General features: G+C 69.6%; 46 protein-coding genes, 1 tRNA gene, 1 pseudogene and 2 riboswitches. Of the genes and pseudogenes, 26 read left to right on the top strand and 22 right to left on the bottom strand.

The window, feature by feature from the left end:
• Nucleotides 1-395 precede the first annotated feature (395 nt).
• Nucleotides 396-890, top strand: coding sequence for a hemerythrin domain-containing protein (locus ABEA07_RS22275; RefSeq protein ID WP_345540605.1), 495 nt, complete (start codon nt 396-398; stop codon nt 888-890).
• A gap of 90 nt (nt 891-980) precedes the next feature.
• Here ABEA07_RS22275 and ABEA07_RS22270 read toward each other — a convergent pair whose 3' ends face one another.
• The 5 genes from ABEA07_RS22270 to ABEA07_RS22250 form a co-directional block, all read right to left on the bottom strand.
• Nucleotides 981-1,364 (bottom strand): hypothetical protein, encoded by a 384-nt coding sequence (locus ABEA07_RS22270; RefSeq protein ID WP_345540604.1) that lies wholly within the window; start codon nt 1,362-1,364, stop codon nt 981-983.
• 166 nt (nt 1,365-1,530) lie between these two features.
• The gene (locus tag ABEA07_RS22265; protein WP_345540603.1) at nt 1,531-1,944 is read right to left on the bottom strand and encodes a GreA/GreB family elongation factor; all 414 of its coding nucleotides are present in this window, start codon (nt 1,942-1,944) and stop codon (nt 1,531-1,533) included.
• Nucleotides 1,945-2,329: 385 nt separating this feature from the next.
• Nucleotides 2,330-2,965, bottom strand: coding sequence for a TetR/AcrR family transcriptional regulator (locus ABEA07_RS22260; RefSeq protein WP_345540601.1), 636 nt, complete (start codon nt 2,963-2,965; stop codon nt 2,330-2,332).
• Nucleotides 2,962-3,393, bottom strand: coding sequence for an ester cyclase (locus ABEA07_RS22255; protein WP_345540600.1), 432 nt, complete (start codon nt 3,391-3,393; stop codon nt 2,962-2,964). The genes ABEA07_RS22260 and ABEA07_RS22255 overlap by 4 nt, the downstream gene beginning before the upstream one ends.
• Before the next feature lie 89 nt (nt 3,394-3,482).
• Nucleotides 3,483-4,481, bottom strand: a complete 999-nt coding sequence (locus ABEA07_RS22250) for an AraC family transcriptional regulator (RefSeq protein WP_345540599.1) — start codon at nt 4,479-4,481, stop codon at nt 3,483-3,485.
• Between the two features lie 125 nt (nt 4,482-4,606).
• Between ABEA07_RS22250 and ABEA07_RS22245 the strand changes: the two genes are divergently transcribed.
• Nucleotides 4,607-6,028, top strand: a complete 1,422-nt coding sequence (locus ABEA07_RS22245) for an FAD-binding oxidoreductase (protein WP_345540598.1) — start codon at nt 4,607-4,609, stop codon at nt 6,026-6,028.
• A gap of 218 nt (nt 6,029-6,246) precedes the next feature.
• Here ABEA07_RS22245 and aliB read toward each other — a convergent pair whose 3' ends face one another.
• The 8 genes from aliB to ABEA07_RS22205 form a co-directional block, all read right to left on the bottom strand.
• The gene (aliB, locus tag ABEA07_RS22240) at nt 6,247-7,398 is read right to left on the bottom strand and encodes a cyclohexanecarboxyl-CoA dehydrogenase (RefSeq protein WP_345540597.1); all 1,152 of its coding nucleotides are present in this window, start codon (nt 7,396-7,398) and stop codon (nt 6,247-6,249) included.
• Between the two features lie 84 nt (nt 7,399-7,482).
• Nucleotides 7,483-8,265 carry a 2-ketocyclohexanecarboxyl-CoA hydrolase gene (gene badI, locus ABEA07_RS22235; RefSeq protein WP_345540596.1) on the bottom strand — a complete coding sequence of 261 codons (783 nt, stop codon included), beginning with the start codon at nt 8,263-8,265 and terminating at the stop codon, nt 7,483-7,485.
• Nucleotides 8,266-8,620: 355 nt separating this feature from the next.
• Nucleotides 8,621-8,833 (bottom strand): hypothetical protein, encoded by a 213-nt coding sequence (locus ABEA07_RS22230; RefSeq protein ID WP_345540594.1) that lies wholly within the window; start codon nt 8,831-8,833, stop codon nt 8,621-8,623.
• A 275-nt stretch (nt 8,834-9,108) separates the two neighbouring features.
• Nucleotides 9,109-9,184 (bottom strand) — tRNA-Asn (locus tag ABEA07_RS22225).
• Between the two features lie 78 nt (nt 9,185-9,262).
• Entirely contained in the window at nt 9,263-10,186 is a 924-nt protein-coding gene (locus tag ABEA07_RS22220; protein ID WP_345540592.1) for a thiamine phosphate synthase, read from the bottom strand.
• A gap of 36 nt (nt 10,187-10,222) precedes the next feature.
• Nucleotides 10,223-11,032, bottom strand: a complete 810-nt coding sequence (locus tag ABEA07_RS22215; protein WP_345540590.1) for a thiazole synthase — start codon at nt 11,030-11,032, stop codon at nt 10,223-10,225.
• 23 nt (nt 11,033-11,055) lie between these two features.
• Nucleotides 11,056-11,253 carry a sulfur carrier protein ThiS gene (thiS, locus tag ABEA07_RS22210; protein ID WP_345540589.1) on the bottom strand — a complete coding sequence of 66 codons (198 nt, stop codon included), beginning with the start codon at nt 11,251-11,253 and terminating at the stop codon, nt 11,056-11,058.
• On the bottom strand, nt 11,250-12,356 hold the full coding sequence (locus ABEA07_RS22205) for an FAD-dependent oxidoreductase (RefSeq protein WP_345540588.1): 1,107 nt from the start codon (nt 12,354-12,356) through the stop codon (nt 11,250-11,252). Before ABEA07_RS22205 ends, thiS begins: the two co-directional genes overlap by 4 nt.
• Before the next feature lie 50 nt (nt 12,357-12,406).
• On the opposite strand from ABEA07_RS22205, the gene thiD reads away from it, so the two are divergent.
• Nucleotides 12,407-13,252 carry a bifunctional hydroxymethylpyrimidine kinase/phosphomethylpyrimidine kinase gene (thiD, locus tag ABEA07_RS22200; RefSeq protein ID WP_345540587.1) on the top strand — a complete coding sequence of 282 codons (846 nt, stop codon included), beginning with the start codon at nt 12,407-12,409 and terminating at the stop codon, nt 13,250-13,252.
• Here thiD and ABEA07_RS22195 read toward each other — a convergent pair.
• Both ABEA07_RS22195 and ilvD read right to left on the bottom strand, forming a co-directional pair.
• The gene (locus ABEA07_RS22195) at nt 13,197-14,516 is read right to left on the bottom strand and encodes a purine-cytosine permease family protein (RefSeq protein ID WP_345540586.1); all 1,320 of its coding nucleotides are present in this window, start codon (nt 14,514-14,516) and stop codon (nt 13,197-13,199) included. The genes thiD and ABEA07_RS22195 overlap by 56 nt on opposite strands.
• An 83-nt stretch (nt 14,517-14,599) precedes the next feature.
• A riboswitch (TPP riboswitch) is annotated at nt 14,600-14,713 on the bottom strand.
• A 91-nt stretch (nt 14,714-14,804) separates the two neighbouring features.
• The gene (gene ilvD, locus ABEA07_RS22190; RefSeq protein ID WP_345540584.1) at nt 14,805-16,499 is read right to left on the bottom strand and encodes a dihydroxy-acid dehydratase; all 1,695 of its coding nucleotides are present in this window, start codon (nt 16,497-16,499) and stop codon (nt 14,805-14,807) included.
• A gap of 98 nt (nt 16,500-16,597) precedes the next feature.
• On the opposite strand from ilvD, the gene ABEA07_RS22185 reads away from it, so the two are divergent.
• Both ABEA07_RS22185 and lgt read left to right on the top strand, forming a co-directional pair.
• Nucleotides 16,598-17,560, top strand: a complete 963-nt coding sequence (locus ABEA07_RS22185) for a LysR family transcriptional regulator (RefSeq protein WP_345540582.1) — start codon at nt 16,598-16,600, stop codon at nt 17,558-17,560.
• Nucleotides 17,560-18,393, top strand: a complete 834-nt coding sequence (gene lgt, locus ABEA07_RS22180; RefSeq protein WP_345540581.1) for a prolipoprotein diacylglyceryl transferase — start codon at nt 17,560-17,562, stop codon at nt 18,391-18,393. Before ABEA07_RS22185 ends, lgt begins: the two co-directional genes overlap by 1 nt.
• Nucleotides 18,394-18,452: 59 nt before the next feature.
• Here lgt and ABEA07_RS22175 read toward each other — a convergent pair whose 3' ends face one another.
• The gene (locus ABEA07_RS22175; RefSeq protein WP_345540579.1) at nt 18,453-20,006 is read right to left on the bottom strand and encodes a leucine-rich repeat domain-containing protein; all 1,554 of its coding nucleotides are present in this window, start codon (nt 20,004-20,006) and stop codon (nt 18,453-18,455) included.
• A 273-nt stretch (nt 20,007-20,279) separates the two neighbouring features.
• On the opposite strand from ABEA07_RS22175, the gene ABEA07_RS22170 reads away from it, so the two are divergent.
• The 5 genes from ABEA07_RS22170 to ABEA07_RS22150 all read left to right on the top strand — a co-directional run bounded on the left by ABEA07_RS22170 (nt 20,280) and on the right by ABEA07_RS22150 (nt 25,818).
• Nucleotides 20,280-20,948, top strand: coding sequence for a GntR family transcriptional regulator (locus tag ABEA07_RS22170; protein WP_345540578.1), 669 nt, complete (start codon nt 20,280-20,282; stop codon nt 20,946-20,948).
• On the top strand, nt 20,948-22,420 hold the full coding sequence (locus tag ABEA07_RS22165; protein ID WP_345540607.1) for a malonyl-CoA decarboxylase: 1,473 nt from the start codon (nt 20,948-20,950) through the stop codon (nt 22,418-22,420). Before ABEA07_RS22170 ends, ABEA07_RS22165 begins: the two co-directional genes overlap by 1 nt.
• A gap of 81 nt (nt 22,421-22,501) precedes the next feature.
• A complete protein-coding gene (locus tag ABEA07_RS22160) occupies nt 22,502-23,494 on the top strand; it encodes a Bug family tripartite tricarboxylate transporter substrate binding protein (RefSeq protein ID WP_345540576.1) in 993 nt (330 codons plus the stop codon).
• 13 nt (nt 23,495-23,507) lie between these two features.
• Nucleotides 23,508-24,269 (top strand): enoyl-CoA hydratase/isomerase family protein, encoded by a 762-nt coding sequence (locus ABEA07_RS22155; RefSeq protein WP_345540575.1) that lies wholly within the window; start codon nt 23,508-23,510, stop codon nt 24,267-24,269.
• A gap of 10 nt (nt 24,270-24,279) precedes the next feature.
• On the top strand, nt 24,280-25,818 hold the full coding sequence (locus ABEA07_RS22150; RefSeq protein ID WP_345540573.1) for a malonate--CoA ligase: 1,539 nt from the start codon (nt 24,280-24,282) through the stop codon (nt 25,816-25,818).
• Nucleotides 25,819-25,960: 142 nt separating this feature from the next.
• Here ABEA07_RS22150 and ABEA07_RS22145 read toward each other — a convergent pair whose 3' ends face one another.
• Nucleotides 25,961-27,010, bottom strand: coding sequence for a carbon-nitrogen hydrolase family protein (locus ABEA07_RS22145; RefSeq protein WP_345540572.1), 1,050 nt, complete (start codon nt 27,008-27,010; stop codon nt 25,961-25,963).
• Between the two features lie 162 nt (nt 27,011-27,172).
• On the opposite strand from ABEA07_RS22145, the gene ABEA07_RS22140 reads away from it, so the two are divergent.
• Nucleotides 27,173-28,123 carry an AraC-like ligand-binding domain-containing protein gene (locus ABEA07_RS22140; RefSeq protein WP_345540571.1) on the top strand — a complete coding sequence of 317 codons (951 nt, stop codon included), beginning with the start codon at nt 27,173-27,175 and terminating at the stop codon, nt 28,121-28,123.
• Between the two features lie 36 nt (nt 28,124-28,159).
• Here ABEA07_RS22140 and ABEA07_RS22135 read toward each other — a convergent pair whose 3' ends face one another.
• The 4 genes from ABEA07_RS22135 to ABEA07_RS22120 form a co-directional block, all read right to left on the bottom strand.
• The gene (locus ABEA07_RS22135) at nt 28,160-28,585 is read right to left on the bottom strand and encodes a universal stress protein (protein WP_345540570.1); all 426 of its coding nucleotides are present in this window, start codon (nt 28,583-28,585) and stop codon (nt 28,160-28,162) included.
• Nucleotides 28,586-28,701: 116 nt separating this feature from the next.
• Nucleotides 28,702-29,517, bottom strand: a complete 816-nt coding sequence (locus ABEA07_RS22130) for a sulfite exporter TauE/SafE family protein (protein ID WP_345540568.1) — start codon at nt 29,515-29,517, stop codon at nt 28,702-28,704.
• Nucleotides 29,518-29,791: 274 nt separating this feature from the next.
• Nucleotides 29,792-30,142: a cell division protein ZapA gene (locus ABEA07_RS22125; protein WP_345540566.1), complete on the bottom strand. Its 351-nt coding sequence runs from the start codon at nt 30,140-30,142 to the stop codon at nt 29,792-29,794.
• Nucleotides 30,139-30,381, bottom strand: a complete 243-nt coding sequence (locus ABEA07_RS22120; protein WP_345540565.1) for a DUF904 domain-containing protein — start codon at nt 30,379-30,381, stop codon at nt 30,139-30,141. The genes ABEA07_RS22125 and ABEA07_RS22120 overlap by 4 nt, the downstream gene beginning before the upstream one ends.
• Nucleotides 30,382-30,413: 32 nt before the next feature.
• Nucleotides 30,414-30,651: riboswitch (cobalamin riboswitch) on the top strand.
• 79 nt (nt 30,652-30,730) lie between these two features.
• Here ABEA07_RS22120 and ABEA07_RS22115 point away from each other — a divergent pair.
• The 8 genes and pseudogenes from ABEA07_RS22115 (at nt 30,731) to ABEA07_RS22080 (ending at nt 38,356) form a co-directional block, all read left to right on the top strand.
• A complete protein-coding gene (locus ABEA07_RS22115; RefSeq protein WP_345540564.1) occupies nt 30,731-32,614 on the top strand; it encodes a TonB-dependent receptor domain-containing protein in 1,884 nt (627 codons plus the stop codon).
• Entirely contained in the window at nt 32,593-33,180 is a 588-nt protein-coding gene (locus ABEA07_RS22110; RefSeq protein WP_345540563.1) for a bifunctional adenosylcobinamide kinase/adenosylcobinamide-phosphate guanylyltransferase, read from the top strand. Before ABEA07_RS22115 ends, ABEA07_RS22110 begins: the two co-directional genes overlap by 22 nt.
• Entirely contained in the window at nt 33,177-34,052 is an 876-nt protein-coding gene (locus ABEA07_RS22105; protein WP_345540562.1) for an ABC transporter substrate-binding protein, read from the top strand. Before ABEA07_RS22110 ends, ABEA07_RS22105 begins: the two co-directional genes overlap by 4 nt.
• Nucleotides 34,049-35,056, top strand: coding sequence for a FecCD family ABC transporter permease (locus ABEA07_RS22100; RefSeq protein WP_345540560.1), 1,008 nt, complete (start codon nt 34,049-34,051; stop codon nt 35,054-35,056). Before ABEA07_RS22105 ends, ABEA07_RS22100 begins: the two co-directional genes overlap by 4 nt.
• On the top strand, nt 35,053-35,841 hold the full coding sequence (locus ABEA07_RS22095; RefSeq protein ID WP_345540557.1) for an ABC transporter ATP-binding protein: 789 nt from the start codon (nt 35,053-35,055) through the stop codon (nt 35,839-35,841). The genes ABEA07_RS22100 and ABEA07_RS22095 overlap by 4 nt, the downstream gene beginning before the upstream one ends.
• Before the next feature lie 25 nt (nt 35,842-35,866).
• Complete coding sequence (gene cobO / locus ABEA07_RS22090; RefSeq protein WP_345540555.1) at nt 35,867-36,436, top strand: cob(I)yrinic acid a,c-diamide adenosyltransferase; 570 nt, start codon at nt 35,867-35,869, stop codon at nt 36,434-36,436.
• Nucleotides 36,437-37,432, top strand: a complete 996-nt coding sequence (gene cbiB / locus ABEA07_RS22085; RefSeq protein ID WP_345540554.1) for an adenosylcobinamide-phosphate synthase CbiB — start codon at nt 36,437-36,439, stop codon at nt 37,430-37,432.
• A gap of 2 nt (nt 37,433-37,434) precedes the next feature.
• Nucleotides 37,435-38,356: pseudogene (locus tag ABEA07_RS22080) on the top strand (aminotransferase class I/II-fold pyridoxal phosphate-dependent enzyme).
• A gap of 10 nt (nt 38,357-38,366) precedes the next feature.
• On the opposite strand, the gene ABEA07_RS22075 reads toward ABEA07_RS22080, so the two are convergent.
• Nucleotides 38,367-39,281 (bottom strand): LysR family transcriptional regulator, encoded by a 915-nt coding sequence (locus ABEA07_RS22075; protein WP_345540553.1) that lies wholly within the window; start codon nt 39,279-39,281, stop codon nt 38,367-38,369.
• 169 nt (nt 39,282-39,450) lie between these two features.
• Between ABEA07_RS22075 and ABEA07_RS22070 the strand changes: the two genes are divergently transcribed.
• The 7 genes from ABEA07_RS22070 (at nt 39,451) to ABEA07_RS22040 (ending at nt 49,936) form a co-directional block, all read left to right on the top strand.
• Nucleotides 39,451-40,326 carry an alpha/beta hydrolase gene (locus tag ABEA07_RS22070; protein ID WP_345540551.1) on the top strand — a complete coding sequence of 292 codons (876 nt, stop codon included), beginning with the start codon at nt 39,451-39,453 and terminating at the stop codon, nt 40,324-40,326.
• Between the two features lie 143 nt (nt 40,327-40,469).
• Nucleotides 40,470-41,714 carry an efflux RND transporter periplasmic adaptor subunit gene (locus ABEA07_RS22065; protein ID WP_345540550.1) on the top strand — a complete coding sequence of 415 codons (1,245 nt, stop codon included), beginning with the start codon at nt 40,470-40,472 and terminating at the stop codon, nt 41,712-41,714.
• Between the two features lie 31 nt (nt 41,715-41,745).
• Entirely contained in the window at nt 41,746-45,033 is a 3,288-nt protein-coding gene (locus ABEA07_RS22060; protein ID WP_345540549.1) for an efflux RND transporter permease subunit, read from the top strand.
• A gap of 38 nt (nt 45,034-45,071) precedes the next feature.
• Entirely contained in the window at nt 45,072-46,553 is a 1,482-nt protein-coding gene (locus ABEA07_RS22055; RefSeq protein ID WP_345540548.1) for an efflux transporter outer membrane subunit, read from the top strand.
• An 82-nt stretch (nt 46,554-46,635) separates the two neighbouring features.
• On the top strand, nt 46,636-48,105 hold the full coding sequence (locus ABEA07_RS22050) for a cobyric acid synthase (RefSeq protein WP_345540547.1): 1,470 nt from the start codon (nt 46,636-46,638) through the stop codon (nt 48,103-48,105).
• The gene (cobT, locus tag ABEA07_RS22045) at nt 48,102-49,142 is read left to right on the top strand and encodes a nicotinate-nucleotide--dimethylbenzimidazole phosphoribosyltransferase (protein ID WP_345540546.1); all 1,041 of its coding nucleotides are present in this window, start codon (nt 48,102-48,104) and stop codon (nt 49,140-49,142) included. The genes ABEA07_RS22050 and cobT overlap by 4 nt, the downstream gene beginning before the upstream one ends.
• Nucleotides 49,142-49,936: an adenosylcobinamide-GDP ribazoletransferase gene (locus tag ABEA07_RS22040; RefSeq protein WP_345540606.1), complete on the top strand. Its 795-nt coding sequence runs from the start codon at nt 49,142-49,144 to the stop codon at nt 49,934-49,936. The genes cobT and ABEA07_RS22040 overlap by 1 nt, the downstream gene beginning before the upstream one ends.
• The last annotated feature ends 138 nt before the right edge of the window (nt 49,937-50,074 follow it).

The following is a 50,074-nucleotide window of genomic DNA, read 5'->3' as shown; positions in this document are numbered from 1 at the left end:
GAGGGACGCGCACAGCGGGGTCGCCTTTCTTTGGTTACTTTCTTTGGCGAGACAAAGAAAGTGACTCGCCCGCCGGGGCGAATTCCCGGCTCCTGCGCCACACAACCAGCAAGGCCAAAAACAAAGGCCCAAGAGGAAAATTCCCGGCTCCTGCGCCAAACAACCAGCAAGGCAAAAACAAGGGCACAAGAAGCGAACTCCCGGCTCCTTCGCCACCCAACCAACAAGGCAAAAACAAAGACCCGCGTGGGCTGTCCGTCCGCTGCCGTCACTCAGCCGGAGCTGTCCGTCGCCCATGGCTTCCCAGCCGAGACCAGGTGGCGGCGCGCTCCTACGCAAGAGATGCGGGCGCCGGCCATCCTCGGTGTTCATCAACCCCTCGATGGAGATTCACGATGCCCACCACAGCCAAACGCGCCGAGCCCGATGCCTGCAGCCTGCTCGATGCGGACCACCGCAAGGTCAAGAAAATGTTCAAGGAATACGACGAGCTCACCGGCTCCCGTGCCGCCAGCGCCGCCGAAAAGCGGCGTGAGCTGGCCCAGGAGATCTGTATGGAGCTGACGGTCCATGCGCAGATCGAGGAAGAGATCTTCTATCCCGCGCTGCGCGAGGCCATCAAGGAAACCGACCTGCTCGACGAGGCCGAGGTGGAGCATGCCAGTGCCAAGGACCTGATCGCGCAGATCCAGGAGGCAAAGGAAGTCGACGACATGTTCGACGCCAAGGTCAAGGTGCTCGGCGAGTACATCGACCACCATGTCAAGGAAGAGCGCAACGAGATCTTCGTGAAGGCCCGCGCGGCGCGCGGCCTCGACCTGGTCGCCATGCGCGACCAGCTCGAAGCGCGCAAGGAAGCGCTGATGGAAGAAATGACGGCGGCGGCCTGACCGTCGCCCACGCGGCAGGTTCTCGTCGAGGGACCTGTCGCGAGTACCCTTGCGTGCCCGAAGGCCCTGACGCCTTCCAATGCAGTGGCGTCAGGCCTCTTCGTCTTCGTCTCGAAGGCGGTCTTCGCTCTCGTCCGTGCCGGCGAGCGCGTCGGCCCCTCCCAGGTCCCGCACCGTGTCGTCGCCGCTGCCCGGCGGCAGGATGCCTACCCGATCGGGCAGGATGTCGCCGTCCTCTTGAGGCGGCGCTGGATCGGCAGAGGCGCGTTCGCCGGTGCCGGCGGCATCGGTGCTGCTGCGGTGCTCGACGGGCCACGCGCCCTCGGCGGCTTCGTCGGGAAGGACAGAGCGGTTGCGGTCGGTCTGCACGTCGCTGCCGCTGTCGCTGCTGTCGCTCGGGCCGAGGGCATCGATGTTGGCGCCGTCATGCTCCGCCGGTGCCTGTTCTCCGCCCAGGATGCTGCTGGTCGCCATGGGTGTACTCCTTGTGTCGAATGGCATGGCCCGACTCTGGACAGGGCCACGGCCGCGTCGTGTGAGAGGGCACTGACGCGTGGTGTCGGCCGGCCACAGCTTCTGGGCCTGACGCGCCCTGACGCGCGGCGAGTACCTCGCCACGCGCGATGGAAGCCCGGGCGCTTCAGGTGGTGTAGTCGCCGCTGGCTTCGGGCTGGAACAGGATTGCCTCCAGCCGCGCGCAGCCTTCTTCGCCGCCAGGCAACTGCCAGCGCGCGAGCGCGCCCACGCGCAGGCCGATCAGTGCCAGGCCGACCGGCGAAAGCACCGAGATGAAGCCCGCGGCCGGCTCGGCATCGGCGGGATAGCACAGCGTGAGGGTGTGTGCCTGGCCCGTGTGCGCATCGACGATCCGCACTTGCGAATACATGGTCACCACGTTGGGCGCGACCGCGCGTGCGGCCACGATGTCTGTCGCATCGAGAAGCGCCTCCAGCGCCGGCGGTGCGGCCCGGTCCTGAAGCCGGCTCAGGCGCTGATGGTCGAGTTCGGTGAGCGTCCGCTCGCCGAGGAGGATGTTGTTGGCTGCTGCTTGCATGACGCACTCCAGTCGAATGCGACCGGCGCGCTCTGTGCTGGCGGCGGTCGCGGATGCGCGGGCTGTGGGGGCCCGGCGATCGATGGTTTGCGCTTAAAGGGGGAGGGAGGGTGATCGCCGGGCGGGGGAATGTGCGGCCGGCTGGCGCAATTGACCCGGCATGGCCTTCGCGGTGCGAAGCACCGTCGCGCGCAGACCGGCCGCGAAGGCGGCAGGGACGGCGAGGCGGGGCAGGGTCAGGCAGGACATGAAGGAGGGATTGTAGGCCGCGATGCAGCCCTGCTCGGCATGTGCATCCATATCCCTACGCCACGGTGCGCGATCGGACGCGGGGAAAGCGACCCGATCGCCGGGTTCACTGGATGGACGGAAAGCGACACAGGGTTCACCGGCGCGACCGGGCCGGTGGAGCCGGCGATTGCGCTGCGCTGACCAGCGCCCGGATGGCCCAGCGCCGGACGCGGCGCGCCTCGGCGTCGTCGAGGCGCAGCACGTCCTTGAGGACGACCCTCGCCTCGGGGCCGAGCACCAGGGCGAGCGCATGCTTGAGCTTGCGCAGTGCGGCCGGCGCGAAGCGCTCCGAGGCGGGCTCCAGCGCGGCCTCGATCAGCGGGGTGCGGCGGTTCTGGCGTGCCGGCAGCGCCTCGTCGGCCTCGCCGCGCGCGCTGCGCTCCAGCGATCGGGCGAGCATCAGGCGCAGCGGCGCCTCGTGAGCCGCGATCATCGCGTGCAGCGCGTCGTCCACGTGTTCGAGCCGGGCTACCGCGTCCTGCGCAGGCGCACCGCGCAGGGCTTCGTGCGGCGCCGGCGTTTCGATGTCGATCGAGGCCTCCAGGTACAGCGCGTCCACGTTCGGGAAATAGCGGTAGGCGGTGGCGCGGGAGACCAGCGCGGCCTCGGCCACTTCTTCCAGCGCCGGCCGGCTGCCCTGCTGCATCAGCCGCGCCGCCGCATCCAGCAGGGCCTGGCGGGTGCGCTGCTTCTGCAGGGGGCGGCCCGACGGCGGCGGCTGCCCTGTCATGCAGGAGCGCCCTGGGGCAACTGCTGGAGGATCGCCGCCATGTCGACCCAGACGTTCTCGCGCCGGATGTCGCCGCCGTCGGTGAACTCGATCACGTGCAGCAGGCGGAAAGCCAGCGGCCGGCCGCCGCCCTCCAGGCCGAAGGGGCGGCCGGGCGCCCTGCCGCGCCACATCGCGTCGTCGACCATGAAGTTGTCGCCGTACAGGCGCCGAAGGGAGGTGACCTGGCCATCGGAGAGGTCGCCGAACAGGGCCTCGTAAAAGGGCCGGGCGCCTTCGCGGCCCCGGCTCGGGCCGGTGGGCCAGCCCACCACGTCGTGCTCGACCTCGGGGCTGAGCGTGGCCAGCACGCCGGCCACGTCGTCCCGGGCTTCGAAGCCGAAATGCTCGTCGAGCTTGCGGTCCATTTCGCGGGGGCTGAGTGCCATGGCGGTCTCCTGGAGGGTTGGGGGGTCTCATGATAATGAGACAAAAATCTCATGACAAGATTTTTGTCTCCGAAGAGCCGCTTGGCGCCTCAGGGCGTGGTGTCGCGTTCGCGCCGCCAGGTTGCCGGCGGTTTGCCGACCATCCGCTTGAAGGCCCGGGCGAAGGCGGCCTCGGATTCGTAGCCGACGTCGAGCGCGATCGCCGCGACCGTGGAGCGGGTTTCCAGCAGCATGCGTGCGGCGGCCTGCATGCGCCACTGCGCCAGGTACTGCATCGGCGGCACACCGATCATCTGCACGAAGCGCTCGTGCAGCGCCGAGCGCGAGAGGCCGATGCGGCGGCCGAGCTCGTCGAGGTTCCAGTCCTGCGCCGGCGCCTCGTGCATCAGGGCCAGCGCGCGGCCGACGAAGCGGTCGCGCAGCCCGGCCAGCCAGCCCGCGCTCTGGGCCGGCAGGCCATCTGCATAGCGGCGCACGGCGTCGACGAACATCATCTCGCTCATGCGCGCGAGCATGGCGTCCGCGCCCGGCCGCCGGGCGTGCGACTCGGCGGCGGCCTGCTCGGTGAAGCGTGCGATCCACGCGCCATGCTCGCCGGCGCGCAGATGCAGCATCCGGGGGAGGGCGGCGATCAGGGGGTTGAAGGGTTGGCGGTCGTAGCCGAGAAAGCCGCACACGATGGTCGCTTCGGACTCGGGCGCCGCATCTTCCACCAACTGCAGGCTGGCCCCGTCGTAAGCGATGTGCAGCGGGAGCGACTGGCTGCGCACGCTGTCGTACCAGCGCACGTCGACGCTGCCGCGCAGCCCGGGCGCGCTGGACACCACGTGCGGGTCGCCGTGCGGGAACATCACGACGTCGCCGGCGGCCATCTGCACGGGCGCGTGGCCCACGACGCCGGCCCAGCAGGTGCCCTGCACGACGGCGTGGTACTCCATCACGTGCTCGGTGCCCGGCATCAGCAGCGGTGCGATGTCCCGGGCGGCCGGCGCCTCGGCCGCCCAGTCGCTGCTTCCGCTGACGTAGAAGAACACGGCACCGCGCAGGCGCACGCTGCGCAGCACGTCGGACAAGGTGTCCAGGCTCATCGCAGCGGGCCGATGCGAATGGCGGACGCGCAGTCAAGTGCCGCGGACGCCGGGTCAGGCGCAGCCGCGGTCCGGCCGGAAGAATGGAGGCACTCTTTCCTCATCCCACACCCCTGGAGCATCAGATGCAATCTTTGACCTACCTTACGCTGGACAAAGATGTCCGGCAAGTCCGGCAGCCCGAGGTCGACGCCTTCGCGGCGCAGATCAGCGGCGGCGTGATCGGCATGGCCGATGCGGCCTACGAAGAGGCGCGCAAGGTCTGGAACGGCATGGTCGATCGCCGGCCTGCCCTGATCGCGCGCTGCCTGACCGAAGCCGACGTGCAGGCGTCGCTGCGCTTCGCCAAGGCGCATCGCATGCTGACCAGCGTGCGCGGCGGCGGCCACCACATCGCGGGCAACGCGGTGGCGGAGGGCGGGCTGATGATCGACATGTCGGGCATGCGCACGGTGCGCGTCGATCCGGACAAGCGCGTCGCCTACGTGGGCCCCGGGGCCCTGCTGAGCGACCTGGACCGCGAGACCCAGGCCCACGGCCTGGCCGTGCCGCTGGGCATCAATTCCACCACCGGCGTGGCCGGGCTCACGCTGGGCGGCGGCTTCGGCTGGCTGACGCGGCGGCATGGCATGTCCATCGACAACCTGCGCAGCGTCACCGTCGTCACGCCCGACGGGGAGGTGCGCATCGCCTCGGCCGACTCGGAACCGGAGCTCTTCTGGGCCCTGCGCGGGGGCGGCGGCAACTTCGGCGTCGTCACCTCCTTCGAGTTCCAGTTGCACCCGGTCGGGCCCGAGGTCTACGCGGGGCTGGTGGTCTATCCCTTCGCGCAGGCCCGCCAGGTGCTGCGTGCCTGGCGCGACTTCTGCGAGAGCGCGAGCGATGAACTCACCGTCTGGACCGTGATGCGCAAGGCGCCGCCGCTGCCCTTCCTGCCGGAGTCGGTGCATGGCAGAGAGGTCGTGATCCTGCCGATGGTCTGGTGCGGCGACCTGGCCGCCGGCGAGAAGGCGGTCGCGCCCGTGCTGAAGTTCGGCGATCCGATCGGCAGCCATCTGGGCCCGACGCCCTATGCCGGCTTCCAGACCGCCTTCGACCCGCTGTTGGCGCCCGGCGCCCGCAACTACTGGAAGACCAACAACTTCAGCGGCCTGAGCGACGCGGCCATCGACATGCTGATCGACAACGCAGGCCGCCTGCCGGGCCCGGAGTGCGAGATCTTCGTCGCGCAGATGGGCGGCGCGATGGGGCGGGTGAAGCCGGATGCCACTGCCTTCGTGGGCCGGGATGCGCGCTTCATCATGAACGTGCACGGCCGCTGGACCGACGCCGGCGAGGACGACAAGGTGCGCAACTGGGCGCGCGGGGTGTTCCAGCAGGCCGCGCCGCACGCCACCGCCAGCGGCTACGTCAACTTCCTCACCGAGGACGAGGCCGGGCGCGTGGCCGACAGCTATGGGCCCAACTATGCGCGGCTGCAGGCGACCAAGCGGCGCTACGACCCGGACAACATGCTGCGCATGAATCTCAACATCGCGCCGGCTTGAGCGAGAGGCTGAGCCGCCGGGCGGCGCCCGGCGGTCGTATTCATTGCTTGTGTAGGCGTCGCCTGTCGAACGGAGACGTCGGCGTCGTGACGATCCTGCACGAGCGGATGCATCAGATCGATCGTCTGCGAGACGATTTCGGACTTTGAGGGTGCACACGGTGGTGAAGTGGAGAGCGACGCAGCCGTGGCGCGGCGCTCTTGCCGGTCTGCCGGCCGTCAGGCAGGCACGGCGGCACGGCCGGCGCGCGTGCGCGCGATGATGGTCTTCATGATCTGCGCCGTGCCGTCGCCGATCTGGAAGCCGAGGACGTCGCGCAGCCGCTGCTCCATCGGTCCGCGGTCGTAGCCGCCGTGGCCGAACATGAGCAGGCACTGGTGCACCGTGTCGTAGGCGAGCTTCGGCGCCCACCATTTGCACATGGCCGCCTCGGCGCTGTGCGGCGCGCCCTTGTCCTTCAGCCACAGCGCCTGCAGGCACAGCAGCCGCGCGGCCTCGACCTGCGTGTCGAAATCGGCCAGCGGGTGCGACACGCCCTGGAAGGCCGACAGCGGCTTGCCGAAGGCCTCGCGCTGCGCGACGTAGTCCCAGGTCTCCTCGAGGGCGACGCGCGCCACGGCGAGCACCTGCAGCCCGATCAGCGCGCGGCTGAAGTCGAAGCCCCGCATCACCTGCACGAAGCCCTTGTTTTCGTCGCCGAGGCGGTGGTCGAGGGGGATGCGCACGTTCTCGAAGAAGATCGAGCCGCGGCCGATCGCACGCTGGCCATGGCAGTCGAAGCGGCGGGTCGTCACCCCCGCCGCATCCATCGGCACCAGGAGCGCGGTGACGCCGTGCGCCGCCGACTCGGCCGTGCCGGTGCGGCCGAAGACCACGCAAATGTCGGCCTGGTCGGCGGCCGAGATCGAGGTCTTCTCACCGTTGATCAGGTAGTGGTCGCCCCGGCGCTCCACCTTCAGGCGGAGGTTGCCGGCATCCGAGCCGCCGCGCGGCTCGGTCAGCGCGATCGCGCACAGCGCCTGGCCGGACACCAGCTTCTCGAGCCACGGCTTGACGACCTCGGGCCGGCCATGTTCCGACAGGATCTGCGAGTTCAGCGAGGCCAGCAGGTTGATGTAGCTGATGGACAGGTCGGCGCGGGCGATCTCCTCGTGGACCACGCCGGCCGCGAGGCACCCGAGGCCCTGGCCGCCGAAGGCTTGCGGCAACTCCGGTGCGATGAAGCCCATGGCGCCCATCTCGCGCATCAGCGCACGGTCGAGCACGCGGGTCTTGTCGCGCTCTTGGAAGCCGGGGGCGATGCGGTCGATGGCGAAGCGGCGGGCGTGGTCGCCCAGCGCGACCAGATCTTCGTCGAGGTAGGGGTTCATCTCTTGTCTCCGGGCACGGCCGCGCCATGGCGCACGCCGGGTTTGTTCACGGCTTCACAGCCGGGGACCGTGGCGGCGATGGGTCTACTTGGCGAACTTGCGGAAATCGGGCTTGCGCTTGTCCCTCAGCGCGTTGACGCCCTCGCGCGATTCGTCGGTGTCGTAGTACAGCTTGAGCGCGTACATGCCCATGCCGGCGATGCCGCTCTGGTGCGCCGTGTCCATGTTGAAGCTGCGCTTGGCGATCGCAATCGCGGTCGGGCTGCGCTCGCAGATCGTCTCGGCCCACTCCTGCACCGTGGCGTCGAGCTGCTCGTGAGGCACGCAGATGTTGGCCAGGCCCATGGCGACCGCTTCCTGGCCCGAGTAGCGCTTGTTGAGGTACCAGATCTCGCGCGCCTTCTTCTCGCCCACCACGCGGGCGAGGAAGGCGGTGCCGTAGCCCGGATCGACCGAGCCCATCTTCGGGCCGACCTGGCCGAAGACCGCTTTTTCCGAGCAGATGGTCAGGTCGCAGATCGTGCACAGCACGTTGCCGCCGCCGATGGCGTAGCCCTGCACGCGGGCGATCACCGGCTTGGGCACGTCGCGGATCGCGGTGTGCAGCTCTTCCATCGGCAGGCCGATGGTGCCGCGGCCGTCGTAGTTGCCGTCGTGTGCCGACTGGTCGCCGCCGGTGCAGAAGGCCTTCTCGCCGGCACCGGCCAGCACGATGCAGCCGACGTTGCGGTCGTAGCCGGCCTTGTTCAGCGCCTTGATGAGCTCGTCGCAGGTCGTGCCGCGAAACGCGTTCATCTTGTCCGGGCGATTGATCGTGATCCAGGCCACGCCGTTGCGGATGTCGTAGAGGATGTCTTGGAAGTCCATGGGCACTCTCCAGGGGCTCGGGTCGTGGCATGCATGCCGTCACGGCCGACTAAGTCAATATGTTGGCGCAAATTTAGTGACCGCCGGTGGGGCATGCAAGCGCGACCCGGCGTCTCGGCGTCATGGAAAACCCTAGGGACTCGTTGGACAATCCAAGACTGGAGTCTGGAACAGGCTGTTCTTCAGGCCTTTTTCAATGCGCCAATATGTTGCGCAAAGCGGGCTCACGCGACGACCATCTGCTCGAGATGCTCGAGCCATGCAGCGCCTGGATGGCCAAGAGGCGGGTGCCCGGCGAGATGCCGGGCTGTGACAGGCCAGGGAGGGTGCGGTGGCGTTCGCGGACGCCCGTGCTTCAGAGGTCGGCAGCCATCGTCGTGGGGCCGCCGAAACGCCGGGTCATCTCGGCTTCGAGGAGAGCCACCATGCCTGGCGCGTCGACATGCGCTTCTTCATCCGCGTTCCGCCAATGGGCCGTCCACAGGCAGAGGTCCTGGTCCGAAAGGCTCTCGGGCCTGCGCGGGTCCCCCTGAGGCTGTGGTCGGGTCGAGCGGAATATCTTCAGCATGTGGTCACCTGGGGCCTGAATTTAGAGCGGCGCGGCCCATCGGGCCGTAGGACAGGCGCCATGCATTCGCCGCAGGGCTGAGCAGTACTGCACGTTTTGGCGGCGAGCGCTGTGGACGAGACCTCCTCACCATGCTCCAAGACGGCACCGGGTGACGTGCCGCGAAGCCGACGCCCCTTGCCTGCGATGACAGGAGCTCCGTGCCGGCCGGGTGTTGAGCGCCTGAGCGCCAAAAGAAAAGGGGCCAGGACAACGTCCTGGCCCCTTGATCAATTTGGCTCCTCGACCTGGGCTCGAACCAGGGACCTACGGATTAACAGTCCGGCGCTCTACCGACTGAGCTATCGAGGAACAAGCCTCAGATTATAGCGTGGTTTTTCGGCCCTTCCGGAGGCAGCGACTCGCCGCGCGCGAAAAGTGCGAATTTTCTCAACGTGCTTTCGCGGCGTCGGTGGCCATCGCAGCCATCAGGCGTGCGGCGGCGGCCTCCGGATCGGGTTCGTTCACCAGAGCGCGCACGACCGCCACGGAGCCGACCCCGGTGGCCAGCACGTCCGGCAGCCGCTGCGCATCGACGCCGCCGATGCCGACCTGCGGGTAGCCGCGCATGAGCTGTGCGTAAGCGCCCAGGCGGGCCACGCCCTGCGGTGCGGTGGGCATCTTTTTCAGCGTGGTCGGAAAGACGGCGCCCATGGCGATGTAGCTCGGGCTCACCGCATCGGCGCGCACCATCTCCGCATAGCCATGGGTACTGACGCCGAGGCGGATGCCCGAGGCGCGGATCGCCTGCAACGCCTGCGGCGTCAGCGCGTCCAGGTCTTCCTGGCCGAGATGCAGGCCATAGGCCTTGGCCTCGATGGCGACGCGCCAGTGGTCGTTGATGAAAAGCAGCGCCCCGGTGCCGCGCACCGCATCCACCGCGGCGTTCACTTCGCGCTGGATGGCGTCGGCATCGGTGGACTTGAAGCGCAACTGCACCGTCGGCACGCCCGCGCGCGCCATGCGGCCGACCCAGGCCGCATCGGGCAGCACGGCGTAGAGGCCGAGCTTCTCGGGACAGGGCGGGAAGGCGTCCTGGCGTGCGCCCGGCGGAAACGGGCGCATGCCGAAATCGGCCGGATGCGCGGGCCAGGCCCCGGCATCGAAGCGGCCGGTGCGTTGCGTTTGCGCCTGCCACGCGTTGGCGAGGCATTCGGCATCGACGTCGATGAAGCCCAATGCCGCGCAGGCCGTCTTGGCGCCACGGTACACCGGGTCGTCGGCGGTGAAGGGGCCCGGGCTGTCCCCCGTCTCGCCGAAGCGCGCGGCGTGCGCGGCGAGGATGGCGCGGGCGATGTCGTTCTGGTCGTCCATGGCGTTCGTGCTCGGTTGGCTCATCGGCTCACTGGCTCACTGGCTGTTGGCGTGGTGCCAGAAGGGCGTGCCCAGCACCGGCGTGCTGGGCTGGGCGGCGTCCTGCGCGGCCATCGCGCCGGCCAGGCGTGCGCTGCGGCCGGCCTGCACTGCGTCGGCGAAGGCGCCGGCCATCGCGACCGGGTCCTGGGCCAGGGCCACGGCGGTATTGAGCAGCACGCCGTCGTAGCCCCACTCCATGACCTGGCAGGCATGCGAGGGCAGGCCCAGGCCGGCATCGACGAGCATGGGCACGTCGAGGCGCTCGCGCAGCACCTGCATCGCATAGGGGTTGACCGGCCCGCGGCCGGTGCCGATGGGCGCGGCCCAAGGCATGACGGCCTGGCAGCCCACGTCGACCAGGCGCTGGCACAGCACCAGGTCTTCGGTGCAGTAGGGCAGCACGTGGAAGCCGTCGCGCACGAGCTGCGAGGCGGCATCCACCAGGTTGAGCGTGTCGGGCTGCAAGGTGTAGTCGTCGCCGATCAGCTCCAGCTTGATCCAGGGCGTGTCGAAGAGCTCGCGTGCCATCTGCGCGGTGGCGATGGCCTCCTGCACGCTGTGGCAGCCGGCGGTGTTGGGCAGCACGGGCACACCGAGGCGGCGCAGCAGCTCCCAGAAGCCGTTGTCGCCGCCGTTGCCGGGCGTCGCCGTCTGGCGGCGCAGCGAGGCGGTGAGCATGGCGGGGCGGGCGCGCCGCACCGCGGCTTCCAGCACGTCGGGCGAGGGGTAGCGTGCGGTGCCCAGCAGCAGGCGGCTCTCAAAGGTCTGGCCGTAGAGCACCAGGGGATCGTTGGCGTTCGTCATGGTGGGTCGTCTCCGGTTGTCTTTCAACCACCCGTCACCGGGCGGATGACTTCGATGCGGTCGTCGGGCTTCAGCAGGTGCGTGGCGTGGTTGGAGCGCGGCACGAACTGGCGATTGACCGCGGCGGCATAGGGGGGCGCCGCCTCGATGAGGGCGATGGCATCGGCCAGCGTGGCGCCCTCGGGCAGGGTCTTGGGGCTGTCGTTGATCAGGACGTTCATGGATGGAGGTCTCCCATGCCGGGCGCCAGCGAGAAGCGCGGGGCCAAGTCGGAGCGGCCTTCGCGCAGCAACTCCAGCGCGACGTCGAGCATGGCCGGCGCGATCATGAAGCCGTGGCGGTACAGGCCGTTGATCTGGAGCACGCCGGGCCGCGGCTGGCGGAAGGCAGGCAGGTTGTCGGGCAGGGTGGGGCGGCAGTGGGCCGCGATCTCGAGGATGCGCGCCTCGGCAAAGCCGCTGTGCACGGCGTAGGCGGCGCTCAGCAGCTCCAGCGTGGAGCGCACGCTGGCCGGCGACATGTCCTCGGACTCGATCTCGGTGGCCCCGATCACGAACACCTGGCCCGGCTTGGGGGCGATGTAGAGGGGGTAGCGCGGATGCACGAGGCGGGTGGGTCGCGTGAGGGCCACCTCGGGCGCATGCACGCGGATCACCTCGCCGCGCACGCCGCGCAGCGCGTTCCATTGCGGGCGGGCGCCGAGGCCGCGGCAGTCGATCACGCGCTGGTCCGGTGCGGGCGAAGAAAAGTCGTCGAGGCTGCGCGGCGTGTTCCAGCGCAGCGCGACGTTCGGGAGGCCTTCCAGCGTGGCGCGCAGGGCCGCGAGCAGCGCGCGGTTGTCCAACTGGCCTTCGTCCGGCAGCAGCAGGCCCTGTGCGAAGCGCGTGCCCAGCGAAGGTTCGAGGGCCGCGATGCCGGCGGCATCCAGCGTCTTCATGGCGGGCAGCTCGGGCACCTGCTCGCCGGTGCGCGCGAGCACGCGGGCCAGCCGCGCGGCCTCGGCCGCATCCTGGCGATGCCACAGCACCAGCGTGCCTTCGCGCTGGAAGAACACGGGGCCGGCCAGCTCCGCGAGCAGGGCGGGCCAGCGGTCGAGTGCGTGGTGGCCCATGCGCACCACCGAGGGCGGGGCGACGGCCGACTCGGCCAGCGGCGCCAGCATGGCGGCCGCCACGCGTGCGGCCGCGCCATCGGCCTCCGGGCCGCCGGCATCGAAGAGTTCGACGCGGCAGCCGCTTCGGGCGAGCGACACCGCCAGCAGCCGGCCCATGAGGCCGGCGCCGAGAATGGCGGCCGAGCGGAAAGGCATCTCTGGCGCGCTCATCGTCGGGCCCTCCGGCAGGGGGCGGTGCGGCGTGGCCGATAATTTTCCGCATGACCCTCGCATCTTTCCGTTACGCCCGCGTGCTCTCGATCGCCGGTTCCGACAGCGGCGGCGGCGCCGGCATCCAGGCCGATCTCAAGACCTTCCAGGCGCTCGGCTGCTACGGCATGACGGCCATCACCGCGCTGACGGCGCAGAACACCCTGGGCGTGTCCGGCATCCACGGCGTGCCGCCGGATTTCCTGAAGGCGCAGATCCGCGCGGTGGTGGAGGACATCGGCGTCGACGCGGTCAAGCTGGGCATGCTGCATGCGCCCGAGGTGGTGGAGGTGGTGGCCTGGGCCATCGACCACTACCGGCTGCCGAACGTGGTGCTCGACCCGGTGATGGTCGCGACCAGCGGCGACCGCCTGATCGCGAAGGAGACGGTGCAGGTGCTGGTGCGCGAGCTGTTTCCGCGCGCCGTCGTCGTCACGCCCAACCTCGACGAGGCGGCCTTGCTGATCGGCCGCCCGATCGATGGGGTCGATGCGTTGGACGATGCGGCCAGCGAGCTGCTCGCGCTGGGCGCACGCGCCGTGCTGCTCAAGGGCGGCCACTTGCCGGGCGATGACGTGGTGGACCTGCTGGCCGAGGCCGATGGCGAGCGCCTGCGGCTGTCCTCCCGGCGCATCGCGAGCCGCAACCTGCACGGCACGGGCTGCACCTTGTCCTCGGCCATCGCCTCGCACCTGGCGCTGGGCTACGCCTTGCCCGAGGCGGTGGAGCGCGCGCGCGGCTATGTCGTGGCCGCGATGGCGGCCGGTGCGGACGTGCAGGTGGGTGCGGGCCATGGTCCCCTCAACCACGGCTTTGCGCCAGTGCCGATGGTCCGCCTGCCGCGGACTGGCGCGTGAACCAGGCCAGCACGAATGTGAAGGCCAGCGTGGGCAGGGCCGAGCCAAGCTGAGGCGCCCACCTCGCACAGCCGTGGTAGACGGCGATGCCGGCGATCCAGATCAGCGCCGCGCCCAGGCCCACCCGGCGCGTGCCGGTCGAGGCCGGTGCCTCGCCGGTGCCCAGTCGCCCGAGGATCACGCCGTAGAGCGGCACGAAGACCGAGCTCAGCAGCAGCAGGAAGGGCTCCAGCGTGTGCATGGGCAGCACCAGCGCGAAGGCGATGCACAACACCGCGAGCGCGAGGCCCCAGCGCCTGACGCTCCAGCGCGGCTTCAGGCTGTGCGACGAGACGGCGCCGGAGTACACGTCGCCGTAGGCGTTGTCCAGTTCGTCGATGAGGATGAGGCCCAGTGCCACCAGACCGCCCTGCGCCAGCAGCAGGGCCGTGACCAGGTTGCTGCCGGGCTCGGCCGCGCTGGCGACCATCACGCCCAGCCCATAGCACCAGATGTTGGCGAGTGCGTAGCCCAGCCAGGTGCCGCTGAAGGCGCCGCCCAGCCCGCCGGTGCTGCGCTTGCCATGGCGCGCGTAATCGGCGACCAGGGGCAGCCAGGAGACGGGCATGGCGATCACCAGGTCGAGTGCGCTGAACAGGCCCATGCTGCCGTTGCCGGGGCGCGACCAGAAGGCGTCCAGGCCCTTGGCCTGCAACTGCCCGGCAAACTGCCAGGTGAGCCACAGCAGCGAGAGCACCACCAGCGGCAGGCCGAAACGGCTGACGAAGCGCCGCACCAGCTTGACCATGGAGCCGGCCAGCAGCGCCAGCAGCACCGCGCCCCACAGCAGGGTGGTGAAAAAGCCGCCCATGGGCCCGTCCAGCGACCAGCCGAAGGCCTGCTTGCCGATGGCCTGCGTGCCCTCGCGCATGATCACCAGCTCGAAGGTGGTCCAGCCGATCAGCTGCACGATGTTGAGGATGACCGGCAGGCGCGCGAAGGCGCTGCCGTAGGTGGCATGCATGAGGCCTGCACTGGCCAGGCCGCTCTCGCAGCCCAGGCGCGCGGTCCAGGCCAGAAGGCCGGCGCCGACGCAGGAGCCCAGCACGATCGCGATGACCGCGTCGCGGGTGCCCACCGCGGGCACCAGGTAGGCGCCGATCTGCATCACCAGCAGCCCGACGCCGAGGCTGAACCACAGCGACAGGTGGTCATGCCAATGGAAGACGCGGCTGCCCGCGGCGAGCGGCGTCAGCGCCTCGTTGTTGTCAGTCGTGGTTGCCATCCATTTGCTCCAATGCAAAGTGTTTGGCAGGTGGGCGAGGCCACGGCATCAGGACCGCCACGCGAGAAGAGAAAAAGACGTGGCGGCCGCCGGACCAGCTTCCCTGCGCGAGGATTACCTCAGTCAGGTTCAAAGGGACTCTCTCAGCCGGCCTGCCACACGAGATGTGTCGCGGGTCGGCACCCCTAGCGGTTTGCTTCAGTCGGTCTGGCGAAGCAGGTCGGATTGTAGGCTCTGCTGCGCCCGGCCCGGAAAGGGGGCCCCGCGACGATGCGCGGCGCCCAGGCCTCAGAAGTTGTCCAGCACCGCCCCCGAGCTCGCACTCGACGCATTGAAGGCGAACTTCGCCTGCACCCCCCGCGTATAGCGCGGTGCCGGCGCCTTCCACCCCGCACGGCGCTTCTCGATCTCGGCCTCGGGCACGTTGAGCTCCAGCTTGAGTTGGTGCGCGTCGATGGTGATCGAGTCGCCCTCGTTGACGAAGGCGATGGTGCCGCCGGCCGCCGCTTCCGGCGCCACGTGGCCGACCACCATACCCCAGGTGCCGCCGGAGAAGCGGCCGTCGGTGATCAGGCCCACGCTTTCGCCCAGGCCGGCACCGATCAGCGCGCCGGTGGGGGCCAGCATCTCGGGCATGCCGGGGCCGCCCTTGGGGCCGAGGTAGCGCAGCACCATCACGTCGCCGGCCTTGATCCTGCCGTCGAGGATGGCCTGCAGGGCCGACTGCTCGTCGTCGAAGACACGCGCCGGGCCGGTGATGACGGGGTTCTTCAGGCCGGTGATCTTCGCCACCGCGCCCTCGGGCGACAGGTTGCCCTTGAGAATGGCCAGGTGGCCTTCGGCATACATCGGGTTGCTGATCGGGCGGATCACGTCCTGGTCGGCGCGCGGCTGGTCCGGCACGTCTTTCAGCACCTCGGCGACGGTCTGGCCGGTGATGGTGATGCAATCGCCGTGCAGCAAGCCCGCGTTGAGCAGCACTTTCATCACCTGCGGGATGCCGCCTGCCTTGTGCAGGTCGACCGCGAGGTACTTGCCGCTGGGCTTGAGGTCGCAGATCACCGGCACCTTCTTGCGCATGCGCTCGAAGTCGTCGATGGTCCACTCCACCCCGGCCGCGTGGGCGATGGCCAGGAAGTGCAGCACCGCATTCGTCGAGCCGCCGGTGGCCATGATCACCGCCACCGCGTTCTCGATCGCCTTCCTGGTGACGATGTCGCGCGGCTTCAGGTCTTTCTTGATCGCCTCGATCAGCACCTTGGCCGATTCCCTGGCCGAGTTCTCCTTCTCGTCGTGCGGGTTGGCCATGGTGGAGGAGTAGGGCAGCGACATGCCCAGCGCCTCGAAGGCCGAGCTCATGGTGTTGGCGGTGTACATGCCGCCGCAGGAGCCGGTGCCGGGGATGGCGCGCTTCTCGATTTCCTTGAGGTCCTCGTCGCTCATGTTGCCGGCGGCGTTCTGGCCCACGGCCTCGAAGACGCTCACGATGTTCAGATCCTGGCCCTTGTAGTGGCCCGGCAGGATGGTGCCGCCGTACACGTAGATGGCCGGCACGTTGGCGCGCAGCATGCCCATCATGCCGCCGGGCATGTTCTTGTCGCAGCCGCCGACGACCAGCACGCCGTCCATCCACTGGCCGCCGACGCAGGTCTCGATGCAGTCGGAGATGACTTCGCGGCTGACCAGCGAGTACTTCATGCCCTCGGTGCCCATGGCCATGCCGTCCGAGATGGTGGGCGTGCCGAAGACCTGCGCGTTGCCGCCCGCTTCCTCGATGCCGGCGATGGCGGCATCGGCCAGCCTCTGCAGGCCGGAGTTGCAGGGGGTGATGGTGCTGTGGCCGTTGGCCACGCCGACCATCGGCTTCTTGAAGTCCGCTTCCTCGTAGCCCATGGCGTAGAACATGGAGCGGTTCGGGGCGCGCGACTTGCCCTCGACGATGTTGGCGCTGCGGCGGTTGATCTGGATCGGTTTGGTGTCCATCGTGTCTCTGCTCGTGGGGAAAACGGGAGCGCCAAGTATCGGACGATTGACTGATTGCTTCCAATCCGATTTTCATGGCCGATTGATATGCTCGGCGAATGAAAGAGATCGAGCTGCGTGCGTGGCGCCAATTCCTCGCGGTGGCGGAGGAACTGCATTTCGGGCGCGCGGCGCAGCGCCTGCACATGACGCAGCCACCCGTCACGCAGGCCATCGCGCAATTGGAAAGGAACTTGGGCGTGGTGCTCTTCGACCGCACGCGGCGCCGCGTTGCACTCACGCCGGCCGGCGAGGCGCTGCTCCCGGAGGTGCGCGAGCTGCTGTCACGCGCGCAGGCGCTGCCCGTGCGGGCACGCGCGGCGGCGGCGGGGGAGGTGGGCCGGGTGCGGCTCGCCTTCGTGTCCACCATCGGCTTCGAATGCTTGCCGGCCTGGGTGCGCGCGTTTCGCACGCAGTGCCCGGAGGTCGCGCTCGAGCTGGTGGAGGCCACCGGCGACGTGCAGTTGGAGGCCTTCGCCCGCGACGAGATCGATGCCGGGCTGATGCTGCATTCGCCCGGCTTCGCGCCGCCCGGCCTGGAGCAAATGCCGGTGGCGCAGGAGCCTCTGGTCCTGGCGCTGCCGGCACGGCACCGGCTGGCGCGGATCGCGCAGCCGGTGCTGGCCGAGGTGCTGGACGAGCCGCTGGTCATCTTCCCGCGCCGCATCGTGCCCTCGCTGCACGACGCCATCTTCGGGCTCTACCATGCGGCCGGCCGCGCGCCGCGGGTGTCGCAGGAAGCGATCCAGATGCAGACCATCGTCAACCTGGTCTGGGGCGGGCTGGGGGTGGCCTGGGTGCCCGAGAGCGTCACCCAGTTCCGGCGCAGTGGCGTGGTCTACCGCGCGGCGGCCGAATTCGCACCGGCCGCCCGCCGCCGCCGGCCGGCGCTCCCGGGCTGCGAGACCAGCCTGGTCTGGCCCGCCGGCACCGGCAATGCGGCGATCGCCCGCTTCGTGCAATTCATCCGGTCGCAAGGGGATGTCACGGCCGGACGAAGTGCCGTTGGCACAATAGCCTGATGCTCATGTACCCGCAGATCAACCCGGTTGCCTTGCAACTGGGGCCGGTCGCCATCCACTGGTACGGCCTGACCTATCTGGCCGCCTTCGCGCTGTTCTACTTCCTCGGCATGCGCCGCCTGCGGCACGAGCCCTTCCGCTCCATCACCGGCCCGGGCGCATGGACCCGCAAGGACGTGGAAGACATCCTCTTCCTCGGTGTGATGGGCGTGATCGTCGGCGGTCGGCTGGGCTACTGCCTCTTCTACAAACCCGGCTACTACCTCGCCCATCCGCTGGAGATCTTCTTCATCTGGCAGGGCGGCATGAGCTTCCACGGCGGCCTGCTCGGGGTGATCGCTTCGATGGCCTGGTTCGCCCGCAGCCGTTCGAGGCCCTTCTGGCAGGTGATGGACTTCGTCGCCCCCTGCGTGCCCACCGGCCTGGCGGCGGGCCGCGTCGGCAACTTCATCAACGGCGAGCTGTGGGGGCGCTTCAGCAGCCCCGATCTGCCCTGGGGCATGGTGTTCCCGCAGAGCGGCTCGATGCTGCCGCGGCACCCTTCGCAGGTCTATCAGTTCCTGCTCGAAGGGCTGCTGCTGTTCGTCATCCTGTGGCTCTACGCGCGCAAGGACCGGCGCGAGCGGCGCGTGTCCGCGGTGTTCCTGATCGGCTACGGCGTGATGCGCTTCACCGCGGAGTTCTTCCGCGAGCCCGATGACTTCCTGGGGCTGCTGGCGCTCAACATGAGCATGGGGCAGTGGCTGTGCGTGCCGATGATCGCGTTCGGGATCTGGCTCTACGCCAGCGCGCCCGCTGCGCGGCCCGCATATGGAGTGAGCCGGCCGGGCTGAATGCGCGACGGTGGGCGAGGCTGAATCGTCCACTGCCTTCGCGCCACCTTGCGGACGGCTCAGTGCATGTTGTCGTCCGGCTTCTCGTGGGGCGGTCGTCCTCTCTGAATCCGGTCCCGTGCTTTCAGGCCCTCTTCGTGGGCACTCTTGTTGAGAAGTGGCAAGGTCATCAACATCGCTTCTTCGCCGTTCATCCGGATGGCGAACTGGGCTGCATAGGCGGCGACATCCGACGGAACGGCGCCTGATCCGACGCCTCGCAGGCCGGCCAGGAGTGCCCTCATGTTTCCTCCTATGAGTGCGGCCTTGTCCTCGTGATCGCGCTCCATGCGTTTCCGGAAGTTCGCCGAAACCTGCGTCACGAGGGCCGCGTAATTGGGGTGCTTCGCAGGGAAATGCGCCTGCAACATTTCAGCGAGCTTATCCAGGTGAGGGTTGGACAGGCTTTGCAGCGTGTTGTTGGCCTGAATGGCGCCGACCAAGGGTTTGTAGCACTCGTCTCTTAGATATGGCAGCGTCACGCAAGTGAGAATCTCGTTTTTCTCGAATACGGAGGCCAGTGCGTGGATGCACTGATCGTCCATATTGCACTGATCGAGATCGAGTGTCTGCAATTTCGGGTGAGCGGCGAGAGACAGCAGCACCGGCGCCGCAGGTGCAAACAGAAAGTTCCTTGCAAGATCGAGGTCACAAAGGCTTTCCAGGCTCAAGAGCTGCGCCAGCCCCGGAGCTTCTGAATTCAGGCCTCGGCCAAGGCTCGGCCAACAGCCACGGAGCGAAAGGTGGGTCAGTGTGCTCTTGTCCTGCAAAGCGATGTGAAGCTGTGAGCAGTCTTCGTCGAGCAGCGGAATATTGTATAAACAGAGATTTTGAATCGTCGACTGCTTCGCCAGGAATGCGAAATAGGGTTCGATTGTCTTGCACGACTTGAATCCCAGCGTGGCAATCGTGGTCTGCTTCGTCAGTGCTTCCGCGATAGACACATGCTGCTCGGGAGAGCCGTCGAGTGAAATAAGATGTAGCTCGGTCAGTTGCGAGGCAAGCAGGATCTTCTCAAGAACCGGAAGGGCATCCTTCATGTGCCCGAAGTACAGGCTTTTCAGCGGCAGTCGTGCACAAGGCCCAAGGTCGGGTGTGAGATCGAAGGCGCACGAATGGATGTCCACGGACTGCAACGCAGGCATCCGACTCAAGATCTCGAACAACATGTGGATTTCATCTTTGCCGCGGAATTGCTGTTGCACCAGGCAAAATTTGCTGATCGGATTGCGGCCCAGCGTGATTGTGAGTGCGTCGAGCAAGGTGTTTAGCGCAATCGACAGATTGCCGTTGGCGCTCTTGAAATTGATGTCAAGCAATTCAATTTGGGGAAGAACGTCGATCAGCACCGTTGTCTCCCCATGGAACATGCATTCGACGAAGAACGCATTCAGCTCGACTGCCTGCGGGGTGCGCTGGGGATTTTGGAAGAATTTATTGATCAATGCACTGAAGGCCCTGGATCTGTGCGTCGAGGGAGTCTTGAGCGTCAGCGGTAGGTTTTCTATCCAATTGCTGGAGTTTGATGAAACTGGCGGAAATTTGGTGAAGTCGCGCTGGCCCAGAGGATTCATGAGAAGCTTTCCTGCATTTGCTAAGACATCCAGGCAAGTGCATGGACCAAGGTAGGTGACGCCCTGCTTTGCGTAGTTCCGGTCCTGGGCGGCTGAAGGTTCAAGCGAGCCGGCAAGTGCAGGCAACAGATGACCGTCGCTTCGGGCGCTCGCGTCGGCATCCTCGAAAGGCAGGAAACCTGCAGCGGTCCTGCCGCGTTCCAGAAGTGGAGAGCGCCATAATTACGAGTAATTACCAGTAATCACGGTGCGTGGACCTGCTACAACAGCGCCATGCGCGTGGTCCACAACTCCCTGCACGACGAGGTCGCTGCCACATTGCGTGAGGCGATCTTCTCCGGCACCCTGGCCCCCGGCAGCTTCGTCGACGAGGCGGCGTTGTGCGAGCGCCTTTCGATCTCGCGCACCCCGTTGCGCGAGGCGCTCAAGGTGCTGACGGCGGAGGGCCTGCTGCGCCACGAGCCGCGCCGCGGCTGCTTCGTGGCCGAGGTCACGCAGAAGGACCTGGACGAGATCTTCCCAGTGATCGCGCTGCTCGAAGGCCGCTGTGCCTGGGAGGCCGCCCGCAACGCCAGCGACGCCGAACTCGACGCGCTGGAAGCCCTGCACGACAAGCTGGCGCGCCATGCGCGCGCGAAGCGCATCAACGAGTACTACACCACCAACTACGCCATTCACGAAGCGATCATCATGCTCGCGGACAACCGCTGGCTGGCGCAGGTGATCGGTGACCTGCGCAAGATCCTCAAGCTCGCGCGCCTGCAGCAGCTGCATGCGCCGGGCCGGCTGGAGCAGAGCCTGTCGGAGCACCTCGCGGTGTTCGCCGCGCTCAAGGCACGCGACAGCGACGGTGCCGAGGCCGCGATGCGCACCCACCTGAACCGCCAGCGCGAGGCCCTGCGGGCCGTGGCGCTGCAACAGAAAGCGAAGCTGATTTCATGATGACCAACGCCTCCGACTGGATCACGCGCAAGGTCTCGCGCCTGCGTCCATCCGGCGACGCCGGGGCCGGCCAATCCGAAGGTGAGGGCGCCAAGGCGCCGAAGGCCACCAGGGCGGCCGTCGCCCCCCGTCCTGTCGCGGAGCGCCTGGAGGCCACGCTGCGCCGCCACGGCGAGGCGCTGGCGCCGCGCGCCCTGCGCCGGGCACTGGCCGACCTGCAGGCGGTGATCGATCCGCGCATCAGCGAGGTCGAAGCCGGCCGCCGCGCCCGCGAGGTGGTCCAGTGGTACGCAGGCCGCGAACTCGACGAGCGCCGCGACGTGTGGCTGCTGATGAGCGAGCGCTTCGCGCCCGATGTCGGCAAGGTCAGCAGCGCGCGCGACCGCCACCAGGCCGCCATGGGCACACCCGAGGAAGCCCAGGCCGAAGTGCACTTGCGCCGCGCCCTGGTGTCGCCGCGCGCGCGCCTTTTGCAGCGCTTCGCCATCGACCCCGACGGCATGCGCTTCCTGGTCGACCTGCGGGCCGAGCTGCTGCCGTACCTCAAGAGCGACCGCCGCCTGCTGCCGCTGGACGCCGAGCTGGAGCACCTGTTTTCCACCTGGTTCGACGTCGCCTTCCTGGACCTGCGGCGCATCAGCTGGGATTCGCCGGCCTCGCTGATCGAGAAGCTGATCCAGTACGAGGCGGTGCACGACATCAAGAGCTGGGCCGACGTGAAGAACCGGCTGGACAGCGACCGCCGCTGCTATGGCTTCTTCCACCCGCGCCTGCCCAACACGCCGCTGATCTTCGTGGAGGTCGCGCTGGTGGATCGCATCAGCGACGGGATCGTGCCGCTGTTGGACGAGGCGGCCGCGCCGGTCAAGGCCGACCGGGCCACCACCGCCATCTTCTACTCGATCAGCAACACGCAGAACGGGCTGCGGGGCGTGAGCTTCGGCGATTCGCTGATCAAGCGGGTGGTCGAGACGCTGCAGGAGGAGCTGCCGCGGCTCAAGGTCTTCGCCACGCTGTCGCCGATCCCGGGCTTTCGCGGCTGGCTCGGCAAGCAGGCCGAGGCGCTGCTGCAGCGCCTGGACGAAAAGCGCCAAGCCGAGCTGGGCCGTGCCATCGGCTCGCTGCCGCCCACCGCCGAGCGCCTGCTGGCCGCGGCGGAGGAGGGCGCCTCGCTCGATGCCAAATCGCCGGTGCGGCAGTTCCTGATGAATGCCGCGGCCGAGTACCTGGGCCGCGCCACGGCCGACGGCAAGCCCGTGGACCCTGTCGCGCGCTTCCACCTGGGCAACGGCGCGCGGGTCGAGCGGCTCAATTGGGCCGGCGACCCCTCGCCCAAGGGCGTGAAGCAGTCCTACGGGATGATGGTGAACTACCTCTACGATCTCAAGCGTATCGACAAGCATCGCGCCCTGCTGGCGCAGGGCAAGGTGGCGGTGTCGGGCGATGTGGACGATCTTTTTCTCAAGGGTTGACGTACCCTGACCCTCGAGGGGCCTTTTTCCTGCGCGCCGTGGGCCCCGGCGCCTTCGACCACAAGCACAGGAGACAGACAGATGAATTCAAGCTTCCAGCGGCGCGACGTGCTGCGTCTGGCCGCGGCCGGTACCGCGGCCGCCGTGCTCGGCGTTCCGGCACGCGCGCAGTCGGGCTGGCCGACCAAGCCGGTGACGCTGATCGTGCCCTTCCCGGCCGGCGGCGGCACCGACGCCTTCGCCCGCCCGCTCGCGGCCCAGTTCGCCAAGGTGGCGGGTCAGTCGCTGGTGATCGACAACCGCGGCGGCGCCGGCGGCACCCTGGGCGCGAGCATCGCGGCCAAGGCGCAGCCGGATGGCTACACCCTCTTCATGGGCGCGGTGCACCATGCGATCGCGCCCTCGGTCTACCCCAAGCTCGAATACGACATCGAGAAAGACTTCGTCCCCCTGATGCTGCTGGCCAGCGTGCCGCAGGTGGTGGTGGTCAATCCCAGGCGCGTCAGCGCGGCCACGCTCAAGGAGTTCGTCTCCGAGGTCAAGCGCAACCCGGGCAAGCTGAACTACGCCTCGGCGGGTGCCGGCACCTCGCACCACCTGGCCGGCGAGCTGTTCAAGCTCCAGACCAGCACCTTCATCACCCACATTCCCTACCGCGGCGCGGGCCCGGCGCTGTCGGACCTGATCGCGGGCAACGTGGACTGCATGTTCGACGGACTGGGTTCCTCGGCCCAGCACATCAAGGCCGGCCGCATCAAGGCCCTGATGGTCGCGGGCAACAAGCGCAACCCCGCGCTGCCCGACGTGCCCAGCGCCACCGAGGTCGGACTGCCGGACTACACCGTCACCACCTGGTACGGCCTGTGGGCGCCCAAGGGCACGCCGGCCGATGCGCAGGCGAAGATCGTGGAAGACATGCGCAAGGCCCTGGCCACCGACGAGCTCAAGACGATCTGGGCCGGCAACGGTGCCGAGATCCCCAACCTCACCATGGCGGCCTATGGTGGCTTCGTCAGTTCCGAGGTCAAGCGCTGGGCTTCGGTGGTGAAGGCGTCGGGGGCCAAGATCGAATGATCCCCCTCGATTCATGACGGCCGGCCTCGTCAGGCTGGAGTGCGAAGGGGCGATCGCCTTCGTCACCCTCTGCCATCCGGGCCGGCTCAATGCCATGTCGCGTGCCATGTGGCGCCAGTTGCGCGCGGCGGTCGAGACCGGCATCGCCTCCGATCCGGCGCTGCGCTGCGTGCTGGTGCGCGGGGAGGGCGGGCAGTTCTGCGCCGGTGGCGACATCTCCGAGTACCCGGGCTTTCGCTTCGACGAAGCTTCGCTGCGCGAATTCCACGAGAACGAGGTCTGGGCGGCGCTGGCGGCCCTGCGGCACTGCGAGCTGCCGCTGGTCGCGCAGATCGAGGGCGCCTGCATGGGTGCGGGCCTGGAGATCGCGAGCTGCTGCGACATCCGCCTGGCCGGCGAGGGCGCCAGATTCGGAGCGCCCATCGCCAGGCTGGGCTTCCCCATGGCGCCGCGCGAGGCGGCCCTGGTGCGCGGCGCGGTCGGCGACGTGCTGGCGCGCGACATGCTGCTGGCCGCCGGCGTGCATGGCGCCCGCCGGCTGTACGACGCCGGCTTCCTGCTGCAGGTGCTGCCCGACGCAGAGCTCGCCGCCAAGGCGCTGGCCCACGCGCAGCGCATCGCCGCGCTGGCGCCCGAGGCGGCCCGCGCCAACAAGCGCATCCTGGCGGCCGCGTCCGTCGAAACTCTGCTCGCAAGCGCCTACGATTACGCCGATTCGCCCGAGCACCGCGAGGGCATCGCGGCCTTCCTGGCCAAGCGCCCGCCCGTCTTCTGAAACCGAAGCCATGATCGACCCCAACGCCAACCTCTTCGCCGTGCTGCGCGCGGCCTTCCCATCGGACCTCGACGCCATCGCGGTCGAGACCGACGACGGCCTCTACTACTCCTGGCGCGACCTCGACCGCGCCAGCGCGATGATCGCCAACCTGCTCGAGGCGCTGGGCCTCGAGGCCGGCGACCGCATCGCGGTGCAGGTGGAGAAGTCGGTCGAGGCCATGATGCTGTACCTGGCCACCTTGCGCGCGGGCTACGTCTTCCTGCCGCTCAACACCGCCTACCGCGAGGCCGAGATCGAATACTTCATCGGCAATGCGGAGCCGGCGGTGGTGGTGTGCACCAGCGCCAACGCCGGGTGGGTGGCGCCCATCGCCACCGCGGCCGGCACCCGCCACGTGTTCACCCTGGACGACGACCGCAAGGGCACGCTGCTGGCGGTGGCGGCCCAGTGCAGCGATCAGCACCGGGTGGCGCAGAAGCGGCCGGACGACCTGGCCGCCATCCTCTACACCAGCGGCACCACCGGGCGCAGCAAGGGCGCGATGCTCACGCACCACAACCTGCGCTCCAATGCCGAGGTGCTGAAGGACTACTGGGGCTGGCGCAAGGGTGCCGACGTGCTGATCCACGCGCTGCCCATCTTCCACGTGCACGGGCTCTTCGTCGCCATCCACGGGGCGCTCATCAGCGGCAGCCCCATGATCTGGTTCAACCGCTTCGATCCCAAACGCGTGGTGGCGCGGCTGCCGGACGCCACGGTGTTCATGGGCGTGCCGACGCTCTACGTGCGCATGCTGGCGGAGCCCACGCTCACGCGCGAGGCCTGCAACGGGATGCGCCTGTTCATCTCCGGCTCGGCGCCGCTGCTGCTGGAGACCTTCGAGGCCTGGCGCGAGCGCACCGGCCACACCATCCTGGAGCGCTACGGCATGAGCGAGACCGTCATGCTCACCTCCAACCCCTACAGCGCGGTGCAGGGCGAGCGCCGCGGCGGCACGGTGGGCTTCCCGCTGCCGGGCGTGAAGCTGCGCGTCGTCAGCGACGCCGGCGAGCCCTGTCCCCGCGGCGAGATCGGCCACATCCAGGTGGCGGGGCCGGGCGTGTTCGCGGGCTACTGGCGCATGCCGGAGAAGACGAAGGAGGAGTTCACCGACGACGGCTTCTTCAAGACCGGTGACGTCGGCCAGATCGACAGCCTGGGCTACGTCACGATCGTGGGCCGCAGCAAGGACCTGATCATCAGCGGCGGCTACAACGTCTACCCGGCCGAGGTCGAGGGCTACATCAACGCGCTGGCCGGCGTGGCCGAAAGCGCCCTGGTGGGCGTGCCGCATCCGGACTTCGGCGAGGTCGGGGTGGCGATCGTGGTGCCCAAGCCCGGCGCGGCGCTGAAGGGCGAGGCGGTCATCGGCGCGCTCAAGTCCAAGCTCGCCAACTTCAAGATCCCCAAACGCTGCTTCGTGGTCGACGAACTGCCGCGCAACACCATGGGCAAGGTGCAGAAGGCGCTGCTGCGGGAGCAGCACAAGGGGCTGTTCGCCGGGTAGGCGATCGCATCCCGGCGGGTCGCATCCGGTGGCGCCCGCTGCCGACCCGTCGCAGATTCAAGTCGCCAGCCCGTTCATCGGTCCCGTGCGCGGGCACTTCAGGCGCTCGGCGATGGCGGATTCCATGGCAGGCCTGGGCGCGTCAGACCGTGATCGACACGCGCGCCGCAGTGGCCGCGGGCTCGGCAGCCGGGGCCTCCGGCTCGGGGCTGGCCGCTTCTGCTTCCGCAGGCTTGCGAATCACCACCGGCTCCCGGCGCGACTTGTCGAGCAGAAGTTGCGTCACGTCCGGCCGCGAGTAGTGCCCGCTCGGGTCAGCCGCCGCCTTGGCCAGGGAGATCATGCCCAGGTCGATGTCGGCGATCACCAGGCCTTCCTGGTCCTCGGCGAGATTCGTGCCCAGCGGCGAACCATCGGGCGCGTAGATGCGGGCGAAGCCGCCGCCCACCCGCAGCATCTGCTGCTTGCCCGGGTCGGTGCACAACAGGTCCGTCATCGCCGGGGACACGGTGGCGCAGGGCGCGATCACGAAGCACTGGCCCTCGGCCGCGTAGATCTGGCTGGCGGCGTTGTTGACCTCCGGCCCCAGCGCGTAGGCAGCGCCCCGGTAGAGCGAGAAGCTGGGCCAGGCCGCGCAATGGATCTGCTCGTTCTGCGCGTACATCGCGTACTTGCTCAGGGGCTGCAGGTGCTCCCAGCAACTGAGCGAGCCGATGTTGCCGATCGCCGTCTCGCATACCGCCAGGTCGGCGCCGTCGCCCTCGCCGAAAACCGTGCGCTCGACATGGGTGGGCTTGAGCTTGCGGCGCGTCTGCACCGTGCGGCCCTGGTCGTCGATCAGGGCCTGTGCGATGTAGAGGCTGCCGGCTGCCTTCTCGCTGTAGCCGAGCGAGACCCAGATGCCGTGCTGGCGCGCGGCCTCGCGGACGCGGTCGAACTCGGGCGAGCCCACCACCAGCGAGTTGTCGTGATAGCGCTGCACGAACTGCATGCCCCAGGCGGGCGAATCCAGCCAGATCCACCACGGGTAGCCGGGCGCCCAGGTCTCGGGGAAGGCGATGAGCTTGACGCCCTGGCCGGCGGCCTGGGCCATGAGGTCGATGGTCTTGTCGAGGGTGCCGTCGAGGTCGAGGAACACGGGGGCGGCCTGCACCGCGGCGACGCGAAGGCGGGGATGGGTCTTGCTGGGCATGCGGACTCCGAAGCGTTGAGGGAAGGGCGCCGCAGGCTGGTGCGCATGGGGTTAGCGCTGTGGCATGCGGGTTGCTTCCAGCGTAAGTTCGCGGCCTGAAATCTTCTTGCCCGGATGTCGCGGCGTTCTTGCACCAGCGTCGCATCCGCAGAGGGACCCGCCATGCAAGTGCTCAGCACCGATGCCGTTCCCGGCGAGCAGCGGCTCGCCTACTGGACCGACCTGATCTGCAACGTCTACGTGCAGCTCGGTTGCGATCCGGTGCGCGACGCGCGGCCTGTCGCCTTCGAGGGCAGCATCCGCCGCCACAGCCTGCCCAGCCTCGACGTGTCGGTGGTGCGCTCGGGCCCCCAGAGCGTGATGCGCACGCCCGGCCACATCGCCCGCTCGACGGACGACTACTTCCTGGTGGGCATCCAGACGGCGGGCCGCGGCGTGGTGCGGCAGGACGGGCGCGATGCCGTGCTGTCGGTCGGCGACTTCGCGCTCTACGACAGCACGCGGCCTTACCAGTTGATGTTCGACGACGACTTCGAGCAGATCGTGCTCAAGCTCCCGGGCGAACGGCTGCGCAGCGAGTTGCGCGACACCCAGGCGCTCACCGCCACCACCGTCTCCGGGCGCGAGGGCGCGGGCCATCTGCTCATCAGCATGATCCGCACGCTGCGCGAGGATATCGATACGCTGCAGCCCGGCTCCGCCCTGGCGGTGGCCAACGGCGTCATGAGCATCCTGGTGGCGGGACTGCAGACGCTGCCGGCCGCGCACGCGCCGGGGCTGAGCCAGCTCGCCGCCTTCCACCTCGCGCGCATCAAGCGCTGCATCGAGGAGCAGCTCGGCGATCCCTCCCTGTCCGTGGGCAGCGTGGCGGCGCGGCTGGGGCTGTCGGTGAGCCAGGTGCACCGCGTGTTCGCCCGCGAGCCGCTGACGCCGGGCCAGTACATCTGGGAGCGCCGCCTGGAAGCCTGCAGCCGTGACCTGCGCGACCCCCGCCTGGCCGGCCGGACCGTGGCCGGGATCGCCTTCGCCCGGGGCTTCAACGATGCGGCGCATTTCAGCCGGGCCTTCCGCGAACGCTTCGGCTGCTCGCCGCGTACGTGGCGGCAGTCCTGATGCGAGCGAGTCCGCTGAATCGCGCGCGCCGCGCCGCTACTGCACCAGCAGGACCGAGATGTCCGTCTCCGCGACGACCTTGGTCGCCACGGAGCCCATGAGCGCGCGGCCGAAGAGGCCGTGACCGTGGGTGCCCATGACGATCAGCTCGGCGCCGGCCGCGTTCGCGACCTTCAGGATCTCTTCGGCGGCATGGCCATGCCGTGCTTCCACGCGGAAATTGGTGATGTCCTTCTCGGAGAAGAAAGCCTTGACCGGGTCGATCACCTTGGCGCTTTCCTCGGTGTAATAGCCTTCCACCAACTCGCGGCTGAGGTGCCGGGTCACGTGGCCGGGGACACCGGTGGTCACGTGCACCACCACCAGCTCATTCCCCTCGACGAACATGCCGCGATGGGCCACCAGGTAGTCGAGGGCCTTGCGGGTATGGGTACTGCCGTCCACGGCGATCAGGATCTTCATGCATTGCCTCTCTGTATGAGGAGCGCGGCGACGCTGCCGCGGTCCGAGCTTATAGGGGCAGCGCCCCGATCGGAAGGAAGCCTGTGCGGCCCCGGGGGGCATGCCGCGGCGGCCGCTCAGCCGTGCAGGCCCTTCCACAGCATGTAGGCCGCCAGCGCATACAGCACGCTGGCGAACACGCGCTTGAGCTTGGCCACCGGCAGGCTGTGCGCCGCCTTCGCGCCCAGCGGTGCGGTGAGGAAGCTGAAGACCGCGATCACCGCCAGCGCGGGCAGCCAGATGTAGCCCAACGATCCGGCCGGCAGGTTCTGCACCGCGCGGCCGCTCGCGACGTAGCCGGCCACGTTGGCCACGGCGATCGGGAAACCCAGCGCCGCGCTGGTGGCCACCGCGTTGTGGATGGCCACATTGCACCAGGTCATGAAGGGCACGCTGATGAAGCCGCCGCCCGCGCCCACCAGCCCCGAGACGAAGCCGATCGAGCCGCCGGCCGCGAGCTGGCCGGCGGTGCCGGGCATCTGGCGCGAGGGCTCGGGCTTCTTGTTGCGGAACATCTGCGTCGCAGAGAAGCCGACGAAGAGCCCGAAGACGATGGCCAGCACCTGGCCCTTGAGCAGCGCGAACACGCCGAGGCTGCCCACCAGGCTGCCGATCACGATGCCGGGCGCCAGGCGCCTGACGATGTCCCAGCGCACCGCGCCGCGCTTGTGGTGCGCGCGCACGCTCGAGATGGAAGTGAAGATGATCGTGGACATGGAGGTCGCGATCGCCATCTTCACCGCCAGATCGGCCGACACCCCGCGATGACCGAGGATGATGGTGATGAAAGGCACCATCAGCATGCCGCCGCCGATGCCCAGCAGGCCGGCGAGAAAACCGGTGCCGACGCCCAGCAGGGCGAGCTCGGCGACCAGCAGGGGGTCGATCGTCATCAAGGTCCTCGGAAAAAAGCCACGGCCCCGAGAGCGGGGCCGTGGCCTGGATAAAAGGTGTCTGCGAGTGGGGCCGGACTCGCGTCCTGAACCGGGGTTCAGGTGGGCGAGGGCAGCAAGACTTCGGGTTCATCTGACGCGAGATGATCACACCTGCCAAGCGATATACCAAGCCCTGCTCCATGGAGCATTGGTTCAAGGAAATTAAAGCCCGACCAGCACCGCAGACCCGCTCGATTTTACGCCGGACGTCGATGCCCCGACAGACTTGACATCAAAGCAAATGGCCGTCACCGGCCAGCGCCTGGTCGAGTCGCTGGACCAATTGCGCGGCACGGGCGTCGGCGGCGGCATCGTCCGCACCCGCCGCGGCGGGTGCGGGCGCCTCCGCGGGCGGGGCCCCGTGCGCACTGGCCAGCGAGGCCTCGCGCTGCGCGAGGTCGAAGGCCAGGTTCAGCGAAGCCAGTACCGCGATGCGGTCGCGCGCCTTCACCTTGCCCGCATCGCGGATCTTGCACATGGCGGCGTCGACGCGCTCGACGGCCTCGCGCAGTTGTACCTCGCCGCCTTCGGGGCAGCCGAGCAGGTAGCTCTGGCCCATGATCTGGACTTCGATCTGCTTCATCGATGATGGTTGTTACTGGACGTCGGGACGTCCTGGGATGGATCGGGCGGCAGCTGCTCGAGCAATGCATCGAGCCGCGTGCGCGCGGCCGCCAGGCGTGACTTGAGCGCGTCGCGCTCGCGCGTGAGCGCGTTCACCTGTTCTTGCAGCAACGCGTTGGTGCGCTGCACCTCCTCATGACGCACGAGCAGGCGCTCGACACGTTCGGCGATCTGTTCAATACGGCTGGGTGCAGGCATGGGTCGCGATTGTAGTTTCCGGGACGCCCCCGCTTACAATCCGGCGCGTTGGTGCTCGCGCCGTGGTTCACGCGGCGCAGTTCAACGGGAAGCAGGAGTCGAAAGCCCACCGGGCCCAGCCAGCCTGCGCTGCCCCCGCAACGGTCAAGCAGCCGGCACTTCGTGTGCCACCCTCGTCAACCAGCCACTGGGCGCCCTGAAACAGGTGCCTGGGAAGGCGGCGGGGGATGCGCTGTCAGCCCGGATACCGGCCAACGAGGCGGCGTGCCGCCTGCGCGAGCAGGCGAGGCGCCATGAGGTCCATTCGCCGGCGGGGAAGCCGGTGGCGGACGTTGAACTCCTGTGTCCCATGATCACTTCCAGTGTTCTTCCTGCGCAAGCCGGCCGTGCCGTGCCGTGCGCCCATCCCCTTCTCGTGTCGATCGCTGCCGCACTCGGCGGCCTGGCCTCGGTGCCGACGCCTGCCTTCGCGCAGGACACGCCGCCGCTCGGCGAAACCGTGGTGACCGCCACCCGCACACCCACCCGCGCCGACGAACTGGTGTCGGACACCGTGGTCATCGACCGCGCGCAGATCGAGCAGCAGGCCAACCGCACGCTGTCCGAGATCCTGCAGCGCGTGGCCGGCGTGCAGATCAACGCCAACGGCGGGGCGGGCAAGGCCAGCGGCGTGTTCATCCGCGGCGCCGAGGCGCGCCACACCCTGCTGCTGATCGACGGCGTGCGCCACGGCTCCGCCACGCTCGGCACCCCGGTGTGGGACAACATCCCGGTCGAGATGATCGAGCGCATCGAAGTCGTGAAGGGCCCGGCCTCGGCGCTGTACGGCAGCGACGGCGTGGGCGGCGTGGTGCAGATCTTCACGCGCAAGGCGCGGCCGGGCGAATCGGTGTTCAACCCGCGCGCCTCCGCCACCCTCGGCAGCGAAGGCTACAAGCAGATCAGCGGCGGCTTCAGCGGCGCCTCGGGCCCCTTCACCTACTCGCTCGACGCCGTGCGCACGATCGACAAGGGTTTCTCCTCCACCAACCCCCGCGTGCCCTTCGGCAACTTCAACCCCGATCGCGACCCCTTCCTGCAAAGCTCGCTGAATGCCTCGCTGGGTTATCAGATCAACCCCGACTGGAAGATCGACTCGGGGCTGCTCTACGCCGAGGGCACCAGCCACTACGACGACGGCCCGAACCGTGACACGCGCAGCCGCGTGCGCACGGAACTGGCCTACATCGGCGTGAGCGGCAAGCTCATGTCGAGCTGGCGCACGCAACTTCGCTACGGCCGCAGCCAGGACGACACGCGCAACATCGTGGCCTCCACCTTCAACCTGCCGGGCCTGTTCGAGACCACGGAGGACCAGTATCTGTGGCAGAACGACATCGCGACGCCGCTCGGCACCGTGGTGGCCGGGCTGGAGCGCCGCACGCAGAAGGTGGACAGCGACACGAAGTACTCGGTCACCCGGCGCGACATCGACGCGGCCTTCGTCGGCCTCAACGGCAACGCGGGCGACCATACCTGGCAGCTCAATACCCGCTACGACCGCAATTCGCAGTTCGGCCACCACAACACCTGGTTCGCAGGCTACGGCTACCGCATTACGCCGAACTGGCGCGTCAACGTCTCGCACGGCACGAGCTTCGTGGCACCCTCCTTCAACCAGCTCTACTACCCCGGTTTCGGCAACACGGCATTGCAGCCGGAAGAGGGCAAAAACACCGACGTGGGCATCACCTGGAGCCAGGGCGGCCACAGCGTGAAGCTGGTGCGCTACGACAACAAGATCCGCGGCTTCATCACCAACACCACGCGCCCCGAGAATGTGCCGCGCGCGCGCATCGAAGGCTGGACGCTCGGCTACGACGGCGCATTCGGCCCGTGGACGCTGCGCGCCAGCGTCGACTCGCTGGACCCGCGCAACGAGGGCAGCGGCAAGCAACTGGCGCGGCGCGCCAAGAACCAGGCTTCGGTCGGCATCGACTACGCTGTGGGCCCGTGGAAGTTCGGCGCCTCCGCACTGCACGTGGGGCGGCGTTACGACGATTCGGCCAACAACATCAAGCTGGGCAACTACACCACGGTCGATCTCTATGGCGAGTATCGTTTCGCGCAGGACTGGTCGCTGCAGGCCCGCCTCAGCAACCTCAACGATGTTTCCTATGAAACCGTGTCCGGCTACAACCAGCGTGGACGCGCTCTCTACCTGACCTTGCGGTGGCACCCGAAGAAATCCTGACACCCTTCGCCGGCCGCGAGCTGATCCTCGGCGGCCAGCGCAGCGGCAAGTCGCGGCGCGCCGAAGAACGCGCGGCGCAATGGCTGGCACGCGCACCCTCGCACCGCGCCGTGCTGATCGCCACGGCGACGGCGCACGACGAGGAGATGCGCGCGCGGATCGCTCGCCACCGCGCCGACCGGGCGCAGCGCGTGCCGGCGATGCTGACGGTGGAGGAAAGCCTGCACCTCGGCGCGGCCCTGGCCCGGCACAGCGAGCCCGGCACGCTGGTGCTGGTCGATTGCCTGACCCTGTGGCTGAGCGCGCTGCTGATGCCGGCGGCGGCCGGCGCCGAGCCGCACGACCTGCGGACGGCCCAGGCCGCTCTGCTGCATGCCCTGCACGATGCGCGCGGCCCAGTCGTGCTGGTGAGCAACGAGATCGGACTGGGCGTCATTCCCCTGGGCCGCGAAGTGCGCGCCTTTGTCGACGCGCTGGGCCACCTCAACCAGGCGGTGGCGCAAGCCTGCGGGCGCGTGACGCTGATGGCGGCCGGCCTGCCGCTGTGCTTGAAGGAGTCGCCATGAAGCGCCTGTTCGCCGGCCTGGTCGCGGGCTGGCTCTGCGCGCTGGCCGGCGCCGCGCAGGCCTACATCGTCACCGACGAGCGCGGCGTGCAGGTGGAACTGCCGCGGCCGCCCCTTCGCATCGTGGCGCTGCTGCCCTCGCTGACCGAATCGGTGTGCACCCTCGGCGCCTGCGACCGCCTGGTCGGCGTGGACCGCTATTCCAACTGGCCCGACGCGGTGCGCAAGCTGCCGCAACTGGGCGGGGGGATCGATCCGAACGTCGAGGCCGTCGTCGCGCTCAAGCCCGACGTGGTGCTGCTCGCGCGCTCCTCGCGCGTCACGCAGCGCCTGGAGGCGCTGGGCCTGAAGGTCCTGGTGCTCGAGCCCAAGAACCATGGAGACATGCGGCGCGTGCTCGACGTGCTGGGCCAGGTGCTGGGCACGCCGGATGCGCAGCGCGTCTGGCGCGACATCGATGCCAGCGTGGCCGAAGCGGCGAAGTCGCTGCCTGCCTCCGCTGCGCAGACGCGGGTCTACTTCGAGGTCAACAGCGCGATCTATGCGGCCAGCGAAAGCTCCTTCATCGGCGAGACCCTGCAGCGTCTGGGCGTGAAGAACATCGTGCCGGGATCGATGGGGCCCTTTCCCAAGCTCAACCCCGAGTACGTGGTGCGCGCCGATCCCGACCTCATCATGGTCAGCGTGCGAAGCGCGCAGGGCCTGGAGCAGCGCCCGGGATGGAGCGGCATCCGCGCCGTTCGCGAAGGCCGCATCTGCCGCTTCACCGCCGACGAAGCCGACGTGCTCGTGCGGCCCGGCCCGCGGCTGGGCGAGGCCGCCCGACTGATGCTGCGCTGCCTGCAACGCAAGGCGCGCGGAGGCACGGGTTGAAGAGCGAACATCGCCGCGCACTCGCGCTGGGGCTGGCACTGCTGCTGCTGGCTGCCGGGGTGCTGGTGCTGGGGATCGGAATCGGCAGCACCGGCTTCGACAGCGTGCTCGCCGCGGGCCAGGACCCGGTCGCCTGGCTGATCGTGCGCGACATCCGCCTGCCGCGCACCCTGGGCGCCTGGCTGGCCGGTGCGCTGCTCGGACTGGCGGGTGCGGTGGCGCAGGGCCTGTTCCGCAATCCGCTGGCCGATCCGTACCTGCTGGGCAGTGCCTCGGGCGCCTCGCTGGGCGTGGCCATCGCGCTGACCCTGTTCGGCGTCTCGCCCGCCAGCACCGAGTGGGTGGTCCGCCTGGGCCTGACCGGCGCGGCCTTCGTCGGCGCGGTGGTGGCGGTGCTCCTGACCCTGTTGCTGGCGCGCGGCGTGCAGCAGACGCTGCGCCTGCTCCTGGCCGGCGTGATCGTCGGCGTGGTGCTGGGCGCGGCGAAGGACCTGATCGCCATCACCTCGGCCGACATCCTGCAGGCGCTGCAGGGCTTCATCCTCGGCAGCACCGGCCTCGTGGGCTGGAGCGCCTGCGCCGTGATGGGCGCGCTCGCTGCCGCCTGCCTGCTGCTCGCCTGGATGCTGGCGCCGGTGCTGGATGGACTGGCCCTGGGCGAGGCCACCGCCAGCAGCCTGGGCCTGCCGCTGCCGGCGATGCGGGCGGCGCTGGTGGCGGTGCTCGCGCTGGCCACCGGCGCGGCGGTGGCGCAGACCGGGCTGATCGCCTTCGTCGGCCTGGCCGCGCCGCACCTCGTGCGTTCGGCGGTCAAGACCACGCATGCGCGCTTGATCGTTCTGTCCGCCGCCATGGGCGGGTTGTTGCTGATGGCGGCCGACCTGCTCGCGCGCTGGCTCGTCGCGCCGCAGGAACTGCCGGTGGGTGTGCTCACGGCCGCGCTCGGCGGCAGCTACCTGCTGTGGCTGATGCACCGGCGCGGCGCGCGTGGGGGCTGGCGATGACGCGGCAGTGGCTCCAGGGGGTGGCGCTGGAGGCCCGCCAGGTCAGCGCCATGCTGGGCGCTGCCGAGGTGCTGCACGGCATCGAGCTCGCGCTCGCCGCCGGCCAGTGGACCAGCATCGTCGGCCCCAACGGCGCCGGCAAGTCGACCCTGCTCAAGGTGCTGGCGGGCCTTCTGGCCCACCGTGGCGAGGTGCGCCTGCACGGCCAGCCGCTGGCCGGGCTGGGTGCGCGCGCACGGGCGCGCCGGCTCGCCTGGCTGGGGCAGGGCGGGGCCGGCGAGGGCAGTGCGGACGACCTGATGGTCTACGACGTCGCCATGCTCGGCCGCCTGCCGCACCAGCGCTGGCTGGCCGCGCCCGGCCCGGCCGACCGGGCCGCGGTGGAGCAGGCGCTGCGCAGCACCCAGGCCTGGGACTGGCGCGAGCGGCCGCTGGGCCAGTTGTCCGGCGGCGAGCGGCAGCGCGTGCTGTTGGCGCGTGCGCTGGCGGTGGAAGCCGAGCTGTTGCTCATGGACGAGCCGCTGGCCAACCTCGACCCGCCGCACCAGGCCGACTGGATCGCCCTGGCGCGCGCGCAGGTGCGGCAGGGCCGCACCGTGGTCAGCGTGCTGCATGAACTCAACGTCGCGCTGGCGGCCGATGCCATGGTCGTGATGGCCGGCGGCCGCGTACTGCACCATGGCCGATGCAACGACCCTGCGACCCACGAGGCGCTGGAGGCGGTGTTCGACAAAAGGATCGTCGTTCACCGCGTCGCCGGCCAGTGGATCGCCATCCCTGCTTGAGCGGAACATCCGGAAAGGACACGGTATGCAAGTCGAAACCCCACCCACCGAGAAACCTTACGAGAAGCCCGAGGGCGAGCGCCGCGGCCTGGTCATCGTCCACACCGGGGACGGCAAGGGCAAGAGCACGGCCGCCTTCGGCCTGGCGCTGCGCGCGCACGGCCGCGGCAAGGCGGTGAAGATCTTCCAGTTCATGAAGGTGCCGAGCGCGCGCTTCGGCGAACACCGCATGTTCGAGCAGATCGGCGTTCCCATCGAAGGCCTGGGCGACGGTTTCAGCTGGAAGAGCCAGGACCTGGAGCGCTCCGCGCAGCTCGCCCGCGGGGGCTGGGAGAAGGCCAGGGCGGCGATCCTGTCGGGCGAGCACTTCCTGGTGGTGCTGGACGAGATCACCTACCCGTTGATCTACGGCTGGCTGCCCCTGGAAGGCGTCCTGGAAACCCTGCGCGCGCGGCCGCGCGAGGTGCACGTGGTCCTGACCGGCCGCCGCTGTCCGCCGGAGATCGTCGAGCTCGCCGACACCGTGACCGAGATGACGATGGTCAAGCACGCCTTCCAGGCCGGCATCCCTGCCCAGCGGGGCATTGAAGACTGAATGTCCCCGTTCTGGCCTTTCCCAGCCCCGTGGGAGGGCGGGGGTGGGAGCACCGACTCCCTCATCCACGCCGCCGCCCTCTGCCTCGCCCTGGCGGTCGACCGCTGCTTCGGCGAGCCCCCCGCCCGCTGGCACCCCGTGGTCTGGATGGGCCGCTACCTGTGCGCGACCGGCCGGCGCATCGCGCCCCCGACCGGTGGAAGGGCATCACTCAGCGCAAGGGCCTTCGCAACCGGCATGCTCGCCTGGTGCCTGGGCGCGACGGTGGTCGTCCTCCTGGCGGCCCTCGTCGGCCTCGTGTGCGCGAGCCTGCCTGCATGGGCCGAGGCCGCGGCGCTGGCTCTGGCGCTCAAGCCCCTGCTCGCCTGGCGCATGCTGCGCGGCGAAGTGCTTGCGGTGGAAAGCGCCCTGGCGAGCTCCCTCGACGAAGGCCGCGCCCGCCTCTCGCGCCTGGTGAGCCGCGACGTGCGGCCGCTCGACGAAGGACAGGTGCGCGAGAGCGCCATCGAATCGCTGGCCGAGAACCTCAACGACTCGGTGATCGCGCCCCTGTTCTGGTTCCTCCTGCTGGGCCTGCCCGGGGCCGCGCTCTACCGCTTCGCCAACACGGCCGATGCGATGTGGGGCTACCGCGGCACCCGCGACGGCCGTGTGTGGGAGTGGGCCGGCAAGTGGGCCGCGCGGGCGGACGACCTGCTGTCCTGGCTGCCGGCACGCCTGACGGCGCTGCTGCTGTGGGCGCCCGGCCTGGCAGGGGTGCGGCGCGAGGCGGCCCGGACGCCGTCGCCGAACAGCGGCTGGCCCATGGCCGCCATGGCGTTGCGGCTGGGCGTGCGGCTGGCCAAGCCGGCTGTCTACGTGCTGAACGCGGGCGGGCGTGTGCCCACGCCCGCCGACACTCGGCAGGCGGCCGACATCGGGAGCAGGGCGGTCGGTCGGATGGCCTTGCTCGCGTCGGCCGTCCTCCTCGTTCCGGCGGCATGGGGCCACGCATGAGCATGGCGCACCCACCCGCCGAAGCCCCGGCCTTGCACGGCGGCCCCGATGCCCGCGGCGCGGCGCCGCATGACTTCTCCACCAACGCGAACGCCTGCGGCCCTTGCCCCGTGGCACTGCGCGCGCTGCACGAAGCCGACCCCGCCCGTTACCCCGACCCGCGCTACACGGCGCTGCGCGAGGCGCTCGGGCGCTTCCATGACGTGGACGCCGGTCGCATCGTGGTCGCCGCCAGCGCGAGCGAATTCATCGCGCGGATCACCGCCGCGGTCGCGCAGCAGGGCGAGGGTGCGGTCTGGCTGCCCAGGCACTCCTACGGGGACTACGCGCGGGCGGCCATGGCATGGCAACGCACACTGAGGCGCGAACCCGAGGCAGCCGCAGGCTGCGCGCTCGTCTGGTGCTGCGACCCCTCCAGCCCCCTGGGACAGGCGCAGCCGGCGCTGGATGCGCTCGTCGACGGTTCAGCGTCCGCGGGCGCCGCCTGCGTGCTGGACCTGGCCTACGAGCCGCTGCGCCTCGAAGGCCGCCTGGCGCTCGCCGCGGCGCAACGCGACCGCGCCTGGCAGCTGTGGACGCCGAACAAGGCCCTCGCTGGGCGCGCACGGCGTGGCCCTGCTCGATGCATGGACGCGGGACGAGACGCGCGCGTGGCTGGCGCGCAGCCTCGACAAGCTGCGCGATTGGAAGACGGCGCAACGGGCCCTGTGCGAATCCATGGGCTGGACGGTGCTGCCGAGCACCGCCAACTACTTCTGTGCGCGCCCCGAGACGCCCTGTGTCCCGCGTGCGGCCGCGCTGCGCGCAGCAGGCGTCCAACTGCGCGACACCGCTTCCTTCGGCCTGCCGGGCCACGTGCGCCTGGGCGTGCTGCCGCCGGCGAGCCAGGCGGCGCTGGGCGAGGCCTGGCGCGCGCTGCGCTGACGGCAGCCGTTCAGCGCCGCTGCAGCGCCGGATTCTTCGCGAACAAGTCCGCCGCCCAGTCCACGAACACCCGCACCTTGGCGCTCAGGTGCCGGTTGGGCGGATACACCACGTGCACCGGCAGCGGCTCCCGCGTCCAGTCCGGCAGGAGCTGGATCAGCTCGCCGGAGGCGATGTGCGGATCGGCCATGAAGCGCACGCACTGCGAGATGCCGAAGCCGCCCAGCACGGCCGCCAGGTGCGCGTTGGCCTCGTTCACCGAGACGCGGTACGGGGCCGAGATCTCGATGTGCTCCTCGCCCTTGCGGAACTCGTGCGGGTACACCCGCCGGGTGCCGGCCGCGAAGTAGCTCACCACGTGGTGGCGCTTTTCCAGGTCGCTGGGGTGCTGCGGGATGCCGTAGCGCTTGACGTAGGCCGGCGAGGCCACCGTCACGAAGTCCAGCGTGCCGATGCGCCGGGCCACCAGCGACTGGTCGGTCAGGTCGCCCGCGCGGATCACGCAGTCCACGTTGTCGCTGATCAGGTCCACCGGCCGGTCGCTCACGCCCAGGTCCACCTGGATGTCGGGGTAGTGGTCGCAGAAGCCGGCCAGGGCGGGCAGGATGATCATGCGCGCCGTGGAGGAGCCCACGTCGATGCGAAGCCGCCCGGTGGGATTGGCTTGCGCGTTGGTCATGCTGGCCTCGATGTCGTCGAAGTCGTTCAACAGCCTGGCCGTGCGGTCGTAATACGCGGCGCCGTCCGGCGTGACGGTCACGCGGCGGGTGGTACGGTTCAGCAGCTTGACGTGCAGACGTGACTCCAGCGCCTGGATCTGCTTGGTGACCGTGCCCTTGGGGAGTCCGAGCGAGTCTGCGGCACGGGTGAAGGTGCCGGCTTCCACGACGCGGACGAAGATCCGCATGGCCTGGATCTGATCCATGAATGCTCCTAGGGGTAACCCGCACACGAAAAGGGCGGGCGCGGATTCTCACATGGGGTGTATTAGCCGATTGTTAGTCGATTGGAAACAGAGTAACGGTCCACGGCTGGTTGTGGCAGCCAGCGAGGCCCTTAACATTCAACCATCGTTCACATCCCGAGCCTGCCTCATGTCCACCCGCCCCATCCCGCGTCCTGCCGAAGCCGTCGCGGCCACGCCGGCCGCTGCTGCGTCGGGTCTCGAAACCGACATCAGCATGCCCCTGCCCGAGCGCGAGCCGGTGCAGGCTCGTCTCTACGGCCAGAAGGGCAAGGGCGCCGCGTCGACGCCGCTGGTCGTGCATTTCCACGGCGGCACCTTCGTGAGCGGCGGCCTGGACGAGGGCCGCAACGTGGCGCGGATGCTGGCCGGTGCCGGGGCGGTGGTGCTGTCGGTGGACTACCCGCTCAAGCCTTTCCCCGAGCCGATCGAGGTCGGCTTCGCGGCCCTGGAGTGGGCTTACAAGCACCGCGCCAAGCTGGCCGGCAAGGGCGCCCGCCTGTACCTGGCGGGCGAGGAGGCCGGCGGCAACGTGGCCGCCGCGGTGGGCGTGATGGCGCGCGACCGGGCCCATCCGCCGCTGGCCGGCCAGATCCTCCTGTCGCCGATGCTGGACCCCTGCGCCGGCACGCTCTCGCTGCGCAAAGCCTCGACCGACGTCGTGCGTTGCCGCTGGGCCTCGGGGTGGCAGGAGTACCTGAGCAGCCCGATGAACGCCACGCACCCCTATGCGGTGCCGGGCGCGGCGCTGCGCCTGGCCGAACTGGCGCCGACCCTGGTGCTGGTCGGCCAGGACGATGCGATGCGCGACGAGGCCCTGAGCTTCGCGCGGCGCCTGCATGAAGCCGGCATCCCGGTGACGGAGGCGCTGCTGCCTTCGTCGGCCCGGTGTCCGGACGAGTTGTACGACCCCGCGTCCGGGGAATGCGCGTGCTCGGAGACAGTGGGTGGGCATCTGCGCGCGTTCTTCGCTTCCACGGTGCCGCCGCTGCCGCCCCCGGCGTAGGCCCGGCCGGCTGCGCCGGTAGACCCTTTCTCGAAGTCTGTTCGGACCGCCGGCAACCCCGGCAGGGCCGGCTGTCGCCTTCCTGCCGCCACCGCGGCGGGACGGGCTCCTGTTTTCCAAAAGTCATCACGAGGACCTTCACCATGCTGCCAACCAACAACAAGTCGAACCTCCGCCGCCGCGTCTGGCCCGCCGTGACCGGCGTCACGGCCCTGGTGGCCGTCGCCTCGGCGGTGCTGCTCGGATTCCCCAGCTTCAAGGCCGAGGCCAACGACGCGCCGGCGGTCGCGGCGCCGCGTGCCACGCCGGTGTCGGTGGCCGTGGTGGCTGCCACCGAGGTCAACACCTGGGACGAGTTCTCCGGCCGCCTGGAGGCGGTGGAACGCGTCGACGTGCGCTCCCGCGTGTCCGGCGCGGTGCAGACGGTTCATTTCCGCGAGGGCGCGCTGGTCAGGCAGGGCGACCTGCTGGTCACCATCGACCCGGCGCCCTACGCCGCCGAGGTGGAGCGCGCCGAGGCGCAGGTCACCTCGGCCCAGGCCCGCGCCGCTTTCACGCGCAGCGAGCAGGAGCGCGCCCGGCGCCTGTGGGACGACAAGGCCATCGCCCAGCGCGAGCTGGACGAGCGCATCAACGCCCACCGCGAGGCCGAGGCCAGCCTGCGCGCCGCCCAGGCCCAACTGCAGAGCGCCCGCCTGAACCTGGGCTATACCCAGGTGAAGGCGCCGGTCGCCGGCCGCGTCGGCAAGCTGGAAGTGACCGTGGGCAACCTGGTCGCCGCCGGCCCCGGCGCGCCGGTGCTCACGACCCTGGTGTCGGTCAGCCCGATCTACGCGAGCTTCGACGCCGACGAGCAGGTCGTGGTCAAGGCGCTGAAGGAACTGCCGGCCGGCGCCGCCGCGCGCGGCAAGCTGGATGGCATCCCGGTGCAGATGGGCACGGCCGGCCTCGAGGGCACACCCTACGAAGGCCGCCTGCAGCTGATCGACAACCAGGTCGACGCCAGGAGCGGCACGGTGCGCGTGCGCGCCGCATTCGACAACAAGGACGGCCTGCTGATCCCCGGCCAGTTCGCCCGCATCCGCATGGGCCAGGCCAAGAGCGACACCGCACTGCTGGTGAGCGAGCGCGCGGTCGGCACCGACCAGAACAAGAAGTTCGTGATGGTCGTGGGCGAGGACAACAAGGCCGAGTGGCGCGAAGTCACGCTGGGCGCGCCGGCCAACGGCCTGCGCGTGGTGACCAAGGGCCTGAAGGCGGGCGAGCGCGTGGTCGTCAACGGCCTGCAGCACATCCGGCCGGGCGCCCTGGTGGCACCGACGGCCGTGAGCATGGACGGCAAGACCGAAGCGCAGGCCCAGAGCGTGGCCAGCGCCGCCAAGTCCTGATGGACGACGGCAACCGGAGGGAATTCACATCATGAATCTATCGAAGTTCTTCATCGATCGGCCGATCTTCGCGGGCGTGCTCTCGCTGCTGATGCTGATCGCCGGCCTGATCGCCCTGCGCGGCCTGCCGATCTCCGAGTACCCCGAAGTGGCGCCGCCCTCGGTGGTGGTGCGCGCGCAGTACCCGGGCGCCAACCCGAAGGTGATCGCCGAGACGGTGGCCACGCCGATCGAGGAGCAGATCAACGGCGTCGAGAACATGCTCTACATGAGCAGCCAGGCCACCACCGACGGCGTGATGACGCTCACGGTGACCTTCAAGCTCGGCACCGACCCCGACAAGGCGCAACAGCTGGTGCAGAACCGCGTCACGCAGGCCGAGCCGCGCCTGCCGGAGGAAGTGCGGCGCCTGGGCGTGACCACGATCAAGAGCTCGCCCGACCTCACGATGGTGGTGCACCTCGTGTCGCCCAACGAGCGCTACGACATCAACTACCTGCGCAACTTCGCGGTGCTCAACGTCAAGGACCGGCTCGCGCGCATCGAGGGCGTGGGCCAAGTCAACATCTTCGGCGGCGGCGACTATTCCATGCGCGTCTGGCTGGACCCGCAGAAGGTGGCGCAGCGCGGCCTGTCGGCCGGCGACGTGGTGGCGGCCATCCGCAGCCAGAACATCCAGGCCGCGGCCGGGGTGGTCGGCGCCTCGCCGGGCCTGGCGGGCGTGGACATGCAACTGTCCATCAACGCCCAGGGGCGCCTGCAGAACGAAGAGGAGTTCGGCGACATCATCGTCAAGAGCGGCGCCGACGGGCAGGTCACGCGTCTGCGCGACCTGGGCCGCATCGAGCTGGGCGCGGCCGACTACTCGCTGCGCTCGCTGCTGAACAACGACCAGGCAGTGGGCATCGGCGTGTTCCAGGCGCCGAACTCCAACGCGCTCGACATCTCGGCCAACGTGCGCAAGACGATGGACGAGATCAAGAAGAACATGCCCGAGGGCGTGGAGTACCGCATCGCCTACGACCCGACGCAGTTCGTGCGCGCCTCCATCGAGTCGGTGGTGCACACGCTGCTGGAGGCCATCGTGCTGGTGGTGCTGGTGGTGATCCTGTTCCTGCAGACCTGGCGCGCCTCGATCATTCCGCTGCTGGCCGTGCCGGTGTCGGTGGTCGGCACCTTCGCCGTGCTGCACGTGCTGGGCTTCTCGATCAATGCGCTGTCGCTGTTCGGGCTGGTGCTGGCGATCGGCATCGTGGTGGACGACGCGATCGTGGTGGTGGAGAACGTCGAGCGCAACATCGAGGCCGGGCTCACCCCGCGCGAGGCGACCTACCGCGCCATGCGCGAAGTGTCGGGCCCGATCATCGCGATCGCGCTGGTGCTGGTGGCGGTGTTCGTGCCGCTGGCCTTCATCAGCGGCCTGACCGGCCAGTTCTACCGGCAGTTCGCGGTCACGATCGCGATCTCGACGGTGATCTCGGCGATCAACTCGCTCACGCTGTCGCCCGCGCTCGCCGCGCTGCTGCTCAAGGGGCACGACGAGCCCAAGGACGCGCTCACGCGCGGCATGGACCGCGCCTTCGGCTGGTTCTTCCGCGGCTTCAACAAGGTCTTCCACCGCGGCTCGGAGGCCTACAGCAGCGGCGTCAAGGGCGTGATCTCGCGCAAGACGCTGATGCTCGTGATCTACCTGGCGCTGGTGGGCCTGACCTTCGGCCTGTTCAAGGCGGTGCCCAGCGGCTTCGTGCCGACGCAGGACAAGCAGTACCTGATCGGCTTCGCCCAACTGCCCGACGGCGCCACGCTGGACCGCACGGAGGACGTGATCCAGCGCATGGGCGAGATCGCCAAGAAGAACCCGAACGTCGAGGACGCGGTGTCCTTCCCGGGCCTGTCGATCAACGGCTTCACCAACAGCTCCAACTCGGGCATCGTGTTCGCCACGCTCAAGCCCTTCGACGAGCGCCGGCGTGCCGACCAGAGCGGCGCCGCGGTGGCGGGCCAGCTCAACCAGCAGTTCGCCGGCATCCAGGACGCCTTCATCGTGATGTTCCCGCCGCCGCCGGTGGCGGGCCTGGGCACCACGGGCGGCTTCAAGCTGCAGCTGGAGGACCGCGGCTCGGTGGGCTACGACCAGATGGACGCGGCGGTCAAGGCCTTCATGGCCAAGGCGCGCCAGGCGCCCGAGCTGGCCGGCATGTTCACGAGCTGGCAGGTCAACGTGCCGCAGCTGTACGCGGACATCGATCGCACCAAGGCGCGCCAGCTCGGCGTGCCGGTGACGGACATCTTCGAGGCCATGCAGGTCTACCTCGGCAGCCTGTACGTGAACGACTTCAACAAGTTCGGCCGCACCTACACCGTGCGGGTGCAGGCGGATGCGCCGTACCGCGCACGCGCCGAGGACATCGGCCTGCTGAAGGTGCGCTCCAACACCGGCGAGATGGTGCCGCTGTCGGCGCTGATGAAGGTGGGCTCCAGCTTCGGCCCCGAACGTGCCATGCGCTACAACGGCTACCTCTCGGCCGACGTCAACGGCGCGCCCGCGCCCGGCTTCTCCTCGGGCCAGGCGCAGGACGCGATCGAGCGCATCGCCGCCGAGACCCTGCCCCCGGGCGTGGGCTTCGAATGGACCGAGCTCACCTACCAGGAAATCCTGGCCGGCAATTCGGCGGTGCTGGTGTTCCCGCTCGCCATCCTGCTGGTGTTCCTGGTGCTGGCCGCGCAGTACGAAAGCCTGACGCTGCCGCTGTCGATCATCCTGATCGTGCCGATGGGCCTGCTGGCCGCGATGACGGGCGTGTGGATCTCCGGCGGCGACAACAACGTCTTCACGCAGATCGGGCTGATCGTGCTGGTGGGCTTGTCGGCGAAGAACGCGATCCTGATCGTGGAGTTCGCGCGCGAGCTGGAATTCGCCGGCCGAACGCCGATCCAGGCCGCGATCGAGGCGAGCCGCCTGCGGCTGCGCCCGATCCTGATGACCTCCATGGCCTTCGTGATGGGTGTGCTGCCGCTGGTGCTGGCCAAGGGCGCGGGCTCCGAGATGCGCTCGGCGATGGGCGTGGCGGTGTTCGCCGGGATGATCGGGGTGACGGCCTTCGGCCTGTTCCTGACGCCGGTGTTCTACGTGGCCCTGCGCAGGCTGACCGGCAACAGGCCGCTCAAGCTGCACGGCGAGGTGCCCCGCATGGCGGACGACGACAGCTTCGTCTCGGCCGACCATCCTGCGCATCCAGGCGGTGGCGCCTCCGGCCATGCCGGTGGCGGGGGCGGTCTGCGGCCCCAGCCGGCGGCGCCCTTGAAGGCGCACGAATGAACGAGGGCGTTGGCTCTCCAGACTGAAGAAAGCGGATCATGAAACTCGATCGAAGCACTTTCATCCGGCCCTTGCGCGCGGCGCTGGTGCCGCTCATGGCGGCCCTGGTGCTGGCCGGCTGCGCCACCGCCGTGCCGGAGGCGCCGAGCGTGCAGGCGCCGGCGCAGTTCAAGGAACAGGCGGCAGCGCCGGCCGAAGGGCAGTGGACCCGCGCCAGGCCCGCCGAGGCGCAGCCGCGCGGCGAATGGTGGCGTGCCTTCAACGACCCGGTGCTCGATGCCCTGGTCGCGCGCGCCGACAGCGCCAACAACAGCATCCAGGCCGCGGCGGCGCGGCTGGCCGAGGCGCGCTCGCTGGTGCGCAGCGCCGATGCGAACCGCGCCCCGCAGCTCGGCCTGGGCGCGGGCGCCAGCCGGCAGCGCGGGCTGGACCGCAACCAGAGCACGCAGCCCTCGACGCTGATCAGCGCGGGCCTGGACTTCTCCTACGAGCTCGACCTGTTCGGCCGTCTCTCGAAGGCCAGCGACGCCGCCCGCCTGGACGCCGAATCGCGCGAAGGCCTGTTGCAGAGCACGCGCCTGCTGGTGCAGGCCGAAACCGCGCAGACCTACCTGGCGCTGCGCGCCATCGACGACGAGCGGCAACTGGTGCGCGAGACCGTCGAGGCCTACCGTGACACGCTGCGCCTCACGCAGCAGCGCCATCAGGCCGGCGACATCGCCGAGCTGGACGTCGCCCGCGTCGAGACCGAGATGGCCTCCACCGAATCGGACGCGCTCACGCTGGACCGCCGCCGCGCCGAGCTGGAGCATGCGCTGGCCGTGCTGACCGGCGAGGCCGCGTCCAGCTTCGAGATGAAGACCGAGCGCTGGACCACCGCCTTGCCGGTGATCCCGGCCGGGGTGCCGGCCACGGTGCTGACGCGCCGGCCCGATGTCTCCGCCGCGCAGAAGAGCGTGCTGGCGGCGCAGTCGCGCGTAGGCGTGGCGCAGACCGCATGGTTCCCGAACATCTCGCTGACCGGCGGCGCCGGCTATGCCTCGTCGGAACTGGGCGACCTGTTCAAGTGGTCGGCGCGTTCGTGGGGCATCGGCGCGCTGCTGTCCCTGCCGCTGCTCGACGGCGGCCGCCGCGAGGCCGGCGTGCAGGGGGCGAATGCCCAGCTCGACGGCGCGCTCGCCGGCTACCGCGAACAGGTACTGACGGCCTTCCGGGACGTGGAGGACCAGCTGTCCTCGCTGCGCATCCTGGAGGCCCAGTCGGAAGTGCAGGGCAAGGCGGTGGCCTCGGCCACGCGGGCCACGCAGCTGTCCGACACGCGCTACCGCAACGGCTACATCAGCCAGCTCGACCTGCTCGATGCGCGCCGCAGCGAACTGCGCAACCGGCGCCAGGCGCTGCAGGTGCGGTCCGCGCAGTACCAGGCCACCGTGGGCTTGATACGGGCGTTGGGCGGCGGCTGGACGGCCGGCGATGCGGTGGCGCAGGCCGCGCCCGCGGCCCAGGTGGCGGCCCGCTGAGCGCCAGCTGGGAAAGCCGGCCTCAGTCCAGACCGGCGCGGTGACGCGGCAAGGGGTCGTGCCGGTCGACGACAATGCCGGCATGAACGAGAGAACCGGGCGCCTCAAGGCCCGCAGCGTCATGGTGCTGGGCACCACCAGCGGTGCCGGCAAGAGCTGGCTGGCCACTGCCCTGTGCCGCTGGTATGCGCGTCAGGGCCTGAAGGTCGCGCCCTTCAAGGCGCAGAACATGAGCAACAACGCGCGCGTGGTGGCCGGCGGGGAGATCGGCAGCGCGCAATACTTTCAGGCCCTGGCGGCGCGCGCCGTACCCGACGTGCGCATGAATCCTCTGTTGCTCAAGCCCGAACGCGACACGCACAGCCAGGTCGTGCTGATGGGCCAGGTCAGCGCCGAACTGACGGCCATGCCCTGGCGCGGCCGCAGCGAGCGCGTGTGGCCGCAGATTGCGCAGGCGCTCGACGAACTGCGCGCCGACAACGATGTCGTCGTGATCGAGGGCGCCGGTTCGCCGGCCGAGATCAACCTGATGGACAGCGACATCGTCAACCTGCGTGTGGCGCGTCATGCCGATGCGCGCTGCCTGCTGGTGACCGACATCGACCGCGGCGGCGCCTTCGCGCATCTGTACGGCACCTGGGCCCTGATGCCCCAAGCCGACCGCGCGCGCCTGGCCGGCTTCGTGCTCAACAAGTTTCGCGGCGATGCCGCGCTGCTCGCACCCGCGCCCGCTCGCCTGCGCGAGCTGACCGGCGTGCCCACCGTCGCGACCCTGCCCATGTGGTGGCAGCACGGCCTGCCCGAGGAGGATGGCGTGTTCGACGAGCGCGGCAGCGCGCCGGGCGAGGTGCGCCTCACGGTGGCCGTGGTCGCCTATCCGCGCATCAGCAACCTCGACGAGTTCCAGCCGCTGAAGAACATCGAGGGCCTGCGCCTGCGCTGGGCGCGCAGCCCCGCCGAACTGGCCGGCGCGGACTGGATCGTGCTGCCCGGCTCGAAGAACACCAGCGGCGACCTGGCCTGGCTGCGTGCGCAGGGGCTCGACCGCGCCGTGGCAGCGCATGCCGCGCAAGGCGGCGCGGTGCTGGGCATCTGCGGCGGGCTGCAGATGCTGGGCGAGGCCCTGATCGATCCGCATGGCGTGGACGGCAACGCGCCGGGTCTCGGCCTGCTGCCGCTGGTGACCGTGTTCGCGCAGGACAAGACGGTGCGCCTGCGCGAGACGCGCTTCGGTGCGCTCGAGGGCTGCTGGGCTGCGTTGTCCGGCGTGGCGTTGCGGGGCTACGAGATCCACCACGGGCAGACCGCGCCCCATCCCGCGATGGCGGCTGCCGGCGACCCTGCGCACCCGGCCATGCCCAAGGACCTGGCCTGGCGCAACGCGCGCGGCAACGTGCTGGGCCTGTATCTCCACGGCCTGTTCGAGGACCCGGCCGTGCTGCAGGCGCTGTTCGGCGCGCGTGCGCGCACGCTGGCGTCCGTGTTCGACGGTCTGGCCGACCGGATCGACGCGCACTTTGAAGCCGGCGCACTGCGCGGCCTGATCGAATGACACTTGAACTCCCCGCCGTCGAGGCCATCGACGATGCCGCGCTCTCTGCGCGGCTCCAACACCTACTCGACCACAAGACCAAGCCGCTGGGCGCGCTGGGCCGGCTGGAGGCGCTGGCGCTGCGGGTCGGGCTGATCCTCGGCAGCGAGGCGCCGGCGCTGGAGGCGCCGCAGATGCTAGTCTGTGCCGGCGACCATGGACTGGCGGCGCGCGGCGTCTCGGCCTTCCCGAGCGACGTCACCTGGCAGATGGTGGAGAACTTCCTCGCCGGCGGGGCTGCCGTGAGCGTGCTGGCACGGCAGCACGGGCTCGCGCTCACGGTGGTGGACTGCGGCGTGCGGCATGACTTCGCGCCGCGGGTGGGCCTGCGGCTCTGCAACATCGCGCCGGGCACCGCGGACGCCTCTTCCGGCCCGGCGATGAGCGCCGCGCAATGCGAACAGGCCATCGCCAATGGCATGGCGCTGGTGCGCGGGCTGCCGGGCAATGCCGTGCTGCTGGGCGAGATGGGCATCGGCAACACCTCCGCCGCCTCGATGCTGCTGGCGCGGCTGGCGGGGCTGGACATCGATGCCTGCACCGGCAGCGGCACCGGCCTCGACGCGGCCGGCCTGGCGCGCAAGCGCGCGCTGCTGCGCGAGGTGCTGGCCTTGCATGCCGACGCGGGCACGCCGCTGGGCGCGCTCGCGGCCTTCGGTGGCTTCGAGGTCGCCACGCTGGTCGGTGCCGTGCTGCAGGCAGCCGAGGAACGGCGCGTGATCGTGGTCGACGGCTTCATCGCCGGCGCCGCCGTGCTGGTGGCCAACGCGTTGCGTCCGCACGTGGTGCAGCGCTGCGTGGCGGCGCATGCGTCCGCGGAGCCGGGGCATCGCCTGTTGCTCGAAGCGCTCGGCCTGTCGCCCCTGCTGGCCCTGGACCTGCGGCTGGGCGAAGGCTCCGGCGCCGCGCTCGCCTGGCCACTGCTCGAATCGGCCTGCCGCATCCTGCGCGAGATGGCGAGCTTCGAATCGGCCGGCGTGTCGCAGCGGGACGCATGATGCAGGGCCTGCGCCACTTCCTGCTGGCGCTGCAGTTCTTCACGCGCGTGCCGGTGACGGGGCGGCTGGCCGGCTGGGTCGGCTTCAGTCCCGCGATGCTGCGGGCGAGCGCGGCGCATTTTCCGGGCGTGGGATGGCTGGTCGGCGCGGTGGCGGCGGCCGTGTTCCTGCTCGCGCAGGCGGGGCTGCCCGGGATGGCGGGGGCCGCGGCTGCCGCGCTGCTGTCGACCATCGCGACGGTGCTGCTGACCGGTGCCTTTCACGAGGATGGCCTGGCGGATGTCGCCGACGGCCTCGGCGGCTCCGCGGACCGTGCGCGCGCGCTGGAGATCATGAAGGACTCGCGCATCGGGGCCTTCGGTGCGATCGCGCTGGTGCTGGCACTGGGCCTGAAGATCGCACTGCTGGCCGCGTTGGCGGGGCAGGGCGCGATGATCGCGGCAAGCGCCTTGCTGGCGGCGCATGTGCTGTCGCGGTTGGCGCCGCTGTTCCTGATCCGCTGGCTGCCTCACGTCGGCAACGAGGGGACGAGCAAGTCCAAGCCGCTGGCGGACGCGATCGGCGGTGGGGCCTTGGTGGTGGGCGCTCTGTATGCGCTGCCGGCCGCGGCCTTGCTGCTGGCGACGCATCCGCCGATGCGGGCAGCAACTGCACTGCTGGCCTGCGGGCTTGGCGCGTTCCTGGTGGCGCGGCTGCTGCTGCGGCGGCTGCAGGGCTTCACGGGGGACGGGCTGGGCGCTACGCAGCAGGTGTGCGAGCTCGCCGTCTATGTGGCGTTGGCGTGGCAGGCATGAGACGACTGATGTCGGGTGTTGACCTGCTTCTCTCTTCAAGGGGGGAGGGCGCTGTTTCCTTGTTTTTGCGTTGTTGGTTGTTTGGCGCGGGAGCCTTGAATTTGGCTCTTGGGCCTTTGTTTTGGCCTTGCTTGTTGG

This window comes from Variovorax defluvii (assembly GCF_039541515.1).
GTDB lineage: Bacteria > Pseudomonadota > Gammaproteobacteria > Burkholderiales > Burkholderiaceae_C > Variovorax > Variovorax defluvii.
The sequence above is the reverse complement of the archived record's forward strand: the minus strand, read 5'-3'. Positions and strand labels throughout refer to the sequence as shown.

Bases quoted from the DNA above. Each gene is read 5' to 3' on its own strand.
- ABEA07_RS22275 (WP_345540605.1), top strand. From the start codon at position 396: ATGCCCACCACAGCCAAACGCGCCGAGCCCGATGCCTGCAGCCTGCTC.
- ABEA07_RS22270 (WP_345540604.1), bottom strand. From the start codon at position 1,364: ATGGCGACCAGCAGCATCCTGGGCGGAGAACAGGCACCGGCGGAGCAT.
- ABEA07_RS22265 (WP_345540603.1), bottom strand. From the start codon at position 1,944: ATGCAAGCAGCAGCCAACAACATCCTCCTCGGCGAGCGGACGCTCACC.
- ABEA07_RS22260 (WP_345540601.1), bottom strand. From the start codon at position 2,965: ATGACAGGGCAGCCGCCGCCGTCGGGCCGCCCCCTGCAGAAGCAGCGC.
- ABEA07_RS22255 (WP_345540600.1), bottom strand. From the start codon at position 3,393: ATGGCACTCAGCCCCCGCGAAATGGACCGCAAGCTCGACGAGCATTTC.
- ABEA07_RS22250 (WP_345540599.1), bottom strand. From the start codon at position 4,481: ATGAGCCTGGACACCTTGTCCGACGTGCTGCGCAGCGTGCGCCTGCGC.
- ABEA07_RS22245 (WP_345540598.1), top strand. From the start codon at position 4,607: ATGCAATCTTTGACCTACCTTACGCTGGACAAAGATGTCCGGCAAGTC.
- aliB (WP_345540597.1), bottom strand. From the start codon at position 7,398: ATGAACCCCTACCTCGACGAAGATCTGGTCGCGCTGGGCGACCACGCC.
- badI (WP_345540596.1), bottom strand. From the start codon at position 8,265: ATGGACTTCCAAGACATCCTCTACGACATCCGCAACGGCGTGGCCTGG.
- ABEA07_RS22230 (WP_345540594.1), bottom strand. From the start codon at position 8,833: ATGCTGAAGATATTCCGCTCGACCCGACCACAGCCTCAGGGGGACCCG.
- ABEA07_RS22220 (WP_345540592.1), bottom strand. From the start codon at position 10,186: ATGGACGACCAGAACGACATCGCCCGCGCCATCCTCGCCGCGCACGCC.
- ABEA07_RS22215 (WP_345540590.1), bottom strand. From the start codon at position 11,032: ATGACGAACGCCAACGATCCCCTGGTGCTCTACGGCCAGACCTTTGAG.
- thiS (WP_345540589.1), bottom strand. From the start codon at position 11,253: ATGAACGTCCTGATCAACGACAGCCCCAAGACCCTGCCCGAGGGCGCC.
- ABEA07_RS22205 (WP_345540588.1), bottom strand. From the start codon at position 12,356: ATGAGCGCGCCAGAGATGCCTTTCCGCTCGGCCGCCATTCTCGGCGCC.
- thiD (WP_345540587.1), top strand. From the start codon at position 12,407: ATGACCCTCGCATCTTTCCGTTACGCCCGCGTGCTCTCGATCGCCGGT.
- ABEA07_RS22195 (WP_345540586.1), bottom strand. From the start codon at position 14,516: ATGGCAACCACGACTGACAACAACGAGGCGCTGACGCCGCTCGCCGCG.
- ilvD (WP_345540584.1), bottom strand. From the start codon at position 16,499: ATGGACACCAAACCGATCCAGATCAACCGCCGCAGCGCCAACATCGTC.
- ABEA07_RS22185 (WP_345540582.1), top strand. From the start codon at position 16,598: ATGAAAGAGATCGAGCTGCGTGCGTGGCGCCAATTCCTCGCGGTGGCG.
- lgt (WP_345540581.1), top strand. From the start codon at position 17,560: ATGCTCATGTACCCGCAGATCAACCCGGTTGCCTTGCAACTGGGGCCG.
- ABEA07_RS22175 (WP_345540579.1), bottom strand. From the start codon at position 20,006: ATGAATCCTCTGGGCCAGCGCGACTTCACCAAATTTCCGCCAGTTTCA.
- ABEA07_RS22170 (WP_345540578.1), top strand. From the start codon at position 20,280: ATGCGCGTGGTCCACAACTCCCTGCACGACGAGGTCGCTGCCACATTG.
- ABEA07_RS22165 (WP_345540607.1), top strand. From the start codon at position 20,948: ATGACCAACGCCTCCGACTGGATCACGCGCAAGGTCTCGCGCCTGCGT.
- ABEA07_RS22160 (WP_345540576.1), top strand. From the start codon at position 22,502: ATGAATTCAAGCTTCCAGCGGCGCGACGTGCTGCGTCTGGCCGCGGCC.
- ABEA07_RS22155 (WP_345540575.1), top strand. From the start codon at position 23,508: ATGACGGCCGGCCTCGTCAGGCTGGAGTGCGAAGGGGCGATCGCCTTC.
- ABEA07_RS22150 (WP_345540573.1), top strand. From the start codon at position 24,280: ATGATCGACCCCAACGCCAACCTCTTCGCCGTGCTGCGCGCGGCCTTC.
- ABEA07_RS22145 (WP_345540572.1), bottom strand. From the start codon at position 27,010: ATGCCCAGCAAGACCCATCCCCGCCTTCGCGTCGCCGCGGTGCAGGCC.
- ABEA07_RS22140 (WP_345540571.1), top strand. From the start codon at position 27,173: ATGCAAGTGCTCAGCACCGATGCCGTTCCCGGCGAGCAGCGGCTCGCC.
- ABEA07_RS22135 (WP_345540570.1), bottom strand. From the start codon at position 28,585: ATGAAGATCCTGATCGCCGTGGACGGCAGTACCCATACCCGCAAGGCC.
- ABEA07_RS22130 (WP_345540568.1), bottom strand. From the start codon at position 29,517: ATGACGATCGACCCCCTGCTGGTCGCCGAGCTCGCCCTGCTGGGCGTC.
- ABEA07_RS22125 (WP_345540566.1), bottom strand. From the start codon at position 30,142: ATGAAGCAGATCGAAGTCCAGATCATGGGCCAGAGCTACCTGCTCGGC.
- ABEA07_RS22120 (WP_345540565.1), bottom strand. From the start codon at position 30,381: ATGCCTGCACCCAGCCGTATTGAACAGATCGCCGAACGTGTCGAGCGC.
- ABEA07_RS22115 (WP_345540564.1), top strand. From the start codon at position 30,731: ATGATCACTTCCAGTGTTCTTCCTGCGCAAGCCGGCCGTGCCGTGCCG.
- ABEA07_RS22105 (WP_345540562.1), top strand. From the start codon at position 33,177: ATGAAGCGCCTGTTCGCCGGCCTGGTCGCGGGCTGGCTCTGCGCGCTG.
- ABEA07_RS22095 (WP_345540557.1), top strand. From the start codon at position 35,053: ATGACGCGGCAGTGGCTCCAGGGGGTGGCGCTGGAGGCCCGCCAGGTC.
- cobO (WP_345540555.1), top strand. From the start codon at position 35,867: ATGCAAGTCGAAACCCCACCCACCGAGAAACCTTACGAGAAGCCCGAG.
- cbiB (WP_345540554.1), top strand. From the start codon at position 36,437: ATGTCCCCGTTCTGGCCTTTCCCAGCCCCGTGGGAGGGCGGGGGTGGG.
- ABEA07_RS22075 (WP_345540553.1), bottom strand. From the start codon at position 39,281: ATGGATCAGATCCAGGCCATGCGGATCTTCGTCCGCGTCGTGGAAGCC.
- ABEA07_RS22070 (WP_345540551.1), top strand. From the start codon at position 39,451: ATGTCCACCCGCCCCATCCCGCGTCCTGCCGAAGCCGTCGCGGCCACG.
- ABEA07_RS22065 (WP_345540550.1), top strand. From the start codon at position 40,470: ATGCTGCCAACCAACAACAAGTCGAACCTCCGCCGCCGCGTCTGGCCC.
- ABEA07_RS22060 (WP_345540549.1), top strand. From the start codon at position 41,746: ATGAATCTATCGAAGTTCTTCATCGATCGGCCGATCTTCGCGGGCGTG.
- ABEA07_RS22055 (WP_345540548.1), top strand. From the start codon at position 45,072: ATGAAACTCGATCGAAGCACTTTCATCCGGCCCTTGCGCGCGGCGCTG.
- ABEA07_RS22050 (WP_345540547.1), top strand. From the start codon at position 46,636: ATGAACGAGAGAACCGGGCGCCTCAAGGCCCGCAGCGTCATGGTGCTG.
- cobT (WP_345540546.1), top strand. From the start codon at position 48,102: ATGACACTTGAACTCCCCGCCGTCGAGGCCATCGACGATGCCGCGCTC.
- ABEA07_RS22040 (WP_345540606.1), top strand. From the start codon at position 49,142: ATGCAGGGCCTGCGCCACTTCCTGCTGGCGCTGCAGTTCTTCACGCGC.